54 protein-coding genes and 2 riboswitches (1 of these 56 running past the window's edge) are annotated in these 57,671 nt (G+C 38.2%); of the genes, 43 read left to right on the forward strand and 11 right to left on the reverse strand.

Annotation, left to right across the window (positions count from 1 at the left end; all coding sequences use genetic code 11):
- Nucleotides 1-952: 952 nt before the first annotated feature.
- Nucleotides 953-1,252: a DUF3784 domain-containing protein gene (locus ACWNMY_RS12745; RefSeq protein WP_449538640.1), complete on the forward strand. Its 300-nt coding sequence runs from the start codon at nucleotides 953-955 to the stop codon at nucleotides 1,250-1,252.
- A gap of 53 nt (nucleotides 1,253-1,305) precedes the next feature.
- Here the strand turns inward: ACWNMY_RS12745 and ACWNMY_RS12750 are convergent, their stop codons facing one another.
- The gene (locus tag ACWNMY_RS12750; RefSeq protein WP_449538641.1) at nucleotides 1,306-1,740 is read right to left on the reverse strand and encodes an Hsp20/alpha crystallin family protein; all 435 of its coding nucleotides are present in this window, start codon (nucleotides 1,738-1,740) and stop codon (nucleotides 1,306-1,308) included.
- A gap of 211 nt (nucleotides 1,741-1,951) precedes the next feature.
- On the opposite strand from ACWNMY_RS12750, the gene ACWNMY_RS12755 reads away from it, so the two are divergent.
- From ACWNMY_RS12755 to purD, 14 genes are all read left to right on the forward strand, one after another.
- Nucleotides 1,952-2,494, forward strand: a complete 543-nt coding sequence (locus ACWNMY_RS12755; protein WP_449538642.1) for a DUF2179 domain-containing protein — start codon at nucleotides 1,952-1,954, stop codon at nucleotides 2,492-2,494.
- Nucleotides 2,491-2,688 (forward strand): NETI motif-containing protein, encoded by a 198-nt coding sequence (locus ACWNMY_RS12760; RefSeq protein WP_449538643.1) that lies wholly within the window; start codon nucleotides 2,491-2,493, stop codon nucleotides 2,686-2,688. The genes ACWNMY_RS12755 and ACWNMY_RS12760 overlap by 4 nt, the downstream gene beginning before the upstream one ends.
- Before the next feature lie 71 nt (nucleotides 2,689-2,759).
- A riboswitch (purine riboswitch) is annotated at nucleotides 2,760-2,861 on the forward strand.
- Nucleotides 2,862-3,007: 146 nt separating this feature from the next.
- On the forward strand, nucleotides 3,008-3,496 hold the full coding sequence (purE, locus tag ACWNMY_RS12765) for a 5-(carboxyamino)imidazole ribonucleotide mutase (RefSeq protein ID WP_449538644.1): 489 nt from the start codon (nucleotides 3,008-3,010) through the stop codon (nucleotides 3,494-3,496).
- Entirely contained in the window at nucleotides 3,483-4,625 is a 1,143-nt protein-coding gene (purK, locus tag ACWNMY_RS12770) for a 5-(carboxyamino)imidazole ribonucleotide synthase (protein WP_449538645.1), read from the forward strand. The genes purE and purK overlap by 14 nt, the downstream gene beginning before the upstream one ends.
- Before the next feature lie 27 nt (nucleotides 4,626-4,652).
- Nucleotides 4,653-5,945: an adenylosuccinate lyase gene (gene purB, locus ACWNMY_RS12775; protein WP_449538646.1), complete on the forward strand. Its 1,293-nt coding sequence runs from the start codon at nucleotides 4,653-4,655 to the stop codon at nucleotides 5,943-5,945.
- Between the two features lie 55 nt (nucleotides 5,946-6,000).
- Complete coding sequence (gene purC / locus ACWNMY_RS12780; protein ID WP_449538647.1) at nucleotides 6,001-6,723, forward strand: phosphoribosylaminoimidazolesuccinocarboxamide synthase; 723 nt, start codon at nucleotides 6,001-6,003, stop codon at nucleotides 6,721-6,723.
- Complete coding sequence (gene purS / locus ACWNMY_RS12785) at nucleotides 6,723-6,977, forward strand: phosphoribosylformylglycinamidine synthase subunit PurS (protein WP_449539123.1); 255 nt, start codon at nucleotides 6,723-6,725, stop codon at nucleotides 6,975-6,977. The genes purC and purS overlap by 1 nt, the downstream gene beginning before the upstream one ends.
- On the forward strand, nucleotides 6,974-7,663 hold the full coding sequence (gene purQ / locus ACWNMY_RS12790; RefSeq protein WP_449538648.1) for a phosphoribosylformylglycinamidine synthase subunit PurQ: 690 nt from the start codon (nucleotides 6,974-6,976) through the stop codon (nucleotides 7,661-7,663). Before purS ends, purQ begins: the two co-directional genes overlap by 4 nt.
- Entirely contained in the window at nucleotides 7,647-9,875 is a 2,229-nt protein-coding gene (gene purL, locus ACWNMY_RS12795; RefSeq protein ID WP_449538649.1) for a phosphoribosylformylglycinamidine synthase subunit PurL, read from the forward strand. The genes purQ and purL overlap by 17 nt, the downstream gene beginning before the upstream one ends.
- Nucleotides 9,851-11,269: an amidophosphoribosyltransferase gene (purF, locus tag ACWNMY_RS12800; RefSeq protein WP_449538650.1), complete on the forward strand. Its 1,419-nt coding sequence runs from the start codon at nucleotides 9,851-9,853 to the stop codon at nucleotides 11,267-11,269. The genes purL and purF overlap by 25 nt, the downstream gene beginning before the upstream one ends.
- Before the next feature lie 131 nt (nucleotides 11,270-11,400).
- Complete coding sequence (gene purM, locus ACWNMY_RS12805; RefSeq protein WP_449538651.1) at nucleotides 11,401-12,441, forward strand: phosphoribosylformylglycinamidine cyclo-ligase; 1,041 nt, start codon at nucleotides 11,401-11,403, stop codon at nucleotides 12,439-12,441.
- Nucleotides 12,438-13,031, forward strand: coding sequence for a phosphoribosylglycinamide formyltransferase (purN, locus tag ACWNMY_RS12810; protein WP_449538652.1), 594 nt, complete (start codon nucleotides 12,438-12,440; stop codon nucleotides 13,029-13,031). The genes purM and purN overlap by 4 nt, the downstream gene beginning before the upstream one ends.
- 1 nt (nucleotide 13,032) lies before the next feature.
- Nucleotides 13,033-14,571: a bifunctional phosphoribosylaminoimidazolecarboxamide formyltransferase/IMP cyclohydrolase gene (gene purH, locus ACWNMY_RS12815; RefSeq protein WP_449538653.1), complete on the forward strand. Its 1,539-nt coding sequence runs from the start codon at nucleotides 13,033-13,035 to the stop codon at nucleotides 14,569-14,571.
- Nucleotides 14,572-14,753: 182 nt separating this feature from the next.
- Nucleotides 14,754-16,022, forward strand: a complete 1,269-nt coding sequence (gene purD, locus ACWNMY_RS12820; RefSeq protein ID WP_449538654.1) for a phosphoribosylamine--glycine ligase — start codon at nucleotides 14,754-14,756, stop codon at nucleotides 16,020-16,022.
- Between the two features lie 35 nt (nucleotides 16,023-16,057).
- Here purD and ACWNMY_RS12825 read toward each other — a convergent pair whose 3' ends face one another.
- Nucleotides 16,058-16,315: a YgaP family membrane protein gene (locus tag ACWNMY_RS12825; protein WP_449538655.1), complete on the reverse strand. Its 258-nt coding sequence runs from the start codon at nucleotides 16,313-16,315 to the stop codon at nucleotides 16,058-16,060.
- Between the two features lie 213 nt (nucleotides 16,316-16,528).
- Between ACWNMY_RS12825 and ACWNMY_RS12830 the strand changes: the two genes are divergently transcribed.
- The 8 genes from ACWNMY_RS12830 (at nucleotide 16,529) to pruA (ending at nucleotide 28,082) form a co-directional block, all read left to right on the forward strand.
- Nucleotides 16,529-18,271, forward strand: a complete 1,743-nt coding sequence (locus tag ACWNMY_RS12830) for an adenine deaminase C-terminal domain-containing protein (protein WP_449538656.1) — start codon at nucleotides 16,529-16,531, stop codon at nucleotides 18,269-18,271.
- Nucleotides 18,272-18,413: 142 nt separating this feature from the next.
- Complete coding sequence (locus ACWNMY_RS12835; protein WP_449538657.1) at nucleotides 18,414-19,466, forward strand: DUF3048 domain-containing protein; 1,053 nt, start codon at nucleotides 18,414-18,416, stop codon at nucleotides 19,464-19,466.
- Between the two features lie 72 nt (nucleotides 19,467-19,538).
- Entirely contained in the window at nucleotides 19,539-19,841 is a 303-nt protein-coding gene (locus tag ACWNMY_RS12840) for a YerC/YecD family TrpR-related protein (protein ID WP_449538658.1), read from the forward strand.
- 195 nt (nucleotides 19,842-20,036) lie between these two features.
- Complete coding sequence (locus ACWNMY_RS12845; RefSeq protein WP_449538659.1) at nucleotides 20,037-20,723, forward strand: heptaprenylglyceryl phosphate synthase; 687 nt, start codon at nucleotides 20,037-20,039, stop codon at nucleotides 20,721-20,723.
- Between the two features lie 177 nt (nucleotides 20,724-20,900).
- Nucleotides 20,901-23,141: a DNA helicase PcrA gene (gene pcrA / locus ACWNMY_RS12850; RefSeq protein WP_449538660.1), complete on the forward strand. Its 2,241-nt coding sequence runs from the start codon at nucleotides 20,901-20,903 to the stop codon at nucleotides 23,139-23,141.
- A gap of 14 nt (nucleotides 23,142-23,155) precedes the next feature.
- Nucleotides 23,156-25,162, forward strand: coding sequence for an NAD-dependent DNA ligase LigA (gene ligA, locus ACWNMY_RS12855; RefSeq protein ID WP_449538661.1), 2,007 nt, complete (start codon nucleotides 23,156-23,158; stop codon nucleotides 25,160-25,162).
- A 12-nt stretch (nucleotides 25,163-25,174) separates the two neighbouring features.
- Nucleotides 25,175-26,377, forward strand: a complete 1,203-nt coding sequence (locus ACWNMY_RS12860) for a CamS family sex pheromone protein (protein ID WP_449538662.1) — start codon at nucleotides 25,175-25,177, stop codon at nucleotides 26,375-26,377.
- A 157-nt stretch (nucleotides 26,378-26,534) separates the two neighbouring features.
- Nucleotides 26,535-28,082, forward strand: coding sequence for an L-glutamate gamma-semialdehyde dehydrogenase (gene pruA / locus ACWNMY_RS12865; protein ID WP_449538663.1), 1,548 nt, complete (start codon nucleotides 26,535-26,537; stop codon nucleotides 28,080-28,082).
- Between the two features lie 84 nt (nucleotides 28,083-28,166).
- On the opposite strand, the gene ACWNMY_RS12870 is transcribed toward pruA, so the two are convergent.
- Nucleotides 28,167-28,325 (reverse strand): hypothetical protein, encoded by a 159-nt coding sequence (locus tag ACWNMY_RS12870; RefSeq protein WP_449538664.1) that lies wholly within the window; start codon nucleotides 28,323-28,325, stop codon nucleotides 28,167-28,169.
- 227 nt (nucleotides 28,326-28,552) lie between these two features.
- Nucleotides 28,553-28,855 carry an iron-sulfur cluster assembly accessory protein gene (locus tag ACWNMY_RS12875; RefSeq protein WP_449538665.1) on the reverse strand — a complete coding sequence of 101 codons (303 nt, stop codon included), beginning with the start codon at nucleotides 28,853-28,855 and terminating at the stop codon, nucleotides 28,553-28,555.
- 457 nt (nucleotides 28,856-29,312) lie between these two features.
- Here ACWNMY_RS12875 and putP point away from each other — a divergent pair, with 457 nt between their 5' ends.
- A complete protein-coding gene (gene putP, locus ACWNMY_RS12880; RefSeq protein ID WP_449538666.1) occupies nucleotides 29,313-30,827 on the forward strand; it encodes a sodium/proline symporter PutP in 1,515 nt (504 codons plus the stop codon).
- A gap of 622 nt (nucleotides 30,828-31,449) precedes the next feature.
- On the opposite strand, the gene ACWNMY_RS12885 is transcribed toward putP, so the two are convergent.
- Nucleotides 31,450-31,767 (reverse strand): thioredoxin family protein, encoded by a 318-nt coding sequence (locus tag ACWNMY_RS12885; RefSeq protein WP_449538667.1) that lies wholly within the window; start codon nucleotides 31,765-31,767, stop codon nucleotides 31,450-31,452.
- Between the two features lie 199 nt (nucleotides 31,768-31,966).
- On the opposite strand from ACWNMY_RS12885, the gene gatC reads away from it, so the two are divergent.
- The 17 genes from gatC (at nucleotide 31,967) to ACWNMY_RS12970 (ending at nucleotide 50,184) form a co-directional block, all read left to right on the forward strand.
- Nucleotides 31,967-32,257, forward strand: a complete 291-nt coding sequence (gene gatC / locus ACWNMY_RS12890; RefSeq protein WP_449538668.1) for an Asp-tRNA(Asn)/Glu-tRNA(Gln) amidotransferase subunit GatC — start codon at nucleotides 31,967-31,969, stop codon at nucleotides 32,255-32,257.
- A gap of 14 nt (nucleotides 32,258-32,271) precedes the next feature.
- Complete coding sequence (gene gatA / locus ACWNMY_RS12895; RefSeq protein WP_449538669.1) at nucleotides 32,272-33,729, forward strand: Asp-tRNA(Asn)/Glu-tRNA(Gln) amidotransferase subunit GatA; 1,458 nt, start codon at nucleotides 32,272-32,274, stop codon at nucleotides 33,727-33,729.
- A 13-nt stretch (nucleotides 33,730-33,742) separates the two neighbouring features.
- Nucleotides 33,743-35,173 carry an Asp-tRNA(Asn)/Glu-tRNA(Gln) amidotransferase subunit GatB gene (gene gatB, locus ACWNMY_RS12900; protein WP_449538670.1) on the forward strand — a complete coding sequence of 477 codons (1,431 nt, stop codon included), beginning with the start codon at nucleotides 33,743-33,745 and terminating at the stop codon, nucleotides 35,171-35,173.
- Between the two features lie 112 nt (nucleotides 35,174-35,285).
- Nucleotides 35,286-35,537, forward strand: coding sequence for a DUF3949 domain-containing protein (locus ACWNMY_RS12905; RefSeq protein ID WP_449538671.1), 252 nt, complete (start codon nucleotides 35,286-35,288; stop codon nucleotides 35,535-35,537).
- A 589-nt stretch (nucleotides 35,538-36,126) separates the two neighbouring features.
- Nucleotides 36,127-36,687: a hypothetical protein gene (locus ACWNMY_RS12910; RefSeq protein WP_449538672.1), complete on the forward strand. Its 561-nt coding sequence runs from the start codon at nucleotides 36,127-36,129 to the stop codon at nucleotides 36,685-36,687.
- A gap of 480 nt (nucleotides 36,688-37,167) precedes the next feature.
- Nucleotides 37,168-37,395 (forward strand): hypothetical protein, encoded by a 228-nt coding sequence (locus ACWNMY_RS12915; RefSeq protein ID WP_449538673.1) that lies wholly within the window; start codon nucleotides 37,168-37,170, stop codon nucleotides 37,393-37,395.
- 240 nt (nucleotides 37,396-37,635) lie between these two features.
- On the forward strand, nucleotides 37,636-38,541 hold the full coding sequence (locus tag ACWNMY_RS12920) for a diacylglycerol kinase (RefSeq protein WP_449538674.1): 906 nt from the start codon (nucleotides 37,636-37,638) through the stop codon (nucleotides 38,539-38,541).
- Nucleotides 38,542-38,868: 327 nt separating this feature from the next.
- Complete coding sequence (rlmD, locus tag ACWNMY_RS12925) at nucleotides 38,869-40,248, forward strand: 23S rRNA (uracil(1939)-C(5))-methyltransferase RlmD (protein WP_449538675.1); 1,380 nt, start codon at nucleotides 38,869-38,871, stop codon at nucleotides 40,246-40,248.
- A gap of 78 nt (nucleotides 40,249-40,326) precedes the next feature.
- Nucleotides 40,327-40,563 carry a hypothetical protein gene (locus tag ACWNMY_RS12930; RefSeq protein WP_449538676.1) on the forward strand — a complete coding sequence of 79 codons (237 nt, stop codon included), beginning with the start codon at nucleotides 40,327-40,329 and terminating at the stop codon, nucleotides 40,561-40,563.
- A 308-nt stretch (nucleotides 40,564-40,871) separates the two neighbouring features.
- Nucleotides 40,872-41,915 carry a GGDEF domain-containing protein gene (locus tag ACWNMY_RS12935; RefSeq protein ID WP_449538677.1) on the forward strand — a complete coding sequence of 348 codons (1,044 nt, stop codon included), beginning with the start codon at nucleotides 40,872-40,874 and terminating at the stop codon, nucleotides 41,913-41,915.
- Between the two features lie 105 nt (nucleotides 41,916-42,020).
- Nucleotides 42,021-42,596, forward strand: coding sequence for a TetR/AcrR family transcriptional regulator (locus ACWNMY_RS12940; protein ID WP_449538678.1), 576 nt, complete (start codon nucleotides 42,021-42,023; stop codon nucleotides 42,594-42,596).
- 114 nt (nucleotides 42,597-42,710) lie between these two features.
- Nucleotides 42,711-44,819: an MMPL family transporter gene (locus ACWNMY_RS12945; protein WP_449538679.1), complete on the forward strand. Its 2,109-nt coding sequence runs from the start codon at nucleotides 42,711-42,713 to the stop codon at nucleotides 44,817-44,819.
- A gap of 207 nt (nucleotides 44,820-45,026) precedes the next feature.
- On the forward strand, nucleotides 45,027-46,148 hold the full coding sequence (locus ACWNMY_RS12950; RefSeq protein ID WP_449538680.1) for an ABC transporter ATP-binding protein: 1,122 nt from the start codon (nucleotides 45,027-45,029) through the stop codon (nucleotides 46,146-46,148).
- Nucleotides 46,149-46,150: 2 nt separating this feature from the next.
- Complete coding sequence (locus tag ACWNMY_RS12955; protein WP_449539124.1) at nucleotides 46,151-47,089, forward strand: carbohydrate ABC transporter permease; 939 nt, start codon at nucleotides 46,151-46,153, stop codon at nucleotides 47,087-47,089.
- A gap of 2 nt (nucleotides 47,090-47,091) precedes the next feature.
- A complete protein-coding gene (locus ACWNMY_RS12960; protein ID WP_449539125.1) occupies nucleotides 47,092-47,901 on the forward strand; it encodes a carbohydrate ABC transporter permease in 810 nt (269 codons plus the stop codon).
- A gap of 52 nt (nucleotides 47,902-47,953) precedes the next feature.
- Nucleotides 47,954-49,330 (forward strand): extracellular solute-binding protein, encoded by a 1,377-nt coding sequence (locus ACWNMY_RS12965; RefSeq protein ID WP_449538681.1) that lies wholly within the window; start codon nucleotides 47,954-47,956, stop codon nucleotides 49,328-49,330.
- An 86-nt stretch (nucleotides 49,331-49,416) separates the two neighbouring features.
- A complete protein-coding gene (locus ACWNMY_RS12970) occupies nucleotides 49,417-50,184 on the forward strand; it encodes a glycerophosphodiester phosphodiesterase (protein ID WP_449538682.1) in 768 nt (255 codons plus the stop codon).
- 84 nt (nucleotides 50,185-50,268) lie between these two features.
- Here ACWNMY_RS12970 and ACWNMY_RS12975 read toward each other — a convergent pair whose 3' ends face one another.
- The 4 genes from ACWNMY_RS12975 to ACWNMY_RS12990 are packed head-to-tail and all read right to left on the reverse strand — an operon-like array spanning nucleotide 50,269 to nucleotide 54,049.
- Nucleotides 50,269-51,342: an ABC transporter substrate-binding protein gene (locus tag ACWNMY_RS12975; RefSeq protein ID WP_449538683.1), complete on the reverse strand. Its 1,074-nt coding sequence runs from the start codon at nucleotides 51,340-51,342 to the stop codon at nucleotides 50,269-50,271.
- Nucleotides 51,339-52,142, reverse strand: coding sequence for an ABC transporter permease (locus ACWNMY_RS12980; RefSeq protein ID WP_449538684.1), 804 nt, complete (start codon nucleotides 52,140-52,142; stop codon nucleotides 51,339-51,341). The genes ACWNMY_RS12975 and ACWNMY_RS12980 overlap by 4 nt, the downstream gene beginning before the upstream one ends.
- The gene (locus ACWNMY_RS12985; RefSeq protein ID WP_449538685.1) at nucleotides 52,132-52,950 is read right to left on the reverse strand and encodes an ABC transporter permease; all 819 of its coding nucleotides are present in this window, start codon (nucleotides 52,948-52,950) and stop codon (nucleotides 52,132-52,134) included. Before ACWNMY_RS12985 ends, ACWNMY_RS12980 begins: the two co-directional genes overlap by 11 nt.
- Nucleotides 52,940-54,049 (reverse strand): ABC transporter ATP-binding protein, encoded by a 1,110-nt coding sequence (locus tag ACWNMY_RS12990; protein WP_449538686.1) that lies wholly within the window; start codon nucleotides 54,047-54,049, stop codon nucleotides 52,940-52,942. The genes ACWNMY_RS12985 and ACWNMY_RS12990 overlap by 11 nt, the downstream gene beginning before the upstream one ends.
- A 382-nt stretch (nucleotides 54,050-54,431) precedes the next feature.
- Nucleotides 54,432-54,521, forward strand: a riboswitch (cyclic di-GMP riboswitch).
- A gap of 119 nt (nucleotides 54,522-54,640) precedes the next feature.
- Between ACWNMY_RS12990 and ACWNMY_RS12995 the strand changes: the two genes are divergently transcribed.
- Complete coding sequence (locus ACWNMY_RS12995; RefSeq protein ID WP_449538687.1) at nucleotides 54,641-55,849, forward strand: diguanylate cyclase domain-containing protein; 1,209 nt, start codon at nucleotides 54,641-54,643, stop codon at nucleotides 55,847-55,849.
- A 31-nt stretch (nucleotides 55,850-55,880) separates the two neighbouring features.
- On the opposite strand, the gene ACWNMY_RS13000 is transcribed toward ACWNMY_RS12995, so the two are convergent.
- Both ACWNMY_RS13000 and ACWNMY_RS13005 read right to left on the reverse strand, forming a co-directional pair.
- Nucleotides 55,881-56,168: a YxcD family protein gene (locus ACWNMY_RS13000; protein WP_449538688.1), complete on the reverse strand. Its 288-nt coding sequence runs from the start codon at nucleotides 56,166-56,168 to the stop codon at nucleotides 55,881-55,883.
- Nucleotides 56,156-56,596, reverse strand: coding sequence for a hypothetical protein (locus tag ACWNMY_RS13005; protein ID WP_449538689.1), 441 nt, complete (start codon nucleotides 56,594-56,596; stop codon nucleotides 56,156-56,158). The genes ACWNMY_RS13000 and ACWNMY_RS13005 overlap by 13 nt, the downstream gene beginning before the upstream one ends.
- 351 nt (nucleotides 56,597-56,947) lie before the next feature.
- On the opposite strand from ACWNMY_RS13005, the gene cyoE reads away from it, so the two are divergent.
- On the forward strand, nucleotides 56,948-57,671 hold the 5' portion of the coding sequence (cyoE, locus tag ACWNMY_RS13010) for a heme o synthase (RefSeq protein ID WP_449538690.1). 179 nt of this gene lie beyond the right edge of the window; 724 of the gene's 903 nt are visible here — the first part of the coding sequence; it begins with the start codon at nucleotides 56,948-56,950; the stop codon falls past the right edge of the window.

A 57,671-nucleotide genomic window follows, 5' to 3' on the forward strand; every position in this document is an offset into this window, starting at 1 on the left:
TTTTTTGATTTTAATAAACCGGAAGGTTTAGTGGAAGCAAAGAATCATTAGGATATAAATAAAGAAAATGAAGAATAAATGGTTGGGTTTCGAGGAGCAAGGAGTTCAAGGAAGCAAGTGAGCGACAACCGGAGTGTACAGCGTACATGAGGATTGGAGGGAGTGAAGCTGACGCAGAAATCCGAAGTTCATCGGAAGCCAACCACCGAACGCGGAAGTTAAGCTTCGGCGCCGATGGTAGTTGGGACTTTGTCCCTGTGAGAGTAGGACGTCGCTAAGCAAACGAAAGATCAGCTATAATGGCTGGTCTTTTTTGATTTTAATAAACCGGAAGGTTTAGTGGAAGCAAAGAATCATTAGGATATAAATAAAGAAAATGAAGAATAAATGGTTGGGTTTCGAGGAGCAAGGAGTTCAAGGAAGCAAGTGAGCGACAACCGGAGTGTACAGCGTACATGAGGATTGGAGGGAGTGAAGCTGACGCAGAAATCCGAAGTTCATCGGAAGCCAACCACCGAACGCGGAAGTTAAGCTTCGGCGCCGATGGTAGTTGGGACTTTGTCCCTGTGAGAGTAGGACGTCGCTAAGCAAACGAAAGATCAGCTATAATGGCTGGTCTTTTTTTATTGTGTTTTAATAATTAAATTAATGGGAAATATGAGTTTCAGAACCCTGTAACAATCATCTGCAAATGAATCGTACCCGTTTAGTGGGTGAGATGAGGAAAAGAGTAACGCAAATGCTTGAATCGTACCCGTTTAGTGGGTGAGATGAGGAAAAGAGTAACGCAAATGCTTGAATCGTACCCGTTTACTGTTGAGATGAGAAAAAGAGTAATGTAGTAACAATAGCTATCACCCTTCAAAAAAAAATAAAAATCCATAATTCTTTGAAACATACATCTATACTGCCACGTATATGAAATTAGAAAGAAAAGTCAGGAGGATACCTTATGTTAGGTGGGTTCATTGTTTGTGCCATTGTCGGGCTTTTGTGTATCTTTATGGGCTTGTTAATTTGGAAAAAGAAGCAGCTCTCTTTAATTGCTGGCTATAATGAAGAAACATTCAAGGGAGACAAAAATAGGCTTGCAAAGGCTGTCGGCCAATTTACGATTTTAGTCGGCATCCTTACTATTTTATTGCCATTTGGTCTTGAATTTATCAATGAACTCCTAGGTGCCGTTTTTGGCATAGTAGTTGTGCTTGGAGTAATTGGATTACTCATTTATATCAACAAACTAAATAAATAATCTTTTTCCAAAAGAAAACAATGCAGTCCCTCACAGAATAGTGTGAGGGATATTTATTTGTCTCCATCTAACACTTCAATTTTCTTTCTTGAGTCATCGGGGATTTGTTTGTGAAGGTGGATGAGTAGGAGTCCTCTTTTATAGCTTGCTTTAATTCGGTCTTCTTTTACTGTATAAGGAAGAGGAATCTCTCGTTCGAAACTACCTTGGATAATCCCCTCTTGGATAACCTCGAAGCCTCTAAATTGTAAGTTAGTTTTTCCTTTTACCTCGAGTGTTTGGTGATTTACAAAAATAGTAACATCCTCAACTTTCGCTAAGCCAGGAAGACTTAGTACGACTAAGAGTTCATTTTCACCCTGATAGAGATTTAACTGTGATTGAGCATTATCAAAGAATGGGGTAAATCCATTCCAAAATTCATCCTTAAAAAAATGATCCCATTGCTTTCTCCAATTGTTCATTTGGTTAAATTGGTCCATTTTCATGTTGATTAAATTCCTCCTTGCTATCTTCCTAAAATACAAATGGTTAGGTATCACTTATAAATATATGGAACAAAACATGGGTATGTGTCTCTATAGAAAGAGAGAAAACCAAAAAAGTGTGTTTTGACCTGTATTATTTCGGGAATATGTTTAGTAAAATGAATACTTTGGAAGGCTAAGTATAGAAAAAGAATTGTAAGGGGGAGTTAACTTGTTAGAAAATGCATATGTAATGGTGCTTATTATTCTTGTTATCAATATTGTGTATGTGTCATTTTTTACGATAAGAATGATTTTAACAATGAAGGGCCAAAGATATACTGCTGCCCTTATTAGTACAGTAGAAGTTGTCATTTATGTTGTAGGGCTCGGTTTAGTATTAGATAACTTAAATCAAATACAAAATTTAGTTGCGTACGCCGTAGGGTATGGAATTGGTGTCATCGTTGGAATGAAAATTGAAGAAAAGCTTGCGCTCGGGTATATTACGGTTAACGTAATCACGAAGGAATATGAATTGGATATGCCAAAACAATTGCGTGATGAGGGTTATGGTGTTACAACGTGGCCATCAGCTGGAAGAGAAGGCGAGAGACTTTCCATGCAAATCTTAACACCTCGTAAATATGAGGTAAAACTCTATAAAAAAATTCAAGAACTAGATCCAAAGGCATTTATTATTGCTTATGAGCCGAAGTCAATTCATGGTGGATTCTGGGTAAAAGCTGTTAAGAGAGGGAAACTTGAATCATGAAAAAACCAGCAAAGCAAAGATTTGAAGTACAGGAAAACGAGACGATTGATCAGTGTTTAGAACGGATGAGCGCAGAGGGTTATTCACCAGTGAGAAGAATGGAGGAACCTTTGTTTAAAGAGGTTGAACGAAATGGGGAAATTAAAGTTGAACCGTGTGGTAGAAAGATTATTTTTGAAGGAAAGTTACAGTAAAACACGAACATTAAATTTTGTAATATGATAAATGTTCGATAATAATTGACAATCGAATACAAGAGTTGGTAAGATTAAGTTAGATAATACCTCATATAATCTTGGGAATATGGCCCATAAGTTTCTACCCGATAACCGTAAATTATCGGACTATGAGGGTAAAGTATAATTTTACCGATTCCTGACATTATGTCGTGAATGCCCAGGTAGGATTGCTTTTCCCTTTTCGGAAAAACAGTCTTATTCTGGGTATTTTTAGTTTATGAAAATAATACAAAAATCAATTGTATAAGATTCTTACAAGTAACAGGAGGACCATATGAATCCAGTAGTTGGTGTAATAATGGGAAGTACTTCAGATTGGGAAACAATGAAGGAAGCTTGCAATGTGTTAGATGAGGTAGGTATTCCTTATGAAAAAAAGGTGGTATCTGCTCATAGAACACCAGACCTCATGTTTGAGTACGCAGAAACAGCTAAGGAACGCGGAATCAAGGTAATCATTGCAGGTGCGGGTGGTGCTGCGCATTTACCAGGAATGGTAGCTGCAAAGACAACGTTACCGGTAATTGGTATTCCGGTGCAATCAAAGGCATTAAATGGACTAGATTCACTGTTATCAATCGTTCAGATGCCTGGTGGTGTTCCTGTAGCAACGGTTGCAATAGGCAAAGCTGGTTCGATTAATGCAGGGTTACTAGCAGCATCTATACTAGGAACTTCCAATCCAGAGTGGGATCAGCAACTGGTTAATAGGAGAGAACGTCTCAAAACTCAAGTAATGGAAAGTAGTGATGAGCTTGAATAATCAAATATTGCCAGGACAGACAATTGGGATTATTGGTGGTGGACAGCTCGGACGAATGATGGCTATTTCTGCAAAAGAGATGGGGTTTGATGTTGCTGTTCTGGACCCTACCCCGAATTCACCATGTGGACAGGTGGCTGATATTGAGATTACTGCGGATTATGATGATCTTGAAGGTATTAAACAATTAGCAAATGTGAGTGATGTAATCACGTATGAATTTGAAAACATAGATTATGACGCACTTACGTGGCTTGAGGATAATGCGAATTTACCACAGGGTAGTCATTTATTAAAAATAACACAAGATCGCGGTACTGAAAAAAATGCAATTCGTAGCATCGGGTTACAGGTTGCACCGTTTATGCTTGTAGAGAATGAGGCACAGTTGGTTGAGGCAGTTCAAATAATCGGACTTCCATCTGTTTTAAAAACCTGTAGAGGCGGCTATGATGGCAAAGGTCAATATGTCCTAAAAAGCAAGGATGATATAAAGAAGGCTTCAAAACTTCTCGTATCAGGAATGTGTATTTTAGAGGCATGGGTTCCTTTTCAGAAGGAAATTTCCGTAATCGTTACAAGAAATCCAGCAGGTGAGGTTAAAACCTTTCCAGTTGCGGAAAATATTCATGTGGAGAATATCCTGCATAAGTCGATTGTTCCAGCAAGGATTACAGATGCTACGGCTGCACAAGCAAAGGAGATGGCAATGAAACTTGCTACTGAATTTTCCTTAGTAGGTACATTAGCTGTTGAAATGTTTGTGACAGAAGATGGAGCCATTTTTATAAATGAATTGGCGCCACGGCCACATAACTCTGGGCATTATACGATAGACGCTTGTGAAACATCACAGTTTGAGCAGCATATTCGGTCTGTATGTAATTGGCCACTAGGAGATACAACGCTTTTACGACCAGTTGTTATGACGAATATCTTGGGTGAACATGTCCAGCCATTGCTTGGAAATGTATCTCTTTTATCGAACGTCAAGGTACATCTGTACGGAAAAAAAGAGGCAAAAACAAAGAGAAAAATGGGGCATGTGACAGTGCTAGGAAACACAGTCGAAGATGCATTACAAACAACAGATTCAATACAAATTTGGAATCAACCACAGTATTCATAGATAAAAAATTGATCGGAGGATTAATACATGATTGAACGTTATACAAGAGAAGAAATGGGGTCCATTTGGACGGAGGAGAACCGTTTTCGTGCATGGCTAGAGGTTGAAATTTTGGCTTGTGAGGCATGGGCGGAATTGGGAGATATTCCTAAAGAGGATGTGGCTCTTATTCGTAAACATGCGTCCTTCGATGTAAATCGTATAAAAGAAATTGAAGAAGAAACACGACACGATGTCGTTGCCTTTACACGCGCCGTTTCCGAAACCTTAGGTGAGGAAAGAAAATGGGTGCATTATGGATTAACATCTACAGATGTTGTTGATACAGCATTATCTTATCAACTAAAACAAGCAAATGAAATTTTACTGAAGGATATTGAGCGCTTTATCGATATTCTAGCTGAAAAGGCCAAGGAACATAAACATACCGTGATGATGGGACGTACACACGGGGTCCATGCTGAACCAACTACATTTGGTTTAAAGCTAGCATTATGGCACGAAGAAATGAAACGAAATGTAGAACGTTTTAAACTAGCAGCAGATGGAGTACAATTTGGGAAAATTTCTGGTGCTGTTGGTACTTATGCGAATATTGATCCATTTGTTGAACAATATGTATGTGAAAAGCTTGGTATCACACCAGCACCTATTTCAACACAAACCTTGCAGCGTGATCGTCATGCAGCCTATATGTCAGCCATAGCACTTGTCGCAACTTCCATTGAAAAATTTGCCGTGGAAATTCGTGGACTACAAAAAAGTGAAACGAGAGAAGTCGAGGAATTCTTTGCGAAGGGTCAAAAGGGCTCATCGGCTATGCCTCATAAGCGAAATCCAATTGGATCAGAGAATATGACGGGGATGGCTAGAGTCATTCGTGGCTATATGATGACAGCTTACGAAAATGTTCCGCTTTGGCATGAACGCGATATTTCACACTCATCTGCAGAGAGAATTATTTTGCCGGATGCAACAATCGCTCTAAATTATATGCTAAATCGTTTTGGCAACATTGTGAAAAACTTAACGGTCTTCCCTGAGAACATGAAGCGTAATATGGATCGTACTCTTGGATTGATTTATTCGCAACGAGTACTACTAGCTCTAATTGATTCAGGTTTACCTAGAGAGGAAGCATATGATACTGTTCAGCCAAAAGCAATGGAGGCTTGGGAAAAACAAGTTCCGTTCCGTGGGTTAATTGAAGGCGAAGAGAAAATTACTAGCCGTCTAACACCGGCACAAATTGATGACTGTTTTGATTATAACTACCACATTAAACATGTGGATATGATATTCGAACGCTTGGGGTTATAAGGAAATGAGGCGGGCTGAGAAATCAGCCTCCTAGAAAATTTGAGGGGGACCTTACATGAACTTTGAAAAGCTAGGTTTGATGTATGAAGGAAAGGCCAAAAAAATCTATCGTACAGCTGAAGACAGTATTGTTTTGGTGGAGTATAAGGATGATGCAACAGCATTTAATGGAGAAAAAAAGGCACAGATTATGGGCAAGGGTCGCCTAAATAACGAGATAACTAGCTTACTATTTTCAAAGTTACATGTTGCTGGTATCAAAACACACTTCATTGGAAAGCTTTCTGAAACTGAACAACTTGTTAAGCACGTATCAATCATCCCGCTTGAAGTTGTGGTACGAAATGTAATTGCTGGTAGCCTCTCAAAACGAGTAGGAATAGAAGAAGGAATCAAATTACAAAAGCCAATTGTAGAATTCTATTATAAAAATGATGAACTTGGTGATCCGTTGGTAAATGAGGATCACATCGATTTCTTAGAACTTGCTACAAAAGAACAAGTGCAGGAGCTTAAGGAAAAAGCGTTGAAAATCAATAAAGTTCTACTTGCATACTTCTTAGACCTTCAAATTAAATTAGTAGATTTTAAGCTAGAGTTTGGAGTAACAAAAGACGGAGAGATTTTATTAGCAGATGAGATCTCGCCAGACACTTGCCGTTTATGGGATGTTGAAACAAATGAAAAATTCGATAAGGACGTATTCCGTAGAGATCTTGGAAATCTAACGCAAGCCTACACCGAAATTTTACACCGACTAGGAGGACAAATAGCATGATGTACAAAGTTAAGGTTTATGTAACATTACGTGAAAGTGTATTAGACCCTCAGGGGAGCGCTGTAAAGGGTTCATTGCATCAATTGAATTACCATGAAGTGAAGGATGTCCGTATTGGCAAGTATATGGAATTAACAATTGACAAGTCAGTTACAGACCTTGATCAAACCGTAAAAGAAATTTGCGAAAAACTTTTAGCGAATACAGTAATTGAAGACTACCGTTATGAAGTTGAGGAGGTTGTCGCGCTGTGAAGTTTGCCGTAATCGTATTTCCTGGCTCGAATTGTGATGTAGATATGTATCATGCCATTAAAGACGCGCTTGGCGAGGAAGCTCGGTACGTATGGCATAATGCAACAAATCTTGAGGAGTTCGATGGTATTTTGCTTCCTGGCGGGTTCTCCTATGGAGATTACCTACGCTCTGGTGCACTTGCGCGTTTTTCAAACGTAATGGATGAGGTTGTTAAAGCTGCTGATGCTGGTAAGCCAGTACTTGGTGTATGCAATGGATTCCAGATTTTATTAGAGGCAGGGCTATTGCCAGGTGCGATGCGTCGAAATGAAAAGCTAAAGTTTATGTGTCGTCCAGTTGAATTGCGGGTTGAAAACAACAACTCTATGTTTACGTCTGAATATCAAGCTGGCGAGGTTATTACAATCCCAATTGCGCATGGTGAAGGAAACTATTATTGTGATGAGCAAACACTTGCTAGTCTACAAGAAAACAACCAGATTGCATTTACGTATAGTGGTACGAATCCTAATGGCAGCATTGCTGATATTGCAGGGATTACGAATGAGCGGGGAAATGTTCTTGGGATGATGCCTCATCCGGAGAGAGCTGTAGAGAACTTATTAGGTAGTGCAGATGGAATCAAGCTATTTCAATCAATTGTGAAAAATTGGAGGTTAGCAGCACATGTCGTTACTTCTTGAACCAAGTCCGAAGCAAATTAAGGAAGAAAAAGTATATAGTGAAATGGGTTTAAGTGATTCAGAGTTTGAATTAGTCGAAAAGATATTAGGTCGACTTCCAAACTATACAGAGACAGGGTTGTTCTCTGTTATGTGGTCGGAGCATTGTAGCTATAAAAACTCAAAGCCAGTTTTACGAAAGTTTCCTACTACAGGTGAACGTGTTCTTCAAGGTCCTGGTGAGGGTGCAGGAATTGTAGATATCGGGGATAATCAAGCAGTTGTATTTAAAATTGAAAGCCATAATCATCCCTCTGCAATTGAGCCTTATCAAGGCGCTGCGACTGGTGTTGGTGGAATCATACGTGACGTGTTTTCAATGGGAGCACGACCAATTGCTCTATTAAACTCTCTTCGTTTTGGAGAGCTCAAATCACCTCGAGTCAAATACTTGTTTGAAGAAGTAGTGGCAGGAATTGCGGGATATGGAAACTGTATCGGAATTCCTACAGTTGGAGGAGAAATTCAGTTTGATTCTTCGTATGAAGGAAACCCACTTGTTAACGCAATGTGTGTAGGGCTTATCAACCATGAAGATATTCAAAAGGGCCAGGCAAAAGGTGTCGGCAATACGGTTATGTACATTGGTGCAAAAACGGGGCGTGATGGAATCCATGGTGCGACTTTCGCATCTGAAGAACTATCTGAGAATTCAGATGAAAAGCGTCCAGCAGTACAGGTTGGAGATCCTTTTATGGAAAAGTTATTACTTGAAGCGTGCCTTGAGTTAGTAAAATGTGATGCTCTTGTTGGAATCCAGGATATGGGAGCTGCGGGTCTGACAAGTTCTTCAGCTGAAATGGCTAGTAAGGCTGGATCTGGAATTGAGATGAACCTTGACCTTGTCCCACAACGTGAAACAGGGATGACAGGATACGAAATGATGTTATCTGAATCACAAGAGCGTATGCTAATTGTTGTTGAAAAAGGAAGAGAACAAGAAATTCAAGATATCGTAAAGAAATACGATCTTGAGGCTGTGGCAATCGGAACGGTAACGGACGATAAACAGCTTCGCTTAGTTCACAAGGGAGAGGTTATTGCTGACGTACCTGTTGATGCATTAGCAGAGGAAGCGCCAGTTTATCACAAGCCTTCAAGTGAGCCAGCTACGTATCGAGAGTTCCAGGCTATGGAGGTTAAAGCTCCAAAGGTTGATAATATGGGTCAAACACTTTTAGACTTACTTGCGCAGCCTACGATTGCGAGCAAGGAATGGGTATATGATCAATACGATTACATGGTTCGAACAAATACGGTAGTTGCTCCTGGTTCTGATGCTGCGGTTGTGAGAATTCGTGATACAAATAAAGCACTTGCAATGACAACTGACTGTAACTCTAGGTATCTATATTTAGATCCTGAGGTTGGTGGAAAAATTGCAGTGAGTGAAGCGGCAAGAAACATTGTCTGCTCAGGCGGAGTACCACTTGCTATTACAGATAATTTAAACTTCGGAAATCCCGAGAAACCAGAAATCTTTTGGCAGATAGAAAAAGCAGCTGATGGAATCAGTGAAGCATGTCTTGTATTAGATACACCTGTCATTGGTGGAAATGTGTCGCTATACAATGAAACAAATGGTGAGGCAATCTATCCAACTCCAGTTATTGGGATGGTCGGATTAATTGAGGATGTTGCTCATATAACAACACAGAATTTTAAAGAAGCGGGAGACCTAATCTATGTAATCGGTGAAGCCAAGGAGGAATTTGGTGGTAGCGAATTACAAAAGCTTATCCATGGTGAAATTTTTGGGCGTGCGCCTGAGCTAGATTTAGAGGTTGAGAGAAGACGACAACAACAAGTGCTAACTGCTATTCGTGCAGGCCTTGTTTCTTCAGCGCATGATGTAGCCGAAGGTGGCCTTTCCGTGGCATTGGCCGAAAGTACTTTCGGTGCAAATGGGGTAGGTGCAAAAGTTCAGATTCAGGGTGACGTTGTTGCTGAACTATTCAGTGAAACACAGTCCCGTTTTGTTGTATCTATAAAGAAGGAACACAAAGAAAAGTTCGAACAACTAGTAAGAGCTAACTTAATCGGAGAAGTAACAGGTGATGGAACATTTATCATCGAGGATCAAGATGGAAAAGAAATTATCAATCTTCCAGTCGAAAATCTTAGAGATACATGGAAAGGAGCTATCCCATGCTTGCTGAACTCAAAGGCTTAAACGAAGAATGCGGAGTTTTTGGAATCTGGGGACATCCAGATGCAGCACAAATCACATATTATGGGTTACACAGCTTACAGCACCGTGGTCAAGAGGGTGCAGGAATTGTAGTCAGTAATGGTGAAAAGCTTCGCATTGTAAAAGGAGAAGGCCTTGTAAATGAAGTGTTTGGCAATGGCCAGCTTAACCAATTACAAGGAAAGGCAGCTATCGGGCATGTTCGTTATGCAACTGCAGGGGGTGGGGGCATTCAAAATGTTCAGCCCCTCCTTTTTCACTCACAGGTAGGTGGGCTAGCGATTGCTCATAATGGAAATCTAGTAAATGCAAATGACTTAAGACATCAGTTAGAAAACCAAGGTAGTATTTTTCAAACAACTTCAGATACAGAGGTTCTTGCACATTTGACAAGAAAAAGCGGCTATACAAAAATCAAGGATCGAGTAAAAAATGCATTGTCGATGCTAAAGGGTGCCTATGCATTTGTAATCATGACAGAAAAGAAAATGATAGTTGCACTAGACCCAAATGGACTTCGTCCGTTGTCACTTGGCAAACTTGGAGATGCTTGGGTCGTTGCTTCTGAGACATGTGCATTTGATATTGTTGGTGCAAAATTTGAAAGAGACGTTGAGCCAGGTGAATTAATCGTCATTAATGATGAAGGAATTCATTCAGAACGTTTTTCATTGAATACAAACCGTGCCATGTGCAGTATGGAATATATATATTTTTCACGTCCTGATAGCAGTATTAATGGAGTCAATATTCATACGGCTCGTAAAAATCTAGGTAAACAGCTTGCACTCGAGGCTCCAATTGAGGCGGATGTTGTGACAGGTGTACCTGATTCTAGTATTTCTGCAGCGATTGGCTATGCCGAGACTTCAGGAATTCCGTATGAGCTGGGATTGATTAAAAACCGTTATGTTGGTAGAACGTTTATTCAACCTTCACAGTCATTACGAGAACAAGGGGTAAAAATGAAGCTATCTCCTGTTCGTGGTGTTGTGGAAGGGAAACGGGTTGTCATGGTGGATGATTCGATTGTAAGAGGGACCACAAGTAGACGAATTGTACAAATGCTCCGTGACGCGGGTGCAACGGAAGTGCATGTTTGCATTAGTTCGCCACCTATTAAGAATCCTTGTTTCTACGGAATCGATACCTCAACACATGAGGAGTTAATTGCTTCCTCCCAATCTGTTGAAGAAATCCGTCAAATCATCGGTGCAGATACACTTACATTTTTAAGTCCGGAAGGATTAGTGAAAGCAATCGCAAGACCGTTCGAGGGTGAAACACGTGGGCAATGTATGGCTTGTTTTACAGGGAAATACCCAACTGAAATTTTCCCGGATACAGTATTGCCACATGAAAAGGTCTACAGCTAACTAACTTTATTAGTGATTCAATCTTCCTTACCAAGGACTTTGAACGTGAATAAGAAATTTGAGGACGTAGTTTGAAAAGGTAGTTAATCCAATACAGCACGCTAATGATACAATAAGGAGTGTTCTTGAGAATGGCAAATGCTTATAAGCAAGCTGGAGTTGACATTGAGGCAGGCTATGAGGCTGTTTCCAGAATGAAAAAACATGTCCAAAGGACAATTCGACCTGAAGTCATGGGTGGACTAGGAAGCTTTGGAGGTATGTTTGACCTATCAAAGGTAGATGTAAAAGAGCCTGTTTTGGTTTCGGGTACAGATGGAGTGGGCACGAAGCTCATGTTGGCTTTTATGATGGATAAGCATGACACAATTGGAATAGATGCTGTTGCGATGTGTGTGAATGATATTGTTGTTCAAGGTGCAGAGCCTTTATATTTTTTAGATTATATTGCATGTGGTAAAGCATTACCTGAAAAAATTGAGCAAATTGTAAAAGGGATTGCAGAAGGCTGTGAACAAGCGGGTTGTGCATTAATTGGTGGTGAAACAGCCGAAATGCCAGGAATGTACGATGAGCAAGAATACGACCTTGCTGGCTTTTCAGTTGGTGTTGCAGAAAAGTCCAAACTTGTTACGGGTGCTTCTATTAAACCTGGTGATGTTCTTATTGGACTTTCTTCTAGCGGGATTCACAGTAATGGCTACTCTCTTGTACGCAAAGTATTACTTGAGGACGGTGGGTTAGATTTACATCAAACCTATGATGGGATCGGACGGACGCTAGGCGAAGAACTTCTTCAGCCTACAAAAATTTACGTGAAATCCTTATTGAAAGTAATGGAGAAATTTGAAGTGAAAGGAATGTCACACATTACGGGTGGGGGCTTTATAGAAAACATTCCCCGTATGCTTCCCGAGGAAGTAGGAGCAGAAATTGATTATGGCTCATGGCCAATTCCACCAATCTTTGATTTGATTCAAGCAACCGGAAATCTGAATCGGGAAGAGATGTTTAATATTTTTAATATGGGAATTGGTATGGTGCTTGCAATCAATGAAGAAAACCTCCATGAAGTGATTCAGCTTCTTGAAAAACAAGGTGAAAAGGCATTTATTATTGGTCGTGCGAAGGCTGGAAATGGAGTTACCTTTGGTGGAGGAGCACTTGTATGAAAAAGGTAGCTGTATTTGCATCAGGTAGCGGCACAAACTTCCAAGCAATCGTAGATGCAACCAAAGTAGCTACATTAGAGTGCGAGTTAGTATTACTTGTATGCGATAAACCGGGTGCAAAGGTCATTCAACGTGCAGAGAATGAAGGAATTGAAACCTTTGTATTTTCACCAAAGAACTATGAAAATAAATCACGTTTTGAAGCTGATATTGTTGAGCAATTACAAAGAAAACAGGTAGACTTTATAGTGTTAGCTGGGTATATGCGATTAATTGGAGATACTTTGCTTCACTCATACCGGAACAAAATTGTGAACATACATCCTTCTCTTTTACCGGCATTTCCGGGCAAGGATGCAATAGGTCAAGCATATCGAGCGGGTGTTACAACGACTGGCATAACCATTCATTATGTAGATGAAGGAATGGATACGGGTCCAATCATTGCACAGCGAGAGCTACCGATTGAACCGACTGATACATTAGAGATGATTGAAGAAAAAGTACATCACATTGAACATGAATTTTATCCACGAACGTTACAAGCATTATTCACAGCAAAGGAAAAAACTAGTAAGGGGCGATCTTAAAGTGGCAATCAAACGTGCACTTGTAAGTGTTTCAGATAAAGAAGGTCTTGTTCCATTTGTAAAAGGCCTGATTGAAAAGGGTGTTGAGGTTATTTCAACAGGAGGTACTAAGCGTACCCTTGAGGAGAACGGCTTACCCGTTATTGGTATTTCAGAGGTAACAGGCTTCCCAGAAATTATGGATGGTCGTGTGAAAACTCTTCATCCTACTATTCATGGTGGGCTTCTTGCAGTGAGGGATAACGAAGAGCACGTCAAACAGCTTGAAGAGCATAACATTACACCAATTGATTTAGTTGTAGTTAATTTATATCCATTCCAGCAAACCATTGCAAAGCCTGACGTAGCATTTGCAGATGCAATTGAAAATATCGATATTGGTGGACCATCTATGCTTCGATCTGCGGCTAAAAATCATCAATCTGTAACAGTTGTTGTGGATCCTAAGGATTATGAACACGTTTTACAAGAAATCAATGATCATGGTGCAGTTGCAGCTGAAACGAGATTACGTTTAGCAGCAAAGGTATTCCGTCACACTGCTGCGTATGATGCAGTTATCGCTGAATTCTTAACCAATGCGGCTGGTGAGGAAAACCCTGAATCATTGACGGTAACCTACGAGAAAAAGCAGGACCTTCGTTATGGGGAGAACCCACATCAAAAGGCAGCCTTCTATAAGAAGCCATTAGGTGCTTCATTATCCATTGCTTCTGCTACTCAATTACACGGGAAAGAATTATCCTACAATAACATTAATGATGCGGATGCTGCTCTTCAAATCGTGAAGGAGTTCAAAGAACCTGCAGCGGTTGCTGTTAAGCATATGAATCCTTGTGGTGTCGGGGTTGGTACTACAATTGAGGAAGCTTATCAAAAAGCTTATGAAGCAGATTCCACTTCTATTTTCGGTGGAATTGTAGCTGTAAACCGCGAGGTGGATGCTCAAACAGCTCATAAGATGCATGAAATTTTCCTTGAAATTATTATTGCACCATCTTTTAGTGAGGAAGCATTCCAAATTCTTTCTTCTAAGAAAAATTTACGACTATTAACTGTTGATTTTTCAAATGATGTGAAAATCGAGAAGAAGCTTGTGTCTGTACGTGGCGGTTTACTTGTTCAGGAAGAGGATGTATACACATTAGACAATGCTACCATCTCGATTCCTACTAAGCGTGAACCAACCGAGCAAGAATGGGCTGATTTAAAGTTAGGTTGGAAGGTCGTTAAACACGTTAAGTCTAACGCAATTGTTTTAGCGAAAGATGATATGACCATTGGAATAGGTGCAGGTCAGATGAATCGTGTAGGTTCTGCTACTATTGCAATCAATCAAGCTGGAGACAAAGCTCAGGGCTCAGCACTTGCTTCAGATGCATTCTTCCCTATGAATGACACAGTTGAAGCGGCAGCGAAAGCTGGGGTTACGGCAATCATTCAACCAGGTGGTTCGATTCGCGATGAGGACTCAATTAAGAAAGCTGACGAGTATGGAATTGCAATGGTATTTACAGGAGTACGTCATTTTAAACACTAAGATTTCTGAAAGGTAAAGAAGTGTCTATGTTTGTATACAATTTCAATGTCTAGCTCCAGACGCCATCGGCTCGAGGTCATAAGCCAATCGCTTCTGAAGGTAAAAAACACCTTCTGTCAGCGCTCGTCTTATGCTTGTCGCCGATTAGCAGGCGCCTTGCGCTTTTCTTATGAGGTGAAAAAATGAAGGTACTAATTATAGGACGCGGTGGTCGTGAACACACATTAGCTTGGAAAGTGGCACAAAGCAATAAGGTAGATAAGGTGTTTGTAGCTCCGGGAAATCCAGGGATGGAAGATGTAGCTTCTACAGTAAAGATAGATGAAAATGACTTTGATCGTTTACTAGAATTTGCAAAAGAAGAGCAGATTGACTTAACAATTGTTGGGCCTGAGGTGCCATTGATTAATGGAATCGTTAATAGGTTTGAAGCAGAGGGTCTAGCCGTTTTTGGTCCTACGAAAGAAGCTGCACTTATTGAAGGTAGCAAGTCCTTTGCAAAGAAAATTATGAAAAAATATAATATCCCTACTGCTGAATACGAAACTTTTACTTCTTATGAAGCAGCAAAAGCCTATATCCTAGAAAAAGGTGCGCCAATTGTCATAAAGGCAGATGGTTTGGCTGCTGGAAAGGGTGTAACAGTTGCACTTGACTTGGATGAGGCGCTGACTAGTGTATATGAGATGCTTGAAGCCAACAAATTTGGTGAGGCAAGCGCTCAGGTTGTGATTGAAGAATTCCTAGAAGGCGAGGAATTTTCTTTAATGGCATTTGTCGATGGGGAAAGCGCATATCCGATGGTGATTTCACAGGATCATAAGCGTGCATTTGATAATGATAAGGGACCAAACACTGGAGGTATGGGTGCTTATTCACCAGTTCCACAAATATCCGATGAGGATGTACAAACAGCGATTGAAACCATTATCAAGCCCACAGTTAAGGGTATGGAAGTAGAAGGAAGACGTTTTACTGGTGTACTTTACGCAGGACTTATTTTAACTTCCGATGGACCTAAAGTAATAGAGTACAATGCACGCTTTGGTGACCCTGAAACACAGGTTGTCCTACCGCGTCTTGAGTCAGATATTATTGAAGTGATAGAGGGATTGCTCGCTAAAGAGAAAATTGACCTTACCTGGTCAAACAAAGCTACGATTGGTGTTGTTTTTGCTTCAAAAGGATACCCGGAATCCTACGAAACAGGAGCTGCTATTGCAGGACTTGATAATCTAACTGATGGAGTCACCGTTTTTCATGCAGGAACAGATAGGAAAGATGACCAATTTGTGACCAATGGTGGAAGAGTGCTGACAGTTGTAACCATTGGGGAGAGTCTAGAAGATGCACAAAATACTGTGTATCAAGAAGCAGAAAAAATCCAATGTTCAAACCTTTTCTATCGCAAGGACATTGGCAATAAAGCTATTTCACATGTGTTAACATAACAAAAGAGGTAAGAGGCAAATGCCCTCTTACCTTTTTATGTTGGATTGATCACAGGTGGTAATTCCTTCTTCTCGTTATCTTCCTGCCGTCTCTCCGCGTATTCATAAAAGAGGGCTGTTAGCGGACAGAAACGAGTAATGCCTTCCGCTACTTTCATCCCACCAAGCATTGCAACGATAATAAAACTTTCACGCCAAGGTCGTTTTACCATCTTCGCGGTAGCCCAAGCAAGCATAGTAAACCCGCATGTAATACGGATCAAAGCATTGATAATCCCAATATTTGGTCTCATAGATTTACCTCCGTTTACATATCGTTAAAAAAAGTAAATTAATTGTCAAAAATTTTTACAAATTTTCACAAAGTCTTTAGTGCAGTAAACCGGTTAATATGGTACGATAATGTAAAGCTTTTGGTGATGTTCAAAGGTCAAGAATAAATAACACAATCTCCTTTTAGAACACGTCTTTTATAGAGCTTTCGGTAGAGATTGGAGAGATGATTAATGATTGGGCAACGATACCGTTGGAAGAATAAGCAACTACGAGAACATGTTGCTGTAATAGATGGAAAAAAGTCACCAACGATTCTATTGAAAAATGTAACGTATTTAAATCAAATGTTAAAAAAATGGATTAACGCACATATTTGGATTTATCAAGATCGGATTGTCTATGTTGGGCAGAAATTACCAACAAAGGTTACCGATTGTGAGATTGTAGAGTGCGAAGGAAAATTTGTAGTGCCAGGCTACATTGAACCACATGCACATTCCTTTCATTTATATAATCCCCACTCATTTGCTCAGTATGCATCCCAAACAGGTACAACAACTATCATAAATGATAACTTAGTACTTGCTTTACAAATGACAAAAAAGAAAGCGTTTTCTTTTTTGGAGGAAATGAAAAAGCTTCCTGTATCGATGTATTGGTGGTGTAGATTTGATGCACAGACAGAGATCCATCATGAGGAACAAGCTTTTTCAAATGGTAACGTATTAAGTTGGATTGAACATGATTCTGTTGTTCAAGGTGGAGAATTAACAGGTTGGCCAAAGTTAATTGATGGAGATGACCTTATGCTCCATTGGATTCAAGAAGCGAAGAGACTTGGAAAAAAGATTGAAGGACACTTTCCTGGTGCGTCGGAGAAAACCTTGTCTAAATTAATGCTATTGGGCGCTGATTGTGATCATGAATCTATGAATGGAAATGATGTGTTAAATCGCCTACTTCAAGGCTATACCACTTCATTACGTTACTCATCTATTAGGCCGGATCTACCAAAGATACTAGATGAAATTCATGAATTGGGTATCGATCAGTATGATAAATTTATTTTCACTACTGATGGTTCTCCACCGGCGTTCTATGAACAAGGGATCATTGATACCATGATTAAAATCGCAATCGACAAGGGAGTACCATTAATCGATGCGTATAATATGGCTACGATAAATGTTGCGAGACATTACAATATGGAGAATCTCCATGGAATGATTGCGACAGGAAGAATTGCAAACTTGAATATTTTATCATCTAAGGATAATCCAACACCTGTTTCTGTACTTGCAAAAGGTAAGTGGGTAAAAAGAGAAAATAATGAGGCAGAAAGTTTTCTAAACTTTCCATGGAAAAGTCAGGGCTTTACGAAGCTTACAACAAATTGGGAGCTAACGATGGATGATCTTCAGTTCTCGATGCCCTTTGGAATGAAAATGGAAAATGCAGTAATTATGAAGCCGTATTCCATTACAATCGATGCATCGTATGATGAGCTATCAATGAATCATGATGAGAGTTACCTTATGTTAGTGGATCGTGAAGGCAAGTGGCGTGTTAATACAATTATCAAAGGGTTTGCTAGTCATATTTCAGGTTTTGCAAGTTCTTTCTCAAATACGGGTGATTTTGTATTAATTGGTAAGAATAAAAATGATATGCTTCTGGCCTTTACTCGAATGAAGGAGTTAGGAGGCGGTATTGTATTAACTGAAAGCGGTACCATTATACACGAAATTCCTTTAGATATTGGTGGGGTTACATCTGCCAAATCTGTATCAGAATTAGGATTGCTCGAAAAAGAATTTGTAAGACTCGTAAGGGAACGTGGGTACAATCACAGTGACCCAATCTATACCCTATCATTTTTAACATCAACACATTTGCCTTATATTCGGATTACACCGCAGGGGATATATGATGTTATGAATAAAATTGTACTCTTTCCGTCAATAATGCGTTAAAATATAAAAGGATTTAGTTTTAATGGGGAATACCCCATGTATCATGAAAAAGCCACGGTACCCCTTTGACTTACAAGTATATGAATTAGTATTAGTTTAGGTATGCCAAGGTTGTATTAGATAAAAAGGTTGTGTGCTCATTATGAAAAAAACTTTATTTATTATAGGGATTTCACTTTCACTCATTTCTACAGCATGTAGTAATAAAGAAGAAGCAACAAAGCAACAGGGGGAGCATGAACCGAAGCAGGAAAATCCGGCTGAAAACGAACAACCTGCTTTTTCATTTGAAGAGGAATTTCCGCTCACAGGGATTGGAACAAATGAAGAGGTAGACAATCGCCCTTTTGCAGTTATGGTAAATAATCATCCGCAAGCACGTCCACAATCTGGACTACACAAGGCAGATATTGTGTATGAGGTATTAGCAGAGGGTGATGTAACAAGGTTCCTAGCAGTTTTTCAGAGTGAGAAACCTGACATCATTGGTCCTGTTCGTAGTGCAAGAGATTATTATATTGAATTGAGCCAAGGTTTTAATGCATTATATGTTGCTCATGGTTGGAGCCCAGAGGCTCAAGAAATACTTAACAGCGGAAGAATCGACAATATAAATGGTATGGTATATGATGGTACTTTGTTCTGGAGAGCAGACCATAATGTCGCACCTCATAATTCGTATATTTCTTTTGAAAATATTGAAAAGGGTGCAGAAAAGCAAGGCTATTCAATGGAAAAAGAGGTAGAAAGCTTTTCATTTTTATCTGAGGAAGAAATTGATGGTATTACCGGGACAGCTGCTGAACATGTTCGAGTGTCTTATTCATCAAGAGATGTATTTGCTGCTGTATATGATTATAATGCAGAGGAAGGCAAGTATGAGCGTCATAGCGGTGGTGAACAAACAGTTGATCGTGAAACAAAAACGCCTGTATTACTCGATAATGTACTAATTGTTGAAATGAATCATCGCTTTATTGATGATTATGGTAGAAGAGCAATTGATGTGACAACTGGCGGAAAAGGTTATTTGTTGCAAAAGGGAATAGCTCAAGAAATTGAATGGAAAAATGTTGATGGGCGAATTATTCCCTCTTTCAATGGAAAAGAGGTAGGCTTTGTGCCAGGGAAAACATGGATTAACATTATTCCAACATCACCAGGTATAACAGGTTCAGTTTCTTTTGGTAATTAAAGACATTAATACATCCAAACGGTATAGATCTTTTAATAAAAAAAAGAACATTCAGTAAAAAGGAGAAACTATATGCAAATTGATAAATTACGTGGGAAAGGGCTTGACCAATTATTTAATGCTATATTGTCGTTAAAGGATCTTGAGGAGTGCTATCGCTTTTTTGATGATTTGTGCACAGTTAACGAAATTCAATCTTTGGCCCAACGCCTTGAAGTAGCGAGAATGCTTCAAGAAGGAAATACGTATCACAAAATTGAAACAGAAACAGGGGCAAGTACTGCAACTATATCTCGTGTGAAGCGCTGTTTAAACTATGGGAACGATGCTTACCAAATGGCATTAGACCGCGTGAAAGAAGTAGAAAAACAATAAGAGTACCAAAAGTCGAACCTACTGGGTTTGGCTTTTTTTGTTTTAGAGACGTTGCAACCTTTTCAATTACTAACTATAAATAGTTATCACTCGACTTTAGAACGAAAAATCAACGAAATGAAATATGCACAGCTATTAATAGATGGGTCTAGTTTTGCTATAATGGAGAAATGGAAAGATGAATGGAGGATCTTCATGTACGATTTTAAAGAGTGGAGACATGTATTTAAACTTGATCCAAATAAAGAACTAAACGATGAGCAATTAGAGGCAATATGTGAATCCGGAACGGACGCCATTATTGTCGGAGGAAGTGATGGTGTAACATTAGATAATGTACTTTCTCTAATGTCACGTATCCGTCGTTATACAGTACCATGTGTATTGGAAATTTCAAATATTGAGTCAGTGACCCCTGGCTTTGATTTATACTTTATCCCGACTGTATTAAATAGCAATAGCACAAGATGGATGATGGGATTACATCATGATGCTGTGAGAGAATATGGTGAAGTTATGAATTGGGATGAAATGATTATGCAAGGTTATTGCATACTAAATCATGACTGCAAAGCTGCAAAGCTAACTGGTGCGACTACATCACTGAGTAAGGAAGATGTTGTAGCCTACGCGACCATGGCTGAAAAAATGTTTTCATTACCTATTTTTTATATTGAATATAGTGGCAGCTATGGGGATAAGGAAATTGTCTCTGCGGTGAAAGACACATTACAAACTACAAAGCTATTTTATGGCGGTGGAATTAAAACAGCTGACCAAGCGAAAGAAATGGGTAGGTATGCAGACACGATCGTCGTAGGAAATAGTGTGTATGAAGACCTAAATTCCGCACTTAAAACGGTACAGGCTGTTAAGGGGTAATCCTTATTGAAATCATATATAAATATCATGTAAAATAGAACATATGTTTGATATGCTTTTTCTAGGTCTAGGGAATCATTCAGACTAGGTAAGGTGTAGCCTCTTTGTGGACTCAGATTTATTAATAATCTGGGTGCAGATTGTCAAGGCGTATTTGATGATGGGACGGTGAAGAATATGCAATTTATCAGCAATAAATTACTAGCGGGTTTAAATAAAGAACAACAAGAGGCTGTGAAAGCAACAGATGGTCCTCTGTTAATTATGGCAGGTGCGGGAAGTGGTAAAACCCGTGTGTTAACACATAGAATAGCCTATTTAATGGTTGAAAAAGAAGTAGCGCCGTGGAATATTTTAGCAATTACTTTTACCAATAAGGCCGCTAGGGAAATGAGAGAGCGTGTTCAAGGCATCCTTGGTGGAGCTGCGGATGAAATTTGGATATCTACGTTCCACTCCATGTGTGTACGAATCTTACGAAGAGATATTGACCGTATGGGGTTCAACCGCAATTTTTCAATATTAGATTCAACGGACCAACTTTCCGTGATTAAAAGTATTTTGAAAGAAAAGAATCTCGATCCGAAAAAATATGATCCACGAATGATACTTGGGATGATTAGTAGTGCTAAAAATGAGCTAACAACTCCTGAAGAATATGCGAAAACAGCAGGGGGGATGTTTGAACAAGTTGCAAGTGATGTCTATACGCTGTATCAAAAAAGACTTCGGAAAAACCAATCGCTTGATTTCGATGATTTAATCATGACGACAATCCAACTGTTTCAAAGAGTTCCTGAGGTATTGGAATTTTACCAACGAAAGTTTCAGTATATCCATGTAGACGAGTATCAAGATACAAACCGTGCTCAATATATGTTGGTTAAACTACTTGCTTCAAGGTTTAAGAACCTATGTGTTGTCGGTGATTCCGATCAGTCGATTTATCGTTGGCGTGGTGCAGATATTGCTAATATCCTTTCTTTTGAAAAAGATTATAGTAACGCGAAAGTGATCCTTCTTGAACAGAATTACAGGTCAACGCAGCGAATTCTACAAGCAGCAAATCAAGTAATTGAAAACAATGTGAATCGAAAACCTAAAAAACTTTGGACTGAAAATGATGAAGGGAAAAAAATTTCATATTTCCGTGCAGATAGTGAATCAGGCGAGGCACAATTTGTCGCTGGGAAAATACGTGAATTAGTCGATAGTGGAAAGCGTTCCTTTGCAGATATCGCCATTTTATATCGAACAAATGCTCAATCCCGTGTAATGGAGGAAGTTTTATTAAAGTCTAATATTTCCTACCAGATCGTGGGCGGAATCAAGTTCTATGACCGAAAAGAAATCAAGGACTTATTGGCGTATTTACGTGCGATTGCGAACCCTGATGATGATATTAGCTTAACAAGAATTATTAATGTTCCTAAACGAGGGATTGGCGCAACTTCAATTGACAAAATTGCGAACTACGCAATTGGGCAGGACATTTCTATGTTTAAAGCACTGCAAGAGGTTGAGCAGATTGGGTTAAGCGCAAAAATAACAAATTCGCTTAGGGAGTTTAGAGATTTAATTTATAACTGGGACCAAATGCAGGATTATTTGTCTGTAACAGAATTAGTTGAAAATGTGTTAGAGAAGACAGGCTACCTCGAAGTGCTGAAGGCAGAAAAAACACTCGAGTCTCAAAGTAGAATTGAAAACATTGAGGAATTTTTATCTGTTACACAAAACTTTGAAAAACAAAGTGATGATAAAAGTCTCGTAGCATTTTTAACGGATTTGGCGTTAGTTGCAGATATCGATAAGATGGATGAGGATGAAAATGATAAAAATAATGCTGTTGTATTAATGACCTTACACTCTGCTAAAGGATTAGAATTTCCAGTAGTCTTTTTAATGGGAATGGAGGAAGGTGTATTTCCGCATAGTCGCTCACTGATGGAGGAAGTCGAAATGGAGGAAGAACGTAGACTTGCTTATGTTGGTATAACAAGAGCCGAGGAAGAACTTTTCTTATCGAATGCACAAATGAGAACATTGTATGGCCGAACTTCGATGAATCCCGTTTCACGATTTATTGCAGAAATTCCAGAAGACCTGCTTGAGGATTTAGGAGAACAACGCAAACAACAAATGCGTACACCATTTTCCTCATCTTCCCAAACTTCATCACCTTCCCGATTACAACAGGAAAGAAGGGTCTTTGCGAAACCAATCGTAAAATCAACCGGAGGAGATGAAATTGGTTGGAACGTGGGCGATAAGGCTGAGCATAAGAAATGGGGAATCGGTACGGTTGTAAGTGTGAAAGGAGAAGGGGAATCCAAAGAATTAGATATTGCTTTCCCTAGTCCTACGGGCATAAAACGTTTGCTTGCAAAATTTGCACCAGTTACTAAGGTAAACTAGAAAGGGTTGGACGTATGGAAAAAGTGACGGCACAAAAAAGAGTTCAAGAGCTTCATGAGCTTTTAAATCGGTACAATTATGAATACCATGTGTTGGACAAACCTTCAGTACCCGATGCGGAATATGACCGTCTATTGCGGGAATTAATTCAACTTGAAGATGAGCACCCAGATTTAAAAACAACTGATTCCCCAACAGTTCGTGTCGGTGGTCATGTGCTTGAATCCTTTCAAAAGGTGGAGCATCGAATCCCTATGCTAAGCTTAGGGAATGCATTCAATGAACAAGATCTGCGTGATTTTGATCGCCGTGCTCGTCAAGCTGTTGGCGATTCTGTTTCATATGTTGGTGAGCTGAAGATAGACGGTCTTGCGGTGTCTTTACGCTATGAGCAGGGTGTTTTTGTACAAGGATCAACTCGTGGTGATGGAACAGTTGGAGAAGATATTACGGAAAACTTAAAAACAATTCGGTCGATTCCTCTGCGTTTAAAGGAAGCTATTGACATAGAGGTTCGTGGCGAAGCTTTCATGCCTAGAAAATCATTTGAAAAGTTGAATGCAGCAAGACTCGAAAAAGAAGAGGAACCATTTGCGAATCCAAGAAATGCTGCAGCAGGATCATTGAGACAGCTTGACCCGAAAATCGCTGCAAGTCGCAGTCTTGATATCTTTTTATATAGCATTGCTGAAACTGGGAACTTAGGTGTGGATTCACACAGTGAAGGTCTAGATAGGCTAGATCAATTAGGTTTTAAAACAAATCCAGAGCGTAGGAAATGCTCTACGATTGAGGAAGTCCTAGAATATGTGAATAGCTGGGTCGTAAAACGTCCAGATCTTGCGTATGATATTGATGGGATTGTAATTAAAGTTGACTCACTTGATCAGCAAGATGAGTTAGGTTTTACTGCAAAAAGCCCGCGTTGGGCCATTGCATACAAGTTTCCGGCAGAAGAAGTTGTAACGAAGCTCATTGATATAGAGTTAAGTGTTGGTAGAACGGGTGTTGTCACCCCGACTGCCATATTAGAGCCAGTTCGTGTTGCAGGTACGACCGTTCAGAGAGCATCCCTTCACAATGAAGATTTAATTCGTGAAAAGGACATTAGGATTGGTGACACGGTAGTTGTAAAAAAAGCGGGAGATATCATTCCTGAAGTAGTAAATGTCCTTGTTGATAAGCGAACAGGCGAAGAGGCTGAATTTAACATGCCAACACATTGTCCGGAATGTGAGAGTGAATTGGTTCGCTTGGATGGGGAGGTAGCATTGCGTTGTATTAACCCAAAATGTCCTGCCCAAATTCGCGAGGGTCTCATACACTTTGTTTCACGGAATGCGATGAATATTGATGGATTAGGAGAAAAGGTCATATCTCAGTTGTTTGCAGAGAACTTAATTTCTGATGTTGCGGATATTTACACCTTAACAAAGGAACAGCTAATCAATCTTGAAAGAATGGGAGAAAAGTCAGCAGATAATCTACTAGCTGCTATAGAGGTTTCCAAGAATAATTCTTTGGAAAAGCTACTTTTTGGCCTAGGAATTCGACATGTTGGTGCAAAAGCGGCAAAGACCTTGGCACAACATTTTGAAACGATGGATAAATTACAGGTCGCATCAATAGAAGAACTTACGGCCATAAACGAAATTGGGGAAAAGATGGCAGATGCGATTGTCACCTATTTTGAGCTTCCAGAGGTTCATGAATTGTTACATGAGTTACGTGAGTATGGAATTAATATGGAATACAAGGGACCTAGGCTCGTATCGGTGCTTGATAGTGATTCTTATTTTGCTGGAAAGACAATCGTCCTAACAGGAAAACTAGAGCAGTTATCAAGGAATGAAGCGAAAGCAGAAATAGAAGCACTCGGAGGGAAAGTTACAGGAAGCGTCAGCAAAAGTACAGACCTTCTAATAGCAGGTGAAGCAGCCGGTTCGAAACTAGCAAAAGCTCAAGATTTGCAGATAGAGATATGGGATGAGGAAAGACTGGTACAAGAACTAAGGAAGTAAGAGGTGTTCGGATTGAAAAACCTAACCATTCTAGGTGTAGTGTTTTTACTTTTGCTATCTGGGTGTGCTCCTAAATTTGATCAAGAAACAGAGATCATTCAGGATTCAGATAAGGAAACGGAAAAGGCGATTATTCCTAGATATAATATTTCTGATTCGTATTATAAAGCGGTAATTCCCTACAAAACGGGAAAAGCTAGAGGGATTGTAGCAGCAGGCATCAATAACCGTTTAGATATTGATGAGTTTGAAACGGGTCTAATGAGGATTGCGCAGGACTCGTTTCCAGCTGATAAGTACTTTTTCCAAGAAGGTCAGCATTTAGAAAAGGATACAATCCAAAATTGGCTACTTCGGAAAAGAACAGACGCACAGCAAGCAGCTGCTGAAACAAGGGCAAAGAAAAAGTTGTCAAATACAGGATTAAACCCAATGTTTGAAGCGCCAGCTAATCCTAATGAGTATGAAGGGGCAATGAATAAAAGCCCAATTTATGTAGCCACAATTACAGAACAAAATTATTTAATAAAAAATAATGAAGAAAAACTCGAAGTGGGTGGGATTGTAATCGGCATAGGGATGAACTCCCATCACTATTATAATCTTCCTGCTGAAGTTGGTGGCTATCCTAGACAGGTTGATATTTCTCAGGCTGATATAGAAAGAGAAGGAAAAAAAGCAGCGGATGAAATTATTAATAGAATACGGACAGAAGAGAAATATGCTAGTATTCGTGATATTCCTATTGTTATTGCTCTGTATAAGCAAGAGGCTGTTAGTGCGGTTGCGCCAGGTAACTTCATTATGAAGGCGAAGGTAGATGGAAATAGTTCAAAAATTGGAAAATGGGAACCGATTAATGAAGAGTATTATTTCTTTCCTTCCAATGATGCGACAAAGAATTATCGAGAAGATGCATTGATGGTCCAAAGCTTTTCCGATGCAATAACTGATTTTTTCCCAAACTTTACAGCAGTTGTTGGTAGAGGCTTTTATAAGGACGATGAACTGCAAGAACTAACACTCACTATTCCAATGCAATTCTATGGAAAAGCAGAGGTTATTGGATTTACACAATACGTAACGGGTCTCATCATGGAGCATTTTGATAACTATATCTCCCTCCAAGTATACATTAATTCCGAAAGTGGAGCGGAAAGTGTCATCGTACGAGATGCGGGTGAGAGTGAACCGACTGTCCATGTGTATAATTAACAAGGAAACAAGACCTGGCCAAGTGCTAGGTCTTGTTTTTCGTTCCTATCACATAAAGAGATAGAATGTTTAGATTTTTCTTCTTATTTGAAGAAAGCGCTTTTATTTAGTAGAATGAAACTGTTGAGTTTAAAACTTGAAAGGGAGGCGGAGTAGAATGGTAGTACCATATAAACACGAACCATTTACAGACTTTTCTATTGAAGAAAATAAGAAGGCTTTCGAAGCGGGTCTTAAAACTGTCGAGACATATCTAGGCAATGATTACGATCTAATTATTGGTGGTGAACGTGTCTCAACTGAAGATAAAATTGTATCTGTAAACCCTGCTAATCGAAGTGAAGTTGTAGGTCGCGTTTCTAAAGCAAATCGTGAACTGGCTGAAAAAGCTATGCAGGTTGCTGATCAGACATTCCAAACATGGAGAAAAACAAGTCCGGAAATGCGTGCTGACATTCTTTTCCGATCTGCAGCGATTGTTCGCCGTCGCAAGCATGAATTCTCTGCCTTATTAGTTAAAGAAGCAGGTAAGCCATGGAATGAAGCAGATGCTGACACAGCGGAAGCAATAGACTTCATGGAGTATTATGCTCGTCAAATGTTAAAATTAAAGGATGGAATTCCAGTTGAAAGCCGTCCTATCGAACATAACCGTTTTACTTACATCCCGTTGGGTGTAGGAGTTGTTATTTCTCCTTGGAACTTTGCATTTGCTATTATGGCAGGGATGACTACAGCAGCTCTAGTTTCTGGTAATACAGTCTTACTAAAGCCTGCAAGTACAACTCCAATCATTGCTGCGAAATTCATGGAAGTTCTAGAGGAAGCTGGTCTGCCAGCAGGTGTGGTTAACTATATCCCGGGTAGTGGATCAGAAGTAGGAGATTACTTGGTTGATCACGCAAAAACTCGTTTTATTAGCTTTACAGGTTCACGTGACGTAGGTCTTCGTATCTTCGAACGTGCTTCCAAACTAAACGATGGTCAAATCTGGTTAAAGCGTGTAATCGCAGAGATGGGTGGAAAAGATACCATTGTTGTTGATAAAGAAGCGGATCTGGAGTTAGCTGCTAAATCAATTGTTGCCTCGGCATTTGGATTCTCTGGTCAGAAATGTTCTGCTTGTTCAAGAGCAGTTGTGTTGGAAGATGTGTATGATGAAGTTCTAAACCGTGCTGTTGAATTGACAAAGGAATTGACAGTGGGTGACCCAGTACTTCAGTCAACGTATATGGGACCAGTAAATGACCAAGGTGCATATGACAAGGTTATGAGCTATGTAGAGATTGGAAAGAAGGAAGGTAAACTCCTTCACGGTGGTGAAGGGGATGATTCCAAAGGCTGGTTCATCCAACCAACAATCTTCGCTGATGTTCGTGATGATGCACGTCTCATGAAAGAAGAAATCTTCGGTCCTGTTGTTGCGTTTTGCAAAGCACGTGATTTTGACCATGCGATTGAGATTGCAAATAATACGGAGTATGGATTAACAGGTGCAGTCATTTCAAATAACCGTTCAAATATTGAAAAAGCAAAAGAAGATTTCCATGTAGGTAACCTATATTTCAACCGTGGGTGTACAGGCGCGATTGTAGGGTATCAACCATTTGGTGGTTTTAATATGTCTGGTACAGATTCAAAAGCGGGTGGCCCAGACTATCTAGTACTTCATATGCAGGGAAAAACGATCTCTGAAATGCTATAACTTTATTGTAAACAGGATAAGAAAAACGACCTCTCCACGAGAGGTCGTTTTTGTTCAGTTATTTAGGCTAGTAGAGCTTCAAGGTTATTCAGTTTCCTCTTCTGTACCTTCATCTGTTTTAGTTTCATTTTCTGTTTGTTCTGTGTCCGGTTGTTCTTCTTCATTACCTTCGTTTGAGCAAGCTGTCATTAACAAAATTGCTAGTAGGGAAGCTCCAATTTTAAACAATAGATTCCTTTTCATTGGTTACTCTACCTCCAGAGATAATGTTTTTTCTAGATTGGCTACCTTTTGCTACCAATCTGTAATCAATATACAATAGACAACCCACAAAAAGACTGGTTTTACCAGAAACATACAGTATCTTTACATTTTAAAGAAAAGGATAAGAGAAGTGTAAAGTAAAGAAGTAGAAAAGACTCTTGACACAAAAAAGACGTTGAAGGTTTTCAACGTCCAATTTTTCTTTATTAATGATGATGGTGTCCCTTTTTGGGATTTGTGATAACAAATTGTTCTTCAGGTACATAGAAGAATTGAATCCAAATACCATCTAAAAACTCTGCATCTCTAGTGTCTAAAAGCACATCAATGTCTTTATCGGTTTTAACAACTTCATCATGCTCTGTTGGATTATCAAATTGAAGAGCATAATGAGCGTGGTCGCCATGGTGTTCTGTGATGACAACGCGAAGCATTTTACCTTCTGATTCGTCACTTTCAAGCATTTGCTTCATTATTTTTGCAGCATTACGGTTAATTTTTACCTTCATATGAATTCTCCTAATAAAAAATTTACTTCTATTTATTTTCTCAGTATTTCTGAAAAATAACAAATATATAGCCTTTTTTTGAAAAAAGTTCGATTTAATTTTATTAATTTTGATGAATAGATATTAGATTATTAGATTCATATTGTCGTATTGATTCAAATTTATGTATAAATATACATTATGTATCTATTATTAGATAATTCACCCTGTTCTGACATCTAGGCTGTGCTACAATTAATTGGTGTTTTATTTTAGGTGCAGTTATTACCGAAAAATATGAATTATCATGAAATTGTATAAGACTGCATAGGGATAGGAGTAACGGAATAATAGGGGGTGAGAGTATGGAACATAGTTTAACAGCAGCAACTTGGTTTTGGTTGTTTGTACCATTACTATCGTTAATTGTACTATCAGGAATCACATTATTTACTGAAAGAGGAGAGGATGTCTAAACATGGATATTAACGTACAAACGTTAACAGCAATTATAATCTATCTTGCAGGAATGTTACTAATAGGTATCCTTGCTGCAAGAATGACAAAGAACTTAACCGACTATGTGTTAGGAGGAAGAAGGCTAGGTGCTGGGGTTGCAGCGCTAAGTGCTGGATCTTCTGATATGAGTAGTTGGCTAATGCTTGGTTTACCAGGTGCATTGTACGCAGGTGGAATGGGTGAGATATGGATAGCGGTTGGGTTGGCAATTGGTGCATATCTTAACTGGCAATTTATTGCGAAACCGTTTCGTGTGTATACAGAGGTTTCAAAGGATTCGATTACAGTCCCGGATTATTTAGAGAACCGATTTCGTGACGAGTCCAAGCTTCTTCGTGTTATTTCCGCGGTTGTAATCTTAGTGTTTTTTACCTTCTATACTTCTGCAAGTCTTGTAGGTGGAGCTATTCTTCTTGAGAGCTCATTTAGCATGGACTATGAACTCGCCCTTTGGGTCGGAGCTGCCGTTATTCTTTCCTATACGTTTTTTGGTGGTTTCTTAGCAGCAAGCTGGACAGACTTTGTCCAAGGTATTTTAATGTTCTTAGCATTAATCATTATTCCGAGTGTCACCATCTATGAGCTTGGTGGATGGGGTGAGACGGTAAACAAGATTGGAGCAATTGATCCATCATACCTAGATGTAATGACTGGTGCTACAACTTTAGGAATTATTTCTTTATTAGCGTGGGGGCTAGGGTACTTTGGTCAGCCACATATAATTGTTCGTTTTATGGGAATAAAATCAACAAAAGAAATTCCGAAAGCTCGTTTCATTGGGATGACTTGGATGGTAATCTCACTATTAGGGGCAGTGTTTATTGGATTTACAGGGATTGCTTATTTCGCAGATGCGCCTCTAGACAATCCAGAAACGGTTTTCATTGCTTTCTCGCAAGTGTTATTTAATCCATGGGTTGCTGGATTCTTACTTGCTGCAATTCTTGCTGCAATTATGAGCACAGTAGATTCTCAGTTACTTGTATCGTCTAGTGCACTAACACAAGACTTCTATAAAGCTATCTTTAAAAAGAATGCGAGCCAAAAAGAAGAAATGTGGGTTGGAAGAATAGCGGTTCTAGTTATTGCAGTACTTGCTATTTTCCTAGGTTATGATCGTGATAGTAAGGTGCTAGATCTTGTTGGATATGCGTGGGCAGGATTTGGAGCTGCATTTGGTCCTGTTATCATTCTCTCCTTGTTCTGGAAACGAATGAACCGTTGGGGAGCGTTAGCCGGAATGATTGTAGGAGCAGTTACAGTTGTTGTCTGGAGTAATCTTTCAACACCTAAATTGAATGAAGCTGGTGAAGTTATTAGAGAGGCTGTCATTCCATTTAGTTTGTATGAAATCGTTCCAGGTTTCCTTCTTGCCTTAGTTTCCATCATAGTTGTAAGCTTACTGACAAAAGCACCATCTCAAGAAATACAAGATGAGTTTGATTCAGTAAGAGAAAAACTGAAAAATGCATAAAGAATATGAAGAAATCCCTCATATAGTATGGGGGATTTCTTATATTTATGGGGTGTGGGGAGTTGGATGGATGAGGTATTTTAGGATGGTTCCATAACCGTCTTTACTTCTAGATGAACACTTATTCTTGTTGAGAGAGAAAGAAAAGCCCTTCATAGGAGAGATGAAGAGTTATTTTTCTGATGTGAGGAATAGAAAAGCTCTTCATAGGAGAGATGAAGAGTTATTTTTCTGATGTGAGGAAAAGAAAAGCTCTTCATAGGTGTGATGAACAGCAATTTATCAAATGTGAGGGAAGAAAAGCCCTTCATATGCGGGATGAAGAGTTATTTTTCTAATGTGAACGGAAGAAAAGCTCTTCATAAGCGAATGAAGAGTTATTTTTCTAATGTGAACGAAAGAAAAGCTCTTCATACAGATTAGTAGAAAGCTGATTGTGAGTGTATTCGTTTATCAACCGAGCCGGATAATATAAAAGCATAACGATTTTTATGAATCTATGGGATTTGTTCATAAAGTGAGATGTTAGATGGAGATGAAGTTATTTTACAATTAGATCTCGAGTAAAAGAAATAATGCCGTTAGTGTTTTTGGAAACATCTAACGGCACTTAATTATCAGATTAAATACCTAAACCTACAAGGTATTCAGTTACTTGTTCTGGTGTTTTCGCGTTAGCACTATGTAAGTGCCCCAGCTTTTCACCATTTTTATAGAAGAGAAGGCTTGGGATACCCATTACATCATACTTTTCTGCAATTTCTGGGAACTCGTCCTTGTCCATGGTGTACCAAGTGACACTATTGTGCTTTTCCATAATCTCACCAATGAACGCTTCTAGACGTCTGCAATCTGGACACCAAGTCGTATCAAATTTTACAATTGCTCCGTCAGATTGAATCACTTCATTAAACTTCTCAACAGAATTTATCTTTTCCATTTTCTTTTTTCACTCCAAATCTGTAATATTAACCTCAATATAACAAATTCCTTATAGAAAAGAAAAATATCTGCCCAAATAGGTACTTTTTCAATTTCTAGATGATTGAATTCATGAATATTGATGGCATGAATTGTTGCCGTAGTAGGCTAATTTTTGATATTATCAGTATATTGTATGTGCGTTGGAGGTGAAGGGAATGTCGAGAATTTCGGTTGAAGAAGTAAAACATGTTGCGAATCTTGCTCGTCTAGCTATAACGGAGGATGAAGGAAAGGTGCTCCAACAACAGTTAGATGCTATTATTTCATTTGCTGAACAATTAAATGAAGTAGATACAGAAAATGTGAAGCCAACTTCACATGTGCTACCAATAAAAAATGTAATGCGTGAAGATGTTGCTACAGAGGGATTACCAGTTAAGGAAGTCTTAAAAAATGCACCAGATCAGAAGGACGGTCAATTTCGTGTACCATCTATTATTGAATAAAGGGGGGAGAAACAATGTCACTTTTTGAACAGAAAGTATCTGAATTACATTCACTTTTACATAAAAAAGAAATCACTGTATCAGATCTCGTTGCTGAATCATTTAAGCGTATCAATGAGGTTGACGATAAGGTACAAGCTTTTTTGACATTAAATGAAGATAATGCGAAAGAATATGCCAAACAACTTGACGAAGCAATTGGTGTAAAGGATGAGTTTGGTCTATTATTCGGTATGCCTATCGGTATTAAAGATAATATCGTTACAAAGGGACTTCGCACAACTGCGGCAAGTAAAATCCTTGAAAACTTTGACCCGATTTATGATGCGACAGTTGTCCAAAAGTTACAAAATGCTGAAACAGTTACGGTTGGAAAGTTAAATATGGATGAATTTGCGATGGGTTCTTCTAACGAAAACTCCGGATTCAAAGTAACGAAAAATCCTTGGGATACGGATCGAGTTCCAGGAGGTTCTAGTGGAGGATCTGCTGCTGCTGTTGCTGCAGGTGAAGTATTATTTTCACTTGGATCAGACACAGGTGGTTCCATTCGTCAACCAGCATCCTTTTGTGGAGTTGTAGGACTAAAGCCTACTTATGGAAGAGTCTCACGTTTCGGTCTCATCGCTTTTGCATCTTCTTTAGATCAAATTGGACCAATTACGCGAACTGTTGAAGACAATGCGTACCTTTTACAGGCTATTTCTGGTGTTGATCCAATGGATTCAACTTCAGCAAATGTGGATGTGCCTGATTTTGTATCAGCCTTAACAGGAGACATAAAAGGGTTGAAAATTGCAGTGCCGAAGGAATACCTTGGAGAAGGTGTTACCGAAGATGTACGCCAATCTGTTCTGGATGCGCTTAAGGTTCTTGAAGGACTTGGTGCAACGTGGGAAGAGGTTTCTCTTCCGCATTCGAAGTACGCTCTAGCTACTTATTATTTATTATCATCTTCTGAGGCATCCGCCAACTTATCTCGTTTTGACGGGGTTCGTTATGGATACCGCACTGATAATGCCGAGAACCTGCTAGAAATGTACAAGCAAACTAGAAGTGAAGGCTTTGGGGATGAGGTTAAACGTCGTATTATGCTAGGAACTTTTGCATTAAGCTCAGGATATTATGATGCTTATTACAAAAAAGCTCAAAAGGTTCGGACGTTGATTAAAAAGGATTTTGAAGACGTTTTTGAAAAATTTGATGTCATTATTGGGCCTACAACACCAACACCTGCATTTAAAATTGGTGAAAATACGAAAGACCCACTTACAATGTATGCGAATGATATCTTAACAATCCCGGTAAACCTAGCGGGTGTTCCAGGAATATCTGTTCCATGTGGCTTCTCAAATGGATTACCACTAGGACTTCAAATCATTGGTAAGCATTTTGATGAAAGTACCATTTATCGAGTTGCTGATGCGTTTGAAAAGGCAACAGATCATCATAAAAAGAAACCACAATTGTAAGGGGTGAAAACGAATGAAATATGAAACGGTTATTGGGCTAGAGGTTCATGTTGAGCTAAAAACACAGTCAAAGATTTTTTCAAGCGCGCCAAATGAATTCGGAGCTGCTCCAAATACACTAACGAGTGTTGTAGAATTAGGATACCCAGGTGTTCTTCCGGTTGTAAATAGAAAAGCGGTTGAATGGGCAATTAAAGCTGCAATGGCTTTGAATTGTGAGATTAACCAAGAAACAAAGTTTGACCGAAAAAATTATTTTTATCCGGACAATCCGAAGGCATACCAAATTTCTCAGTTTGATAAGCCAATCGGGGAAAATGGTTGGATTGAAATTGAGGTAAACGGTGAAAAGAAAAGGATCGGAATTACGCGTCTTCATCTTGAGGAAGATGCTGGGAAGCTTACCCACTCTGGCAGAGGATATTCACTCGTTGACTTGAATCGTCAAGGAACACCATTGATTGAGATTGTTTCTGAGCCTGATATACGAACACCAGAAGAAGCGTATGCTTATTTAGAGAAGTTAAAATCGATCGTTCAATATACAGGAGTATCCGACTGTAAAATGGAGGAAGGCTCTCTTCGCTGCGATGCAAATATTTCTTTACGTCCGGTAGGACAAGAAGAGTTTGGAACAAAAACAGAATTGAAGAACTTGAACTCCTTTGCATTTGTACAAAAAGGTCTAGAATATGAAGAAATTCGCCAAGCGGAAGTGTTAGATGCTGGTGGAGTGATTGAGCAGGAAACTCGTCGCTATGATGAGGCATCAAAGTCGACAATTCTTATGCGTGTGAAAGAAGGTTCAGATGACTACCGTTATTTCCCTGAACCTGATTTAGTGGAACTTTATATTGATAATGAGTGGATGGAAAGGGTTCGTGCGGAAATTCCTGAACTCCCAGATGCTCGTCAAAAGAGATATATGGAAGAACTTGGACTACCTGCCTATGATGCAGCTGTACTTACTGTAACAAAGGAAATGTCCGATTTCTTTGAGGGAACAGTTTCAAATGGTGCGGATCCGAAGCAAGCATCAAACTGGATCATGGGTGAGGTTTCAGGTTACCTAAATGCAGAGCAGAAAGAATTACATGAAATTGCATTAACTCCAGCTGGACTTGCAGGAATGATCAAGCTAATCGAGAACGGAACGATTTCGTCTAAGATTGCGAAAACCGTTTTTAAAGAGCTAATTGAAAATGGTGGAGACGCGGAAGCAATTGTGAAGGAAAAAGGACTTGTGCAAATCTCAGACGAAGGTGCATTAACAAAAATCATCGTTGAGATCCTCGAAAAAAATCCACAATCTGTTGAAGATTTTAAAAGTGGAAAAGGAAAGGCGATTGGTTTCCTTGTAGGTCAGGTCATGAAAGCTACAAAAGGACAAGCGAATCCACAAATGGTAAATAAAATCCTTGTTGCTGAAATGAATAAATTGTAAAAGGTAAGTAAGGGATCTACTGATTAACAGTAGGTCCTTTTTTGAAAAAATGAAACTTTATATGTTCCCATTCGTATAGTAAGTATCAGTTTCTATGTCGAGGGGTGAGAAAATGGAGTTTGTTTGGATCATAATTGGATCTGTATATCTTTTGTATATTTTGATCATGATTCCCATTCAGTACCGTAATATAGAAGCCACAAAAAAAGAAATAAAGAAAACGAAAAAAACACATAACGAAACCTACGAAGATATGTCATTTGAAGAACAGCAAATGCAGTATAATCTTCAAGGAAACCTATTAAATTTACCTTCAACATTACTTGCAACTCTTATTTATAAAATACGAAATCGGGAAAAGTAAGACCTTCTTTAGAGGGTCTTTTTTTATGTTAGATGCTAGTATTATTTTTTTCATAAAAGTGTAGGGTATAGTAGGGATAAGTTCGTCTATTAGTATAGGCGAGTGAGAAAGGGGGGGAGTGCGATTCAAGATGACATTATGGTCAAAAAGGCAAAGGCAGGCGATGAGCATGCGTTTCGATTACTTATCGAAGAATATAAGAATATAGTATATAAGGCCATTTTTCCAATATTACGTCATGAATAGATGCAGAGGATGCAACGATTTGCTATTAACCATGCAATTTTTTCCGCATTTGTCTCCTAGAAGAAATTCTAACGAAATGACTGTTATGACGTTTGTCATGATTATGGGACGTTCAAATAGAGTGTGCTTTAGTAGGACTATAAGCCAATTAAACTATAGTTTTTCGCGAAATGAATTAAACTAAGAATTAAATCACTTTTATGTTATGTCAACAAGTTAGGTAGCTCTTAAACTGGGTATAATTTACTATTTTAATAATAAATGTAAAACAATTTACAATTTTACCATTTTTTGTGATATAGTACCTATTAGACTAGTCAAAAAAAACAGAAGAGGAGATAGTATGAAAGGTTCATTAAAAAAGTTCTTATTTTTATCTATGATTTTTGCATTAGTCTTTAGTTCTTTTACTAGTGTTGCTAGTGCAAATGAGGCAAAAGAAGTAGAAAATCTCGCTGAACAATTGGAATTTCTTTTTGAGGAAGCTGCGGTAAAAGATAATTTTAATAATATTGTTGATTTTGATATTGAAAAGTTAGAAAGAAAATATGGAACCAGTCCGGAGTTAAAGGAATTGGAATCGGTAATTAATAGTCAATATGTTCAACCAAAAAGAAAGTTAGTAGTATCACCTGTGGTAAAAAATGACAATCTAATAACTCCCAATCATCATATTCCAGAACCAGACGAATTTGATTATTGCCTACAAAGAAAAATCACTAAGAACTTTAAAGAAGTCTTTTCTGTGAATGCAATAGCCACAATTGTTTCACTTATTCATGAAAAGCAATATACAAAAGCGGCTGGTAAACTTATTAAAATGGGCGTAAAAGGTAATGTATTTGCTCTGGCGGGACAAATAGCTTGGTATTGGGGTCAGTGTGCTATCGAAGTAAGTAAATAATAGAGTTTAAAAAAGATACCTAAAAAACGTAATTGTTTTAGTTAGGTATCTTTTTTATTTGTTCGTTAAATTTCATCCTTCTTTTCTCTCGTTCTATAATGGAATAACCACATTCCTACTGAGAATACGATTGTTATAACTAAGGATTTTACCAAATTTTCGAACCAGAAAAATGAATTATCACTAGAATAATCAAAAATTAGTAAAACAGCGTATACTGCTAGGAAGTAGATTATATTCCAATAAAATGGTTTAATTATTACCGCCCCCTTAAGAATGAATTTTGTTATTTATTTCATAATAATACATCTATTGGAAAAAACAACCCTGCAAATAGTGATAGTTCTATTATCCTAATTTCAGTTAATCCTGCAAATCCTTTTTTTGATGAATGCTTTCAAGAGGATTACAATATCGCTTAACAGCATGAGCTATTGTTTATGTCAAAGTCAGAGAATGATAGCAAAAAAGGAAATATGAATGAAAAGAGTAATGTTTTTTATCAGAACTTCCAACAATGCGCTACAGAACGGGAATATGACATGGGATGAGATCAATACAACCAAACGAGCGGGAATGGAAGAGGTTTATGAAGAAAGCTCAAGTGAAGAACTATACAGGGGTACGAAAAAACTGGGGGAGGGTACCTATAAGTTGTCCATTTTCAATAGTGACCTTGTAACAGTGAATGTAGTAGAAAAAATGTAGTGTGCAATTGTTGAACGTTGCGCTTAGGTTTTGCCCAGGCGCTTTTTTTACTATAAAATCATGTGCAAGATGGGTATGCTAATTGGAGAGTTTTGAATATAGATATAGGAAAAGGAAAAGGAAATGAATTGGATTATTTTGCTAGTTTCTAAATTGATTAAATCGAATGGATAAGCTATGATGATTAATAGTGAAATAAAAAACGGATGAATTTATTATCTAATTTTTAGGATGATGATTATGAAAAGAGCTCGAATTATATATAATCCAACTTCAGGGAGAGAGTTATTTAAAAGGCATCTACCCGAGGTACTAATGAAGCTTGAGGGTGCTGGATACGAGACATCCTGTCATGCAACAACAGGTGCTGGTGATGCTACAAATGCTGCACGAACTGCAGTTGAAAGAAAGTTTGATCTTGTTGTTGCAGCTGGTGGTGATGGAACCATCAATGAAGTAGTGAATGGGCTAGCTGAGCAGGAATATCGCCCAACTCTTGGGATCATACCAGTTGGAACGACGAATGATTTTGCGCGTGCAATAGGTGTGCCTCGAAACATCGAGGGAGCTTGTGACGTGATCGTTGAAGGAAACTCTGTTCCGATTGATATAGGGCGGGTAAATGATAAATATTTTATCAATATTGCCGGTGGAGGTAGGTTAACTGAGTTAACCTATGAGGTACCTAGCAAGCTCAAAACTATGCTTGGGCAGTTAGCATATTATTTAAAAGGAATAGAGATGCTACCATCCATACGCCCAACTGAGGTTAGCATTGAGTATGATGGAAAGTTGTATGAAGGAGAGATTATGTTATTCCTCGTATCCTTAACAAATTCCGTTGGAGGCTTTGAGAAACTTGCTCCAGATTCATCATTGAATGATGGACTTTTTGACCTCTTGATTTTGAAAAAAGCTAATCTAGCTGATTTTATTAAGGTGGCAACTCTAGCAATTCGGGGAGAGCATATCAACGACCCGCATGTAATCTATACAAAAGCAAATCGTGTAAAAATAAACCCAACTGAAAAGATGCAAATTAACCTTGATGGTGAATATGGCGGCTTGCTTCCAGGTGAATTTGTAAACCTGTATAAGCATATTAATGTATTGGTTTCAAAAGAAAAAGCGGAAAAAATGGATTGATGAGAAATCTGGCGTGAGCCAGGTTTTTTTTGTTTTGCGAAAAACTAGTATTAACGTAGAAGTACCTATTCGGTCAAAAAAGACAATGTAGCATGTAGCGCAAGAGTGCCGGAGAGGTACCTGTTCGTGCAAAAAGCAGAGGAGCGTGTAGCGCAAGAGTGTCCTAGAGGTACGTGCTCGGGCGCAAAGCGATGGAGCATGTACTTCAAGCGGGAATGATAGAACCTAAACTCGTTTCACCCTCGCCAAATCTCAGCTACATTGGCATAACACACATAGAGTATGGTACAATCAGTTCAGCATTTTGAACGTAAAGGAAGAAATCATATGACAACGACAAAGCGTCAACCACCAGTTGAAAAAAATACATACTATGATGTTACATTCGAAGACCTTACTCATGATGGTGCCGGTGTTGCTAAGATTGAAGGATTCCCTATATTTGTACCAAATGGGTTGCCAGATGAAAAAGCTAAGATTAAAGTTACGAAGGTTAAAAAAGGGTACGGCTTCGGACGTCTTATCGAACTATATGAAAAAAGCAAATTCCGTGTTGAGGCACCATGTCCTATTTTTAAGGAATGTGGAGGATGTCAGCTTCAACATGTGAGCTACGAAGGGCAATTGGTCGCAAAGCAAAAACAGGTACAGGAAGTCCTAACTCGTATCGGAAAACTAGAAAATGTAAAGGTTCACTCTGTTCTTGGGATGGAAAACCCTTGGAGATACAGAAATAAGGCGCAAGTACCCGTAGCAGAACGAGAAGGTGGGCTTGTTGCGGGGTTTTATCAGCAGCGTAGCCATGAAATAATTGATATGGAAGCATGTTTAATCCAACAAGAAAAAAATGACCAGGTAATACAAACAGTGAAAAGGATTTGCGAGAAAAATGGTGTAAATGCCTATGATGAAAAAAACCACAAAGGCACGCTTCGTCATATTATGGCGCGCTACGGACTTGTTACTGGTGAAATAATGGTAGTTCTTGTCACGAGAACTAAGGAGCTACCTCAAAAAGACATAATTATTTCAGACATCATTTCCCAATTACCGGGTGTGAAATCAATTGTCCAAAATAGTAACCCTAAACAAACAAATGTTATCTTTGGGAACGAAACAAAAGTCCTCTGGGGAGAAGAGTATATTTACGATAATATTGGCGAAATTAAATTTGCCATCTCGGCACGGTCTTTTTATCAAGTTAATCCAGAGCAAACCAAGGTACTTTATGATAAGGCGTTAGAATATGCCGAACTCACAGGGGAAGAAACTGTAATTGATGCGTATTGTGGGATTGGTACCATTTCACTATTTTTAGCAAAAAAGGCAAAGAAAGTGTATGGTGTTGAAATTGTCCCGGAAGCTATCGAGGATGCGAAACGAAATGCAGCCTTAAATGGAATTCAGAATGCAGAATTCGCTGTGGGAGAAGCTGAAGTAGTCATCCCGAACTGGTACAAGGACGGAATAAAAGCGGACGTAATCGTTGTTGATCCACCTCGTAAGGGCTGTGATGAGGCCTTATTACAAACCATTCTAAAGATGAAGCCAAAGCGGGTAGTTTATGTTTCTTGTAACCCTGCAACCTTAGCAAGAGATTTGCGCATATTAGAGGATGGTGGCTACAAAACAACTGAAGTACAACCAGTTGACATGTTTCCGCATACGGTTCACTGTGAAGCAGTTGCGAGCTTGGTTTTAAAATAATAAGGTTAGTGGGACGAGGGACTATCTCGTCCTATATTTCATTAGAGAGTTAAATTCAAAAACTGGAGGGATAACACTATGGTAAATGTAAAGATGAAATCAAAAATTCTAGAAATCGTAGATAACCAAATCAAAATAAATGATCCAAAAAGCACAAAGGAAACGTTCGAACGGTTAGTGAACTCAGGTCTCACAGAAATAGAATCCAAAGAAATGATTGGTAGGGTTCTGGTTGAAGAAATGTACGATATGCTAAAGAATCAGGTTCCGTTTAATGAAGAGCGATACGATGAGAAATTGTCTATGCTTCCGTAGTTCCTGACATAATGTAACGGTAGAAGAACAATCTGTACTAATCAGCTATATTCATAAAAACCCATTTCCAAACGAACGTTTGTTTAATGGGTTTTCTTTGTGGTATCAACGAGCTACGAATCTAATCAAACGTTTGTTTAAAAGATATTGGGCATAATGTAAATGAGTAATTAGGTGCTGTACTAGTTCGTTTTGGTCAAGGCATAATTCCCCGAAAACAGTTTTTGATTTTGTATAGTCAAAAAACATAACGATAGAATGAATGATAAATATAGAGCAAAGTAACAATCACAGTGGAGGGGGGCAACATGAAATTACAATATGAAAATCTCTCACAATTAAGAAGGGCAATCTATTTGTGGATTTTGCCATTTTTTATTTTGACGATACTCATTAGTTTCATTATTGGGCAACAATTGGATCAAGTAAATAAGGACTTTTTAGTCCTTACCGTCCCTCTGTTTGTCTGGCTTATAATATGTTGGTTCGCTATTTATAAGCGTTTTTTCATGCTGCTCTTCGAGTATATTAATTTGTTAGTTACCGGCTTTTATCATTTAATGGTGTTTAACGGATCGATTGTGAGTCAAATGATACCAGGAAATGATTATGACTTTGGTGTTTTTATTGTTTGGCTGCCATTATATATCATTATTATTTTTATTACCTTACAAAATTGGCACCGTTTGTTTTTTTCAGCAGGGTTTATCGGAGTTACGATATGTATAGCGTTTTATTATTGGAATGAACTACCGGCTGAAGCTTTCCCGCCCATTATCCAATATATTGTGGCTCAAATTGTATATGTAATTGTCCTGTATTTTATTCAATACATTTTAAAGGCTTTTGTTGAAAGGGACATCCTTTATAAAAGTGCATACACAGATGGACTGACAGGTATTGCGAATCGCCTCCAATTCAATTTATGGCTTGAGGAACAAATGAAAAATGCTGAAAAACAAGATACAACCTTTTCTATAATCTTTTTAGATATTGATCACTTTAAAACAATTAATGATACCTTTGGTCATAAGGTTGGTGATTCAGTACTTATTGAACTTACAGAATTGGTGAAGGAAACCCTATCCCAGTGTGATTTCTTTGCAAGATGGGGTGGTGAAGAATTTATCATATTGACTACACGTAATGGTGGGGAGGCTTTTGGATTAGCTGAACTGCTTAGAAGAAAGATTGAAATACATCCCTTTACATCTGTAGAACATGTTACAGCGAGCTTTGGAGTTACTGTATTCCGAAAAGGAGAAACCATGGATTCATTGTTAATTCGTGCGGATAAAGGACTTTACCTATCAAAACAAAGTGGTAGAAATCAGGTATATCAAATGGATTAAAAATTAATTGATAAATATATAGTAGTGACTATGGGTAGATTGATTCTAAGTCTACCCATTCTCATTTCCACTATCTTGTTCTATAATGGCAGAGGGGTGAAGGAAATGGCACGAGAACGTAAATTTACAACAGAAGAACTATTTCAGGGAACAGAGGAGCTTCTTCTGAAACATCACTATGAAGGGTTTCAAATCAGTCTAATAGCTGATCATCTAGATGTTTCGCGAGGTGCAATATATAAATATTACGAAAACAAAGAAGAGCTTATTACCGAATATATGTTATATAAAATGGAGCAATTTCTTATTCAGCTAAAAAGGATAAATGCGGTGGATGGTGCGGAGAATCAACTTGACTTTCTCTTGGGACTCATGTTTGAAAATCCTGAACTACACCAGCTTATTGAAATAGGAAAACGGATCCCAGACCATATCAATCAAAAGGTAAAAGAAAACATGGACAAGCTGGAAAGGCTACGTATTCAAATGTACCATCATATGGGAGGCTTTATTGAACAAGGAAAGAAGGAACAAAGATTAAATCTGCGACTCCCAGAACCTTTGATGTTGGGCTATATTTTTCAATCAATCGCTATTCCAAATCATTTTGGTATCCCGAGGGACAAGTGGGTAAATTCGATAAAGGAAATTATTTGTCACGGAATTTTCAGAGATTCATAATTGACACGAGTGTCACTTTGGAAGATAATTATCATGCTAACATTGTTAATTTACAATTACCTAAAGTGACATATACGTCACTTTAGGTATTCAAAGGTAGGAGTTGGGTAAAAGGTGAAAAACATACTACAAGCTATTACCGATAAAGTTACAACAAAAAAAGGAATGTGGCTTACATTAGCTTCCTGGCTAGTTATTACAATATTATTGGCAGTTTTTGCACCAAATGCAAAGGATTATGAGGTTTCAAGAATTGCTTCTCTTCCTGAGGATGCACAGTCTGTAATTGCCCAGGGCAAAGTGGATACGTATTTTGAGGATAGTAATGGAACACCGGGAATATTGGTATTTCAATCAGACCAGGAACAATTTGAATTCCAGGATCTTGTAGATGTATTTAATCAAATTGAAAACGCAGAGATTCCGGGAGTCGAGCAGGTAGTACCATTATCGACACTACCACCACAAGCTGCTGCTGGATTTTTTTCAGAAGATCAATCGACTGCTTTACTTCCCATGATTTTTGATGAATCGTTAGAAACCAAGGAAATACGTAATTCGAAGGATGAATTAGTAAAAGTTGTTGAGGAAAACTCTAATTTAACTGTATTTGTAACAGGCCCAGCAGGAATCGCAACTGATTCACTAGATTTATTTTCAAGGGCAGATTTAGTATTAATCTTTTCAACGGTGGGATTAATTCTTATTTTATTAATTGTTATCTATCGCTCGCCATTATTAGCTTTTATACCATTGTTGGCAGCTGTTTTCGTATATGAAGTAGTTATGCAATCACTAGGTATTTTAGGGAAAGCAGGTTTACAGCTAAGTAATCAAACAATATCGATAATGTCGATTTTATTATTTGCGGCAGTTATTGATTATTCGTTATTCGTTTTCTCGCGTTTCCGTGAGGAACTTAAAAATTATGAAAATAAATATGATGCAATGAGAGCTGCGATGAAAGAGGTAGGTTTACCAGTATTCTTCTCAGGTGGTACTGTGTTAGCGGCAATGCTTGTCTTATTCTTCGCAGACCTAGGGGATTATAGTAATTTCGCGCCAACCTTTGCTACTACAATGGTAATTATTATGATTGCTTCGGTTACTTTGGTGCCTGCGCTATTTACACTCTTTGGCAGAAAGTCATTTTGGCCAAGGGTACCAAAAGTAGGTGATGAAAAGGTCAAAGATAATTCTATCTGGAGTAAAGTCGGTAAATTAGTTGTGAAAAAACCAGGATTAGTTGTCGCTATTGTCGGGGTATTTCTGTTGGTATCAGCCGCAAATATGTTTAACTTAACGTACGAATTCGATACGATGAAGTCTTTCCCAGAAGATATGCCATCACGACAAGGGTATGAACTAATCGAAGATAAATTTGCAAAAGGTGAGCTTGCTCCTTCTACTGTATTGTTTGAAGGGGAAAATGCTGTTACTCCAGAAGAACAAGAGGCATTACGAAATGAGCTATTAGAACAAGATCTTGTAAGTGAAGTTAGAATAAATGGAACTGCAGAAGAAGATAGAGTTTTGAACTTTAGTCTTACGTTTGAAGAAGGTCCATACGATTTCAAAACAATTGATGCAATGGAAAACCTAATAAATCGTTCAGAAGATATTTTAAAAGAAGCGAATGTCGACGGCAATCTCTACTATGCAGGTGAAACTGCATCTAAAGTAGATGATCGTTCAGCGAATAACCGCGATGTTATTTTAATAGTCATACTTGAAACGATATTAATATTTGGAATGTTAGTTATTCTTACAAAGTCGTTTAAAATGCCAATTTATATGATGGGAACTATTTTGGTTTCATTCTTGGCCGCATTAGGTTTAGGTATGTTTTTGACTGAATTATTCTTTGATATTGATACGATCAGTAATCGTGTACCGCTATACGCCTTTGTGTTCCTTGTGGCACTTGGCATTGATTATAATATTATGCTTATCTCACGATTCCAGGAAGAAAGAAGAAACCATCCAGTGAAGGAAGCTATCCAAATAGCTGTTGCAAAAACAGGAGGAGTCATCTCATCTGCTGGTCTCATTCTAGCTGCAACCTTTGCTGTTCTAATGACACAACCAGTACAATTATTATTCGTATTCGGCTTTATTGTGGCCGTTGGAATACTGTTAGATACTTTCTTGATACGAGGAATGCTGCTTCCTGGTCTGATTGTACTATTAGAAAAAGATAAAGAAGTAAGTAAAGAACAATAATAGTTTTGGAAAAAAGAGACGCGGTCAGCGTCTCTTTTTTTTATTGCAGGGACATACTTATGCACATGTAATTACATTGTAAATATTTGTGGATTTTTAAAAGTTTCTGATAAGTATTTTGAAAAGATGTGAAGAATCTGTAAATTCGGTTTTTTACGATGTTAATTATGATTAAATGGGTTTGTAAATCCATTAAGGAGGTTCAATATGAGTCAAGTTGAGTTGATCAACATCTCCAAATCATACGATAAGCAAAAGGATGTACTGGATGGAATCAATTTATCAATCGAGGAAGGTGAGTTTTTTGTACTTGTAGGTCCTTCGGGCTCTGGGAAAAGTACATTGCTTCGGATGATAGCAGGTCTGGAAGATATATCTGGAGGAATCTTAAAAATAGATGATAAAACTGTGAATCATCTCGCGCCAAAAGATCGGGACTTATCAATGGTATTTCAAAATTATGCGTTGTATCCACATTTATCGGTTGAACAAAATATACTATTTGGATTGAAAGCTAGAAAAGTAGACAAACAAGAACAGCAAAAAAGACTTCATGATGCGGCTGAAATGTTAGGACTTACTAAACTATTGAAGAGGAAACCAAGAGAACTTTCAGGTGGTCAACGGCAACGTGTGGCACTTGGTCGCTCCGTAGTAAGTCAAGCCCCATTATGTCTGATGGATGAACCGTTATCGAATTTGGATGCGAAGCTACGTGCCAATATGCGAGTTCAAATTCGCAGATTACAAAAGAAATTAGGACTAACAATGATTTATGTTACTCATGATCAAGTTGAGGCAATGACGATGGGTGACCGAATTATGGTTCTCAATGATGGGAAGATTCAACAAGTTGGCAAACCTATTACTTTATATAATGAGCCAGAAAATTTATTTGTGGCCTCTTTTATCGGTTCGCCAAAAATGAATCTAGGTAAGGCAATGTTATCTGAAGAAGGCACAGCATTGCGAATAGAAGATCAACTACAGATCAATGTTGATCCTATGACAGTAAGGGATATACAAGGAAATAAGAACATAGTTGTTGGAATTCGAGCAGAGCATTTATTTCCTGCACAAGAAGAAAGGGAGCATGTCCACTATTTAGAAGCTGTCAATGTTGAACAATTAGGTAATGAAACGTCTATTTCTTTTGATATTGGCACAGAATTATGGACGGCGAAATGGCCAGGACAGTGGACAATCCATGTAGGACAAAAAGTACCCGTACAAATTGTTCCTGATTACATACTGTATTTTGATGGTGATTCAGGCAAACTGCTAAAATCTGCTCAACTTGGGAAGAGACAAGAGGTTATCGCCATATGAGTATGACTAGTCCGATTATTGAAACAGAAGAAAGGGTTAGGATCCAATTTGAGCAAGCCAAGAAACAAAAACGGATAAAGAGCCTGTTTACTGGTCTCCTTTTCTTATTGCCTTCTATTCTATTATTTGGAGCTTTTGTGTTTTATCCATTGTTTCGAACCATATATTTAAGCTTTTTTCTAACAGACGCAAAAGGCGCAACAACCGTGTTTGTGGGTCTTGAAAACTACATATATATGTTTACCGATCCAATCTTCCTAAAAAGCATAAAGAATACTTTTTTATTTGTTTTGTATACAGTACCTGCTACGGTGATTATCAGTTTATTTTTAGCTGTTATTGCCAATGAAAAGATAAAAGGTGTCGGCTTTTTTCGAACAATTTATTCTTCGACCATGGGTGTGTCAGTTGCAGCAGCCTCTGTATTTTGGCTGTATCTGTTTAACCCAACAATGGGGTTTCTAAATCAAATCATGGAAGCCTTTGGAGCAGACTCAATAGGTTGGTTAACTGATCCAAAATGGGCTATATTTGCGATTGCTGTTACAACCATATGGATGAATACGGGGTTTACGTTTTTGATCCTATTAGGTGGGTTACAATCTATTGATACATCATTATATGAGAGTGCAAATATAGAAGGCTCGGGTTACTTTTATCAACTAAGGAGAATTACGGTTCCTATGCTTTCTCCTACATTATTTTTTGTCATAACTGTATCGATCATCAATGCGTTCCAAACCTTTGGACAAATTGATATTTTAACCCAGGGTGGTCCTGCGAATGAAACCAATTTAATTGTGTATTCGATCTATCGTGAGGCATTTGTTAATTATCAATTTGGATCTGCTAGTGCCCAAGCCATTGTACTCTTTATCCTGATACTGCTGATGACAGCTATACAGTTTAAGTTGGGAGAGAGGAGGGTTCACTATCAATGAAGATGCCAGTTGGACGCAAAATCACCTTTTATGTATTGCTAACGATCTCGGCTTTGCTTTTAGCGAGCCCAACTATCATGGCGATAGTAATGAGTTTTATGACCAATCAGGATATATTAACCGCGAGCATGCCTACTAAGCTATCATTTGATAATTATGTGACTGCTTTTGAGAGTTTTCCTTTGTTGAAATATTTATTCAATAGCTTTGTTGTTTCCACTGTCATCATGCTTGGGCAATTGCTGTTGTCAAGTCTAGCAGCCTATGCATTTGTATTTTTAGAGTTTAAAGGTAGAGATGTTCTCTTTTACCTGTTTATTGCAACGATGATGGTACCATTTGAGGCCTCTATTATCCCTAATTTTCACTTAATACGTGATTTGGGCTGGATAGATGGGTATGCAGGATTAACGATTCCTTTTTTCGCAACAACATTTGGCACCTTCTTGCTACGGCAAAACTTTAAGCAAATACCAAAAGAACTAAGAGAAGCAAGTCAAATTGCCGGCATTGGAGACTTCCGGTTCTTCTTAACAGTAGTCCTGCCTGTTTCAAGAACAAGTTTAGTTACTCTAGGGATATATGGCTTTTTAACATCGTGGAATATGTATTTATGGCCCCTTTTGGCTACCACGAATGATGCGGTACGTACCGTTCAAATTGGCCTCAAACAGTTGCAAACACAGGAGCAATTAAACGAGTGGGGAGTCATAATGGCAGGTGCTGTTACAGTAATTATCCCGACTGTAATCTTGCTATTCGTAGGCCAAAAGAAATTACAAACAGGTTTAACAGAAGGGGCTGTAAAATAACAGCTGCTTCGTGGCTATAACACTATACTGAGGATAAAAGGGAGAAGAAAAAATGAAAAAAATCATGATGATTCTTGCGTTAGGTATGGTTTTACTATTAGCAGCTTGTTCAGGAGGAAATTCTACCTCAGGTGAAAGCACGAAAACTGGATCTTCAAATGCTTCAAACCCAAACACGGATAATAAAGAGAGCGATGAAAAACAAACTGTTACATTTTGGCACTCTATGGGAGGGGCAGGTCAAGAGGCATTAAATAGCATTGTTGAGAAATATAATAATTCTCAAGACGAAATTCAAGTTAATGCAGAATATCAAGGTACATATGATGAATCATTAACAAAGTTTAATGCAGTTGCTGGTACAGATAGTGCTCCAACGATGATTCAAACGTTTGAAATTGGAACAATGTCTATGATCAATAGTGGGAATATAGTTCCGATACAAGAATTAGTTGATGCTGACGGATATGATATGAGCGGGTTGGAAGAGAATATTGTAAATTACTACTCGTTAGATGGAGAGTTCTATTCAATGCCGTTTAACTCTTCAACACCAGTCATGTATTACAATAAGGATGCTTTTGAAGCAGCTGGTTTAGACCCTGAAGTGCCACCAGCTACATATGAAGAAGTGGAAGAAGCGAGTAAAGCAATTACTAAAGCTAATCCTGATATGAAAGGCTTTGCTCTTCAAGCATATGGTTGGTTATGGGAACAATTATTAGCGAATCAAGGTGCGCTATTATTAAACAATGATAATGGACGCTCCGATACACCAACAGAGATTGGTTGGACAGAGGAACAAGGTAAATCCATTTTTAATTGGGTAAAACGTATGGTTGATGCAGACACATTTGCAAATTACGGAACGAATGGAGATAACATGGTTGCTGGGTTTTTAGCTGGCGATGTTGCTATGTTCTTACAATCATCTGCAAGCGCAAGAGATGTTATTGATACTGCTCCATTTGAGGTAGGAATTGCCTTCCTTCCACATCCAGAAGATAAAGAACGCGAAGGTGTAGTTATCGGTGGTGCAAGTCTTTGGATGATTGATGGCAAACCAGAAGAAGAGACAAAAGCAGCTTGGGAATTTATGAAATATTTACAAACTCCTGAAGTGCAAGCCCGGTGGCATGTTGGAACTGGATACTTTGCGATTAACCCTGATGCATATGAAGAACAAGCAGTTAAAGATGCTTACACGGAAAAGCCACAATTGCAAGTAACAGTTAACCAACTACAAGAGACGAAATCTTCCTATGCAACACAAGGAGCGTTAATGGATATGCTTCCACAAGGAAGAAAAGTAATGGAAACGGCTCTTGAAACAGTATACAACGGTGGAGATGTAGATGAAGCGTATGATACAGCAGTAGAACAATTCAATAAAGCGATTGAACAAGCGAACAAAGCAAGAGGTAAATAAGAGAATAGGTAGTGGATAAGGCAGAGAAAAGTGTGGATTTTCCATGCTTTTCTTTTTTAAAATAGAATAAAGGAGCTGATTCGATAATGACAAAAATCTACGGTCATCGTGGAGCAAAAGGTATGTATCCTGAGAATACATTACTAAGTTTTTCAAAAGCAATTGAACAGGGTGTTGAAGGCTTGGAGTTAGATGTCCATTTAACAAAAGATGGTGAAGTTGTGGTCATTCATGATGAAACACTAGATCGAACTACAAGTGGAACAGGCTGGATTAAAGATGTAACGTTAGCGGAAATTAAACAGTACTCTGCAGGAAGTCCTTTTTCCCATTTGCCAAAATATGTAGAGGAGTGGAACAACGAACAAGTTCCAACACTAAAGGAAGTACTTCAATTATTGGAGCCATATCCTATTGAGCTAAATATTGAACTGAAAACTTATGCGATTGCATATCAAGGAATTGAGGAAGAGATTAAACAGCTAGTTGACGAATATGGAAAGAGTAGGAAAGTAGTGTACTCGTCCTTTCATTTGCCTTCTCTTCTACGGATAAAACAAATTGACCCTAAATCCGAAATTGCGTGGTTATTAAATCATGACATTTCACTTCCGCATGATTATATAGAAGCTTTACATTTAGAATCCTTACATATAAATAAATCTATTCTTCTATCAAAAACAGAATATCCCGAACATATACAACAACTTTTTGATAATCTCCGTGTATGGACAGTCAATGAACCAGGTGAAATTAAGCGTCTACTAGATTTACAGGTCAATTCAATTATTACAGACTTTCCTGAACGAGCCATTGCTCTTAGAAACGAACGTAATCAAGAGGTAAATAGTTGAAGGTATTGTCCCTAATCTGTATCGACCAAATAAAGAAATGGCCTGCACTCAAGTTTTCTTAGAACCAAGGTGCAGGCCATTTCTTTAATTTTGTGCCATTTTAAATTCTAAAAATATCTGGTTATAGATTGCAAGGTTCTTTTTCCCTAAGTTCTCGTAAACCTCAAGCTTCTCTGTTAGTTCTGGTGATGGATAAAATCGCTCATCCGATACCATTTCTTCTGGCATATGCTTTAATGCTTCTTTGTTCGGTGTTGAGTAGCTTACATATTCTGTGTTCTGTGCTGCGACTTCTTCATCCAAGATAAAGTTGATAAACTGATGAGCACCATCCACATTTTTAGCTGTTTTTGGTATAACCATATTATCAAACCAAAGATTTGAACCTTCAGTCGGTACAGCGTATTCTAAATCCTCGTTCTCCCACATAATATCAGCAGCATCACCTGACCATACAAGGGCGATGGAAGCTTCACCGTTTTGAACGAGGACTTTTCCTTCGTCACCAACAATTGCTTTTACATTTGGCCGTAGCTTGATGAGCTTTTCTTTTGCTTCGTTTAAATGAGCAATATTTGTATCGTTTAACGAATATCCAAGTGAGTTAAGCCCCATTCCAATAACTTCTCGAGCACCATCAATTAATAGAATTTCATTTTCTAAGGAAGGATCCCAGAGGTCATTCCAACTAGTAAATTCGATTCCATCTAACATTGTAGGGTTATAGACAATCCCTACAGTGCCCCAGAAATATGGGACAGAGTATACATTGCCTGGATCAAATGGGAGATCCATGAAACGCTCATCAATATTTGATAAATTTGGTAGTTTCGAGTGATCAAGAGGGATTAGTAAGTCCTCTTGACGCATCTTATCAATCATATATTCAGATGGGACAGCTATATCATACGTTGTTCCACCTTGCTCAATTTTTGTCATCATCGCTTCATTTGAGTCAAAGGTTTCATAAATGACCTTAATACCGGTTTCCTCTTCAAAGCGATCAATTAACTCCTCGTCAATATAATCTCCCCAATTATAAACCGTCAACGTATTTCCTTCAGAAAGACCTTGTGATGAATTTAAATGGTTAATGAGATAAAGTAGAGCACCAGAGAGTACGGCAATTAACAAGAAAACACGAATGAGTTTCGTCATTTTCGAACCCCCAGTCCACGAGTGTTACCACGCTGAGAAATAAAGTAATATCCAACCACTAGTAACATGGTAAAGATAAATAATAGAGTAGACAATGCATTGATATTTAATGAGATTCCTCGACGTGCTAAGGAATAGATCTCAACAGATAATGTTGAAAAACCATTTCCAGTCACGAAAAACGTGACAGCGAAATCATCAAAGGAGTATGTGAGTGCCATAAAAAACCCTGCGAAAATTCCCGGTGTGATATAAGGAATAATGACCTTAGTTAGTACCTCCCATTGATTAGCCCCAAGATCTCTTGCGGCATCCAGTAAAGTAGGGCTCATTTCTTTTAACTTAGGTAATACCATAAGCACCACAATTGGTATACAAAATGCAATATGTGAGAGTAATACTGAGTAAAATCCTAATTTGATGCCTGCCATAGTTAAAAGAATTAAGAAAGAGGCACCTATAATCACGTCGGGACTGACGATTAAGACATTATTTAACGATAGCAAGGTATTCTGAGTTTGTCTTTGTTTAACTGAATGAATACCTATTGCGCCAAGAACTCCAATAATGGTTGATATAAGAGCTGAAAGCAATGCTACAACAATTGTATTTAATACAATGATAAGGAGTCTTGTATCCTGAAATAGCTCTTTATACCAATCTAGGGTAAAGCCTTCGAAATTACTCATTGTACCACCGCTATTAAACGAGTAATACACTAAATAGAAGATAGGTGCGTATAAAATGAAGAATATAATAAGTAAATACATTCTGGATGAAATAGCTAGTTTATCTCTCATTTTTTGCACCTCGCTTCTTACGGTTTCCTGTTGCTACCATGATAAGAACCATGAAGATGATTAGGAAGACGGCAATAGTTGAACCCATTCCCCAATCCTGTGTTACTAGAAATTGCTGTTCAATTGCTGTACCGAGTGTAATGACCTTGTTTCCTGCAATTAGTCGTGTAAGCATGAATAGCGATAGAGCAGGAATGAATACAATCTGACATCCGGATTTGACCCCTTGAATGGTTAAAGGAAAGATTACCCTACGAAAGGTGGTCCATTTTGATGCACCTAGATCGCTAGAGGCATCTAGTAGACTAGGATTTAACTCATTTAGTGAGTTGAAAATAGGTAATATCATAAAAGGTATAAAAATATAAACAGAAACAAACACAAAACTAAAATCGGTAAACAATAGCTGTTGTGAGCCAATTCCTAACACCTCGAGAACGCTGTTTGCAGCCCCTTTGGCACCAAAGATTCCTATAAAGGCATAAGCCTTTAATAATAAATTAATCCAAGAGGGAGCAATGATTAATAGTAACCAAAGGTGCTTGTGTTTTGTTTTCGTGAGCAAATAAGCGGTAGGGTATGCAACCAGTAACGAAATAGCTGTAATTAAAAAAGCATACCAAAAAGAACTTAATGTCATCTTTAAATAGATAGGTGTAAAGAATGTTTTATAGTTTACTAACGAAAGATTTCCCTCTATATCAAAGAAAGAATAATAGAGAACCAGTGTGATTGGTGCAATGACAAAGATTAGAATCCATAAAGCATAGGGGATAAAATATATATTACGGGTTAGCTTATTTTCCATGGCTTTCCCCGTCCGAATATGCTTCTAAGCGACGATCGTATTCTTCTTCAGTTTCACCAATACGCATAACATGTATCGCCTCAGAATCAAAATAGAGTCCTATTTCATCACCGACTTTTGCCTTTTTCGTGGAATGCACAAGCCACTCATTTCCATCTTTATCAAAACAACAAATTTCATAATGAACGCCTCTGAAAAGTTGAGAATCAACTACCACTTGAAGCTTTCCTTTTTCAAAAGTGGTTATTTCTAAGTCCTCTGGGCGAATTACAATATCAACAAGTTCGTTTTTTGTAAATCCTTGGTCTACACATTCAAAGGTTTTTCCAACAAATTCAACAAGAAAATCCTGATGCATTTTTCCTTTTACAATATTTGATTCTCCGATAAAATCAGCAACAAAACGATTTATTGGCTCATCATAGATATCTATAGGGGTTCCACTTTGTTGAATTTTTCCTTCATTTAATACAAAAATCTCATCTGACATGGCTAGAGCTTCCTCTTGATCATGTGTAACAAAGATAAACGTAATACCGAGTCGCTGTTGCAGTTCGCGGAGCTCGTATTGCATTTCCGTTCGAAGTTTTAAGTCTAATGCAGATAAAGGTTCATCTAATAAGATAATCTCAGGTTCATTTACAATGGCACGTGCAATTGCAACACGCTGCCTCTGACCACCTGACATTTCATTAATTTCACGGTTTTCATAGCCTTTTAAGTTAACAAAGCTTAATGCTTCCTTCACCTTCGCTTCGATGTCAGCGTTCTTCATTTTCTTAATACGAAGTCCAAATGCTACATTCTCAAAAACGTTTAGATGTGGGAATAGAGCATAATCTTGAAAAACAGTATTAACCTGACGTTTGTTAGCGGGTACAGTGTTTACCTTTTTACCGTTAAAATAAACCTCGCCATTAGAGGGTTCAATAAAACCTGCAATTAATCGTAAAATCGTCGTCTTACCACAGCCAGAAGGTCCAAGAAGTGTATAAAATTTTCCTCTTTCTATTTCAAAACTTACATTATTAAGGACAGCGGGATCGTTGTCATATTGTTTGGTAACATTTTTAAATTGAATAATAGGTATGTTATTCATAGCAACCCCCTTCTTTCTATTAAATATTAAATTTTTCAAGCTGTTTTTATGTCTAGCTCCAGGCGTCATCGGCTTAAGCAAATTGCTTCTTAAGGCAAAAAACGCCTTCGTCTGCACTTTTCTTGTGCTTGTCGCCAAATAGGCGGAGCCATTGTGCATTTCAGACTCAATCCGGCATAATTATACACGAATTGTGAAATAATTCAATAACAATACTAAATGTAATAGATATGACTAAATAAGGAAAGTGATATAGGAGATTTTTCATAGGATATATTTCACATTACTTGGAAAAATAAGTGTTGATTTAATTGACCAAAGTAGAAATAACAAATATAATTAAGTTATAATTTAAAAAATTCATTTTTGATATAACAATAGAATATCGACAAGGCAAATTCATTGAAAGATGAAGACGCAAAACTATAGGGGCTACGTCAAACCAACGTTGACATGCCAGCCAGTTGCCGAGGATAACTCGTAACGCAAAGAAACGTAGATTAATCGGTTGGATTAGTCTTTTTTTTATACCAACTATAGCTACTAGTTTACTAGATTTTTGGATAGAAAAATTTTTGGAAGTGATTACAAATGGATAAAGAGGTCCAAGCTGCTAAAAATCTGAACGTACTAAAGAAATTGAGTGAACTAATTGAGAAGGTTGGTTCTGAGAAAAACCTGATATCTAAGGAGGTTCGTGATTTTTTTGAATGTACGTATCAGGGAAGCGAAGAAAAGGAACAAACTAATGAACTTTTAACGCAGCTCCAGGAAATGAATGAACAAATGGAAAATATGCATTGGATGAATAAGCATTATCGCATCCTACATGAATTTGCCCAAATATGTAGCAAAACATTAAATGAAAGTGTCCTTCTCCAAAAATCGTATGAAATGGTTTCTCAGGTAATGCCTACGGATTCATTTTATATTGCCTTGTATAATCCAGGAGATTCATATGTTCATTTGGTTTTTATTATGGATAACGGAGAGCCAGCTCCACCAAGTATAGTAGAACTTGGTGAGAATTATACGTCAAAGGTAATCAAAACGAGAGAAATCGTTCATTTAAAACAACAAAGTCAAAATCATGAATATGACATGACAATGGGTGAAGGAGAGGAAGACACGAGTTCCTGCCTTTTTGTGCCAGTGGTTATTGATGATCAGGTAAAAGGAGTTATTTCAGCTCAAAGTTTTCGCGATTTTGCCTATCGGAAGGAGCATGAGGACTTACTCCAAATGATTGGAGCACAAGTAATTAACTCAATTGAAACTGCAAGATTATACGAAAAAATCTATACTATGTCGAGAACGGATGAATTAACAGGTTTAAAAAACCATCGGGCATTCCATGAGGATTTAGCACAGTTACTTCGGAGTGGAAATGAAGAAATTACAGTAATGATGATTGACTCCGATGATTTAAAACAGGTGAATGATCAATTTGGTCACGATGCGGGAGATTTATATCTGAAGGTGTTAGCAGATGGAATGAAGTCTGTATGTGATAAATTCATAGAGGGTTATCGTTACGCCGGTGATGAATTTATGATTTTAATCAAGTCTCGAAACGACCAGAGTGTAGAAGGTATTTATTCTAGATTAAAAACGTACTATGTAGAGCATCCGGTTTTACTTGAGGGTGAAAGAATTACTGTATCGATAAGTACAGGTGTAGGTGTGTATCCTCATCATGGGTTAACTGTCGATGCTTTGAAGAAAGCAGCCGATCAAGCGCTATATGCTGCAAAGGAAAGTGGAAAAAACCGTATGATAATAGCGGATATAAAGGCATAAAAAGACTCATCCAAAAAGGATGAGTCTTTATTTAATTGATATGTGCGATTATACCTTCTTCATCATCTAGAACTAGCTTAATCCCTGCATAAGGGTCTTTACCCATAAACTCCCCGAGCAATAGACGAATAGCTTCGATAAGGTTTGCCATGATAAGAACTTGTTTACGCTCGTTTACATAGACCTCTGCAGAAAATCCATAGTCGTCATCATACATAAGCTCAACTTCAACCTCTTCAGGTTTCACTTGCTTCTTCAATCCAATATAGACACATACTGCATTGATGATTTCTTGTTCAGAAAGAATTAGCTTCTCCATGGATCAGTCTCTTTTTTCTTCTTGTCTCTAATAAGAACAAAGATTTTGCGAATGATGGAAAATAGAACATATATCGCTAGAACATTAATCATTAGGCCAAGAAATGAACCGAGTGCTCCCATTCCACCTAAAAGACCGCCGAATAGTAATCCAGCAAGACCACCAAGCATAAGGCCTTTCATTAACCCGCCAGACATTAATCCGCCTTTTGGAGTGGTTGTAGCAGTAGATTTATTCGTAGTAGTGTTGTCCTTTTTCTGTTGTTGGAAGTTTGATTTATTCGTATTACCTATATTATTATTGAAACCTTTTTTACCTGATTTGTACCCCTTCGCCTCAACAGTTGTTGAATGGTCTTGAAAAACAATGTTTCCAACAGGCGAGAGAATAAGTGAAAGTGCTAGAAATGCTGATATTACCTTTTTCATTATTGTATACCTCCATATGTTAGTAAGATTCATTTTATTATTATCCATTATACCCTATCAAGAAGAATTAAGCTTTTGAATCTTCTCTTCTATATACGATGGAAAAGGTAAATGGTTTCGGTTATTTATAAAAAATTAATAAGGTAAATTATGGCTTTAGCGGCCGTGGATTCAACTACCAAAAACAATCCTCAATTCTATATAGAGAATTCGGAACATGATGTAAATTAGTCTAAAATAGTAACGTTATATGGATAACTGGTAATTTTTAAAGTTATTCTGTTTAAAAGTGGTATAGTATACTTTAAGAAAGTGTTCTTAGTAATAGAAGGTAGGAAAGAGGATACCAAAATGAAAACAGAAACAAATAAACAGACAACATCTTTTATGGCTGATCTTAGGTCCCTTTTTAAAGCAGGGGTTTTACTTGCTAACGTACTTCCCGTATTTTCTGGTTTTTGGTTAGCAATTTATTTTACAGGTGCTTCCTTTCAGGAAAATGTGGGATTGTTTCTATCTACGATGCTCGGGAGTACCCTTGTTATGGCGGGAGCCTTAATCATAAATAACTGGTATGATGTTGATATAGATACGGTCATGGATCGAACGAAGAAACGTCCAACTGTAACAGGGCATTTCTCGTTAAAAGCTGTATTAATCTTAGGGATAATATGTACCATTCTAGGTTTTGTACTCTTATCATTTACAACACTAGAGGCAGTCATTTATACATTAGTAGGATGGTTCACTTATGTTGTACCTTATACGATGTGGTCAAAGAGAAAATATACATTTAATACGGTGATTGGCAGTGTATCAGGTGCCGTTTCCCCATTAATGGGATGGGCCGCAGTTGCACCAATTAACCATACAGTTCCAATTGTATTGTTCTTCATTTTATTTATTTTCCAGATGCCACACACGTATGCCATTGCAATCAGAAAGTATGATGAGTACAAGGCTGCGGGTGTTGCAATGCTTCCTGTAGTTCGGGGGATTCAGGTAACAAAGAAGCATTTTTTATTTTATGTCGCCTGTTTGTTTCCGTTGCCTTTCTTTTTAGATGACCTCGGAA

Source organism: Ferdinandcohnia sp. Marseille-Q9671 (assembly GCF_976954385.1).

Bases quoted from the DNA above. Each gene is read 5' to 3' on its own strand.
- ACWNMY_RS12980 (WP_449538684.1), bottom strand. From the start codon at position 52,142: ATGAGAGATAAACTAGCTATTTCATCCAGAATGTATTTACTTATTATA.
- ACWNMY_RS12870 (WP_449538664.1), bottom strand. From the start codon at position 28,325: ATGAAAAGGAATCTATTGTTTAAAATTGGAGCTTCCCTACTAGCAATT.
- purN (WP_449538652.1), top strand. From the start codon at position 12,438: ATGAAAAAGGTAGCTGTATTTGCATCAGGTAGCGGCACAAACTTCCAA.
- purB (WP_449538646.1), top strand. From the start codon at position 4,653: ATGATTGAACGTTATACAAGAGAAGAAATGGGGTCCATTTGGACGGAG.
- ACWNMY_RS12825 (WP_449538655.1), bottom strand. From the start codon at position 16,315: ATGAGACCAAATATTGGGATTATCAATGCTTTGATCCGTATTACATGC.
- ACWNMY_RS12995 (WP_449538687.1), top strand. From the start codon at position 54,641: ATGGATAAAGAGGTCCAAGCTGCTAAAAATCTGAACGTACTAAAGAAA.
- ACWNMY_RS12985 (WP_449538685.1), bottom strand. From the start codon at position 52,950: ATGGAAAATAAGCTAACCCGTAATATATATTTTATCCCCTATGCTTTA.
- ACWNMY_RS12840 (WP_449538658.1), top strand. From the start codon at position 19,539: ATGCAAATTGATAAATTACGTGGGAAAGGGCTTGACCAATTATTTAAT.
- putP (WP_449538666.1), top strand. From the start codon at position 29,313: ATGGATATTAACGTACAAACGTTAACAGCAATTATAATCTATCTTGCA.
- ACWNMY_RS12905 (WP_449538671.1), top strand. From the start codon at position 35,286: ATGGAGTTTGTTTGGATCATAATTGGATCTGTATATCTTTTGTATATT.
- gatB (WP_449538670.1), top strand. From the start codon at position 33,743: ATGAAATATGAAACGGTTATTGGGCTAGAGGTTCATGTTGAGCTAAAA.
- ACWNMY_RS13005 (WP_449538689.1), bottom strand. From the start codon at position 56,596: ATGAAAAAGGTAATATCAGCATTTCTAGCACTTTCACTTATTCTCTCG.
- ACWNMY_RS12970 (WP_449538682.1), top strand. From the start codon at position 49,417: ATGACAAAAATCTACGGTCATCGTGGAGCAAAAGGTATGTATCCTGAG.
- ACWNMY_RS12950 (WP_449538680.1), top strand. From the start codon at position 45,027: ATGAGTCAAGTTGAGTTGATCAACATCTCCAAATCATACGATAAGCAA.
- purE (WP_449538644.1), top strand. From the start codon at position 3,008: ATGAATCCAGTAGTTGGTGTAATAATGGGAAGTACTTCAGATTGGGAA.
- rlmD (WP_449538675.1), top strand. From the start codon at position 38,869: ATGACAACGACAAAGCGTCAACCACCAGTTGAAAAAAATACATACTAT.
- gatC (WP_449538668.1), top strand. From the start codon at position 31,967: ATGTCGAGAATTTCGGTTGAAGAAGTAAAACATGTTGCGAATCTTGCT.
- ACWNMY_RS12830 (WP_449538656.1), top strand. From the start codon at position 16,529: ATGATTGGGCAACGATACCGTTGGAAGAATAAGCAACTACGAGAACAT.
- ACWNMY_RS12760 (WP_449538643.1), top strand. From the start codon at position 2,491: ATGAAAAAACCAGCAAAGCAAAGATTTGAAGTACAGGAAAACGAGACG.
- ACWNMY_RS12975 (WP_449538683.1), bottom strand. From the start codon at position 51,342: ATGACGAAACTCATTCGTGTTTTCTTGTTAATTGCCGTACTCTCTGGT.
- ACWNMY_RS12990 (WP_449538686.1), bottom strand. From the start codon at position 54,049: ATGAATAACATACCTATTATTCAATTTAAAAATGTTACCAAACAATAT.
- ACWNMY_RS12930 (WP_449538676.1), top strand. From the start codon at position 40,327: ATGGTAAATGTAAAGATGAAATCAAAAATTCTAGAAATCGTAGATAAC.
- ACWNMY_RS12745 (WP_449538640.1), top strand. From the start codon at position 953: ATGTTAGGTGGGTTCATTGTTTGTGCCATTGTCGGGCTTTTGTGTATC.
- gatA (WP_449538669.1), top strand. From the start codon at position 32,272: ATGTCACTTTTTGAACAGAAAGTATCTGAATTACATTCACTTTTACAT.
- pruA (WP_449538663.1), top strand. From the start codon at position 26,535: ATGGTAGTACCATATAAACACGAACCATTTACAGACTTTTCTATTGAA.
- ACWNMY_RS12935 (WP_449538677.1), top strand. From the start codon at position 40,872: ATGAAATTACAATATGAAAATCTCTCACAATTAAGAAGGGCAATCTAT.
- ACWNMY_RS12965 (WP_449538681.1), top strand. From the start codon at position 47,954: ATGAAAAAAATCATGATGATTCTTGCGTTAGGTATGGTTTTACTATTA.
- ACWNMY_RS12875 (WP_449538665.1), bottom strand. From the start codon at position 28,855: ATGAAGGTAAAAATTAACCGTAATGCTGCAAAAATAATGAAGCAAATG.
- purS (WP_449539123.1), top strand. From the start codon at position 6,723: ATGTACAAAGTTAAGGTTTATGTAACATTACGTGAAAGTGTATTAGAC.
- ACWNMY_RS12960 (WP_449539125.1), top strand. From the start codon at position 47,092: ATGCCAGTTGGACGCAAAATCACCTTTTATGTATTGCTAACGATCTCG.
- ACWNMY_RS12910 (WP_449538672.1), top strand. From the start codon at position 36,127: ATGAAAGGTTCATTAAAAAAGTTCTTATTTTTATCTATGATTTTTGCA.
- ACWNMY_RS12955 (WP_449539124.1), top strand. From the start codon at position 46,151: ATGACTAGTCCGATTATTGAAACAGAAGAAAGGGTTAGGATCCAATTT.
- ACWNMY_RS12845 (WP_449538659.1), top strand. From the start codon at position 20,037: ATGTACGATTTTAAAGAGTGGAGACATGTATTTAAACTTGATCCAAAT.
- purF (WP_449538650.1), top strand. From the start codon at position 9,851: ATGCTTGCTGAACTCAAAGGCTTAAACGAAGAATGCGGAGTTTTTGGA.
- ACWNMY_RS12915 (WP_449538673.1), top strand. From the start codon at position 37,168: ATGAAAAGAGTAATGTTTTTTATCAGAACTTCCAACAATGCGCTACAG.
- purK (WP_449538645.1), top strand. From the start codon at position 3,483: ATGAGCTTGAATAATCAAATATTGCCAGGACAGACAATTGGGATTATT.
- purD (WP_449538654.1), top strand. From the start codon at position 14,754: ATGAAGGTACTAATTATAGGACGCGGTGGTCGTGAACACACATTAGCT.
- ACWNMY_RS12750 (WP_449538641.1), bottom strand. From the start codon at position 1,740: ATGAAAATGGACCAATTTAACCAAATGAACAATTGGAGAAAGCAATGG.
- ACWNMY_RS13000 (WP_449538688.1), bottom strand. From the start codon at position 56,168: ATGGAGAAGCTAATTCTTTCTGAACAAGAAATCATCAATGCAGTATGT.
- ACWNMY_RS12885 (WP_449538667.1), bottom strand. From the start codon at position 31,767: ATGGAAAAGATAAATTCTGTTGAGAAGTTTAATGAAGTGATTCAATCT.
- ACWNMY_RS12940 (WP_449538678.1), top strand. From the start codon at position 42,021: ATGGCACGAGAACGTAAATTTACAACAGAAGAACTATTTCAGGGAACA.
- ACWNMY_RS12835 (WP_449538657.1), top strand. From the start codon at position 18,414: ATGAAAAAAACTTTATTTATTATAGGGATTTCACTTTCACTCATTTCT.
- purC (WP_449538647.1), top strand. From the start codon at position 6,001: ATGAACTTTGAAAAGCTAGGTTTGATGTATGAAGGAAAGGCCAAAAAA.
- purL (WP_449538649.1), top strand. From the start codon at position 7,647: ATGTCGTTACTTCTTGAACCAAGTCCGAAGCAAATTAAGGAAGAAAAA.
- ligA (WP_449538661.1), top strand. From the start codon at position 23,156: ATGGAAAAAGTGACGGCACAAAAAAGAGTTCAAGAGCTTCATGAGCTT.
- purM (WP_449538651.1), top strand. From the start codon at position 11,401: ATGGCAAATGCTTATAAGCAAGCTGGAGTTGACATTGAGGCAGGCTAT.
- ACWNMY_RS12920 (WP_449538674.1), top strand. From the start codon at position 37,636: ATGAAAAGAGCTCGAATTATATATAATCCAACTTCAGGGAGAGAGTTA.
- pcrA (WP_449538660.1), top strand. From the start codon at position 20,901: ATGCAATTTATCAGCAATAAATTACTAGCGGGTTTAAATAAAGAACAA.